Source organism: Geobacillus sp. B4113_201601 (genome assembly GCF_001587475.1).
Lineage (GTDB): Bacteria > Bacillota > Bacilli > Bacillales > Anoxybacillaceae > Geobacillus > Geobacillus icigianus.
In genome coordinates, this window is record NZ_LQYX01000067.1 from 1 (window position 1) to 49,782 (window position 49,782).

Consider the following 49,782-nt stretch of genomic DNA (forward strand, 5'->3'; position numbering starts at 1 on the left):
GGTCCGAGGTGGAAGCGTGGCGACACGTGGAGCTGACGGATACTAATCGATCGAGGGCTTAACCTAGAAAAGTGGAGGACCCCCGCCGATCGGCGAAACGCGCTGGAGGGCCTGCGAGGAGGCTATGCCGCCATAGCAGGACCGAAGCGTCGCGAGCCGATGGCGGCCGGAGCTAGACAGTGTGATACGCGGCTTCTTCCGACGGTTATCTAGTTTTGAAGGAATGAGTTCCTTCTTGACAGGAATTGATTTTCTGGTATAATGATTGATGAAAAACGGAATCGCTTGCCTAGTGGTGATAGCGGAGGGGAAACACCCGTTCCCATCCCGAACACGGAAGTTAAGCCCTCCAGCGCCGATGGTAGTTGGGGCCAGCGCCCCTGCAAGAGTAGGTCGCTGCTAGGCAATTGAAGGCAGCTCATTGCACACAATAAGCAATGAGCTGCTTTTGTTTTTACAGGAACGTGAGAAATCAAGGTAACGTATCTTTTCAACTACTATTTTCAACTGCTAGCAGTATAGAACGGTAGAAATGGGGGAAACATAGAGGATGGGAGGTGGAGAGTGTGAGAGCGTCGGCGGCAGGCGGAAATCAGCGTGAGGCGGTTTGCCTTGTATGTGAACAGGAAAAAAAGGAAGGCATTTTTCTTTTCGGCCATTTTCTTTGTCTAGATTGCAACAAGGCGATCGTACAGACGGATCCCGATGATCCGAATTATTCATTTTATGTGCAGCAGCTGCGAAAAATGTTCATATCGAAAATTTATTCATAACAAGGGCCTGTTTTGTGTATCAGGCCTATTTTTCTTGTATGGGCGTACTAGACTTGTTACTATTATTCTTAGTATTCACCCTCGTTCCTCTTTGGCGAGAACGGTTTCTTCTTGAGAAAACGGTGCCTTGGTCGGTCATTTTCAGCTAGCATAGAGAACAAAACGTGGTCGCGAACGTTTTTTGAGAAAAGTACGGCCGCTCTTGTTTTCTTCTAAGAAGTGTCCCTGTTGATCAAAGCGGGGGACGGGAAAGATGATGCATTTCATGTTTTTAGATGAAAAGGAAGAGGTTGATGATGGATCAGTCACGAACGCCTTTATATGATGCCCTCATGCATCATTGGACACAGCGTCCGGTTTCCTTCCATGTGCCGGGCCATAAATATGGGACGGTGTTCTCAAAAAAAGCGAAGACTATGTTTCTGCCGTTATTGGCATTGGATGCTACGGAGATTGCTGGACTTGATGATTTGCATCATCCGGAGTCGGTCATTGCCGAGGCGCAGGCGTTAGCAGCTGAGCTGTATGGCGCCCGGGAGACGTTTTTTCTTGTGAACGGATCAACGGCAGGAAATTTGGCTATGATCGCCGCTGTATGTCGGGAAAAGGGACAGAAAGTGATTGTGCAACGCAACTGCCATAAGTCGATTATGCATGCGCTGCAACTGATGGGAGCGACTCCAGTTCTTCTTTCACCGGAAGTTGACACCCATGTGCGTGTCGCCTCCCACGTTCGCACCGATCGCATCAAAGAAGCGTTGGCGTTGCATAGCGATGCGGTTGCCATTGTGCTGACCAACCCGAATTACTATGGAATGGCCGTTGATTTGACAGAGATTGTCCGTTTGGCTCATGAACGGGGCATTCCTGTACTGGTGGATGAGGCTCATGGCGCCCACTTTGTCGCCGGTTGCCCGTTTCCTAAACCAGCGTTGGCATGCGGCGCTGATATCGTCGTACAATCGGCGCACAAAACGCTGCCCGCCATGACGATGGGGGCTTTTTTGCACGTGAACAGTGAACAGGTTGATATCGAGCGGTTGAAATATTTTTTGCAACTGTTTCAGTCAAGCAGCCCGTCCTATCCGATTATGGCGTCGCTTGACTTAGCGCGAAACTATGTGGCGGAACTTACGAAAGACGATGTGGCGGCGATCGTTGCTGAAGTGGAAGAATTGAAGGCTGTCATAGATGACATCGATGGAGTGGCCGTGGTGTCATCGCAGCAGTCTGGCGTGCAGACCGATTTGTTAAAGGTGACGGTGCAGACGCGCTGTCGGTTGACAGGGTATGAACTGCAGCAACAGCTCGAGCGTCAAGGAGTGTTTGCCGAGCTGGCTGATCCGTTCAATGTGTTGCTTGTTTGTCCGTTGGCGGCGACAGGGCGTCTTCGTGAAGCAGCAGAACGAATGAAGCGGGCATGGCGGCAATTGCCTACAGGCGAGGAGCCGACGTTTGGTTCGTTCATGTTGTCCGATTCGCCATTGTCAAGTGTCGTTTCGTACGAGAAATTGCGTCATGCACGGAAAAAGGCGGTGTCTTTAGAGGAAGCGGAAGGGCGTGTGGCGGCGGAAACGGTAATCCCATACCCTCCGGGGGTGCCGCTCGTTTGGATTGGGGAGCGGGTCGGTTCGATCCATATTGCGCGAATTCGTGAACTTCTCCGCCATCGAGCGCATTGGCAAGGAGGAAGCCAGCTCCGGGAAGGGAAGCTCGTTGTATACGAATGGGAAGGGTAGAAAGGAGGCGACGACGATGAACGGATGCTTTTTTTCGTTTGAAGGGCCGGAGGGGGCCGGGAAAACGACGATAATCAGCAAACTCGAACGGTTTTTGCGGGAGCAGGGCAGGGCCGTCTTAACAACGAGAGAGCCTGGAGGGGTCCGCATCGCTGAGGCGATTCGTTCGCTCATTTTAAACCGCGAGTACACGGAAATGGATGGGCGCACGGAGGCACTGTTGTATGCAGCAGCGAGAAGGCAGCACTTGCTGGAAAGGATTGTTCCGGCGCTTGAAGCCGGGTGCATCGTTCTTTGCGACCGGTTCGTTGACAGCTCTCTTGCTTACCAAGGATTTGCCCGCGGTCTTGGCATCGAAGAAGTATGGAAAATCAACGAGTTTGCCATTGACGGGCATATGCCGGACTTGACGATTTACTTTGATCTTGATCCGCGCATTGGACTCGAGCGAATTCGACACAATGCGAGAGAGGTCAATCGGCTTGATCTTGAGGCGTTGTCTTTCCATGATAAAGTAAGGGAAGGGTATCGGCGGTTGGTTGAGCGATTTGCCGATCGGATTGTTGTTATTGATGCGAGCCGCTCGCTTGATGATGTTTTCGCTGAAACGGCAGCAGTGGTGCTCGCTCGCCTGAAAGGAAGATGAAAGCGTGATTTCCATGAATCCGGCCGTGATGATGATGAGCGGACATGATAGAATAGAAAGTGAAAAAGGGGAAAAGAGTGATGACGATGCGGTGGGAACAGTTAGCGAAGCGGCAGCCGGTCGTGGCGAAAATGCTGCAAAGTGGGCTTGAAAAGGGACGGATTTCCCATGCCTATCTGTTTGAAGGGCGGCGAGGGACAGGAAAAAAAGCGGCGAGCCTCCTGCTGGCCAAAAGTTTGTTTTGCCTGTCCCCGTCTGGCGTCTTTCCATGTTTTCAATGCCGCAACTGCCGTCGCATCGATTCAGGCAATCATCCGGATGTGCGGGTGATCAGTCCGGATGGGGAAACGATCAAAAAAGAGCAAATTGAATGGCTGCAGCGAGAGTTTACAAAAACGGCGGTCGAGTCGGATAAAAAAATGTACATTGTGGAGCACGCTGAACAAATGACGACAAGCGCCGCCAACAGCCTGCTAAAGTTTTTGGAGGAACCGCATCCGGGAACGGTGGCGGTGTTGCTGACCGAACAATATCACCGCCTGCTGGAAACGGTGATTTCCCGTTGCCAAGTGTTTTCGTTTCGGCCGTTGCCGCCATCGGAACTCGCCGATCAGCTTGTCGGCGAGGGGGTGCCGTTGCCGTTGGCATTGCTTGCTGCCCATTTGACAAACAGCGATGACGAGGCGTTGGCGCTCAGCCAAGATCGTTGGTTTGCCGAGGCTCGAACAGTAGTGCTACAATTATACGAGATGCTCAGCAAACCGGAGCTACAGCTGCTGTTTTTTGTGAATGACCGCTGGATTCCGCATTTTTCCGAAAAACATCAGCTTGACTTGGGACTTCAGTTGCTTTTCTATCTGTATCGCGATTTGTTGCATATCCAGGCCGGACAGACGGACGGCTTGTTATACAGCGACCAACTTGAACGTTTGCAGCAATGGGCGCTCACTTGCCCGCAGCGTCGGATTTTGGACGGCATGGAAGCCATTTTGCAAGCGAAGGCGCGTTTCCATACAACGAATATGAGCACGGTGCTGCTTGTCGAGCAGCTCGCTCTTCAATTAAAGCGGTAAAGGAGGGAGAACGGTTGTATACAGTCGTCGGCATCCGTTTTAAAAAAGCGGGGAAAATTTATTATTTTGATCCAGGCGATTTTGTCATTCCCGTCGGCGAATTTGTCATTGTTGAAACGGCTCGCGGGATTGAGTATGGCAAAGTCGTTATCGCCAATAAACAAGTCGATGAAAACGATATTGTGCTGCCGCTTAAAAAGGTGATTCGTGTCGCGAATGAAAAAGACAAATGGATCGTGGAAGAAAATAAAAAGGCGGCGCGGCAAGCGTATGATATTTGCTTGCGCAAAGTGGAAGAGCATGGGCTGGAAATGAAGCTTGTCGATGTGGAATACACGTTTGACCGCAATAAAGTGATTTTCTACTTCACAGCAGACGGACGGGTTGATTTTCGCGAGCTGGTGAAAGATTTGGCATCGATTTTCCGCACGCGCATCGAATTGCGGCAAATCGGGGTGCGCGATGAAGCGAAAATGCTCGGCGGCATCGGACCGTGCGGCCGCATGCTTTGCTGCTCGACATTTCTTGGCGATTTTGAGCCGGTGTCGATCAAAATGGCCAAAGACCAAAACTTGTCGCTCAATCCGACGAAAATTTCCGGATTGTGCGGACGGTTGATGTGTTGTTTGAAATACGAGAGCGAAGAGTATGAAACGGCGAAAGAACAGCTCCCGGATTTAGGGGAATACGTCGAGACACCGTACGGGTTTGGCAAAGTGGTCGGTTTGAACATTCTAGAGCGGGTGCTGCAAATCGAACTGCCGGAACACGGCCGGGTTGTTGAGTATACGCTGGATGAGTTGATGAAGAACGGAACGCTGTCCATTCGAGCGGCAGATTAAGTTGGGGTGGGGCTAGGTGGAAAAAGTAGATAAACAGGAAGTGTTTCAATCGGTAACGAACATGGAAGAGCAGCTCAGCCATTTTTACCGCGAGCTTGTGCAGTTGAAACAACGGGTTGCGGAGCTGTTGGAGGAAAACCATCAGCTCCAGATCGAAAATGCCCATTTGCGCCGGCGCCTCGAAGAGCTGTCGGAGGCGTGGGAAGAGGGAAGGCGGAAAGGGGCGAAACATGGCAAAAAGTTGATCGACATCGGTGAAGGATATGACAATTTAGCTCGCCTTTACCAAGAGGGGTTCCACATTTGCCATGTCCATTATGGAAGTGTCCGCACAGATGGTGATTGTTTGTTTTGTTTGTCGTTTTTAAACAAAAAATAAAAGCAACGCCATCCTTTCCGCTTTGGAAAGGTTATTTTTTCAATGGAGGAAGATGTATGACGGTGGAACTGCGCGAAGATGAACGGCTCGATTATTTGTTCAATGAGGAGCTCCGCATCATTCAAAGTCCATCCGTATTTTCCTTCTCCCTTGATGCCGTCCTGCTCGCCCATTTTGTCTATATGCCGATTCAAAAGGGAGAGATTGTCGATTTATGTACTGGCAATGGGGTCATTCCGTTGTTGTTGAGCCGGAGAACAAAAGGGACGATCATCGGCATGGAAATCCAAGAACGGCTTTGCGACATGGCGAGGCGAAGCGTGCGGTACAACGGGCTGGAAGATCGCATTCGCATCATTCATGGCGACATTAAAGAGGCGCCGTCACGCATCGGTTACAGCCGATATGATGTTGTTACGTGCAATCCGCCGTATTTTCCGATGGTCGGCAAAGATGAGCTCAGCAAAAATGAACATATGGCCATTGCTCGCCACGAAACTTATTGTACATTGGAAGACGTCGTTCGTATCAGCAGCCAGTTGTTGAAGCAAGGCGGCAAGGCGGCATTCGTCCATCGACCGGGGCGTCTCCTTGATTTGGTGACGTTGATGCGCCAATACCGGCTGGAACCGAAGAGGCTTCGTTTTGTTTATCCCAAAGCCGGGAAAGAGGCCAACATGATTTTAATCGAAGGAACGAAAGATGCGAGTCCGGATGTAAAGGTGCTGCCACCGCTGGTCGTTTACGGCGAGGATAATGAATATACTGAGGAGATCAAGGGGATCTTATCCGGCATCATTTCGTAACCGGGCTCGATTGACAGGCGGTCTTTCATCACGATGGTAAAGGGGCGGAACAGAATGCTTTGGCGACAAACCAGTTTTGCCGAATCGCCAAAACGGGGAACGCTGTATGTCGTTCCGACGCCGATCGGCAATTTGGAAGATATGACGTTTCGTGCGGTACGAACGCTGCGGGAGGTGGATGTGATCGCTGCGGAGGACACGAGGCAGACGAAAAAGCTACTCGCCCATTTCGACATTCATACGCCGCTTGTGAGCTATCATGAGCATAATAAGTACGCCAGCGGCCGGCAGCTTGTCGAATGGTTGAAAGAAGGAAAAACGGTCGCGTTGGTGAGCGATGCGGGCATGCCGGGTATTTCCGACCCGGGGTATGAGCTGATCGCGGCGGCGCTCGCTGAGCGCTGTTCCGTTGTTCCGCTTCCCGGCCCCAATGCAGCTTTGACCGCATTGGTCGCCTCCGGGCTGCCGACGGACCGCTTTTTGTTCGTCGGCTTTTTGGGGCGGACAAAAAAAGAGAAGCGGGAACAGCTGCAGTCGTTACAGGCGGCGACGGAGACGCTTATTTTTTATGAAGCCCCTCATCGCTTGAAGGAAACGCTTGCCCTGATGTACGAAATGTTTGGCGAGCGGCGCATCGCCATTGGCCGTGAGCTGACGAAACGGTTTGAAGAGTTTATTCGCGGCGATTTGAGCGAGGCAGTTGCTTGGGTGGAGACGGCGGACATTCGCGGGGAATTTTGTTTGATCGTGGAGGGAGGAACGGGCGAAAAAGAGGAGGGCCAAGCCGGGGAAGCGTGGTGGCAGCCGCTTTCGCTTGTCGAACATGTCGATTATTATATTCGCGAACATCGCCTCTCTCTCAAGGAAGCGGTCAAACAAGCGGCCGATGACCGAAATATGTCGAAACGTGACGTTTACCAAACCTATCACCAACAGCGAGAAAAAAAAGAGTTTCTCTGAAACCAGAGAAACTCTTACCTTATTCTTCTTTGCCAGCGGCCGTTTCCAATTGTTGTTGGATTTCTTGCAGCAAAATTTCTGCGCCTTCGCGGCTCAAAATGATCTTTCCGCCAGCCAGTTTAAAGTTGTCGTCCGACACTTCTCCTGTGACCACACACGTCATGTTTGGTTTGTATTTTTTCAAGATGATGCGGTCATCGTCAACGTAAATTTCCAAGGCGTCTTTTTCGTTAATATCCAAGGTGCGGCGCAGTTCAATCGGAATGACGACACGACCCAACTCATCCACTTTACGCACAATTCCTGTCGATTTCATTGTCTCGGTTCTCCTCTCCAAATAGAATAGTTTTGTCGTTTATTCGTCAATATTCGACAAGTTCCTACACCCTAATCATATCAGTGTTTCCATTAAGCGTCAATCCTTTAATATGTAAAATTTAAAAAAAATGTATTTTGTTATTTCAAAAAAAGATTTGCTGATCGGGGAAAGCGCGTTTTCTGAGGCGGATTGGCATCGGCCCTGATCGTGTCGACAATGGGAAAAGAAGATTGTCCGCGAATTTGGGCGTTATCCATCTCGGAGCCGCCAAAAAGAGAACGAATGATGCTGGTTGCAAAAATCTTATCTTTATATAATAAATTCAGGGGGTGATGATAGAAAATAGGACGGTATTTTGGAGCGCTCGGGTATATTTTTTTCGTCAAGGAGAAATAGATGTTTTTGTAGCAATGAAAAAATTATGTAAAATAGAAGTAACGCCGCTCCCGTCGCCGGACGGGGGTTTTTGTGCTCAACAGTACGAGGGAGGGCCTGTTGATGGAGAAAAAGACGTTTTACTTGACAACGCCGATTTATTACCCAAGCGATCGCTTGCATATCGGGCATGCGTATACGACGGTGGCGGGGGACGCGATGGCGCGCTATAAGCGGATGCGCGGATACGATGTCATGTATTTGACCGGCACCGATGAGCACGGGCAAAAAATTCAGCGCAAGGCGGAGGAAAAAGGAGTGACGCCGCAGCAATACGTTGATGAAATCGTCGCCGGCATTCAGGAGCTATGGAAAAAACTTGATATTTCCTATGACGATTTCATCCGGACAACGCAGGAGCGGCATAAAAAAGTAGTGGAAGCCATTTTTGCCCGCCTTGTCGAACAAGGCGATATTTATTTGGGCGAGTATGAAGGCTGGTACTGCACCCCGTGCGAATCGTTTTACACCGAGCGGCAGCTTGTCGACGGCAACTGCCCGGACTGTGGCCGTCCGGTTGAAAAAGTGAAAGAGCAGTCGTACTTTTTCCGGATGAGCAAATACGTCGACCGCTTGCTTCAATATTACGAGGAAAATCCGGACTTTATCCAGCCAGAGTCGCGGAAAAACGAGATGATCAACAACTTTATTAAGCCGGGGCTTGAAGATTTGGCTGTGTCGCGGACAACGTTTGATTGGGGCATTCAAGTGCCCGGCGATCCGAAGCATGTGATTTACGTCTGGATCGATGCGCTCGCCAACTACATCACCGCGCTTGGCTATGGTACGGACGATGACGAGAAGTTCCGCAAATATTGGCCGGCCGATGTTCATTTGGTCGGCAAAGAGATCGTTCGTTTCCATACGATTTATTGGCCGATTATGTTGATGGCGCTCGGCTTGCCGCTGCCGAAAAAAGTGTTCGGCCATGGCTGGCTGCTCATGAAAGACGGAAAAATGTCGAAATCGAAAGGCAATGTCGTTGACCCAGTGACGCTCATTGACCGGTATGGGCTCGATGCGCTCCGCTATTATTTGCTGCGGGAAGTGCCGTTCGGTTCGGACGGTGTATTCACCCCGGAAGGATTCGTTGAGCGCATCAACTACGATTTGGCCAATGACCTAGGCAATTTATTGCATCGCACTGTCGCGATGATTGAAAAATATTTCGCCGGGACCATTCCGCCGTACCGCGGGCCGAAGACGCCGTTTGACGAAGAGCTGACGCAAACGGCGCGTGAGGTGGTTCGACAATATGAAGAGGCGATGGAGCGGATGGAGTTTTCGGTGGCTCTTGCTTGCGTTTGGCAGCTGATCGGTCGCACGAACAAATACATTGATGAAACGCAACCGTGGGCATTGGCCAAAGATGAAAGCAAACGGGAAGAGCTCGCTTCCGTCATGGCTCACCTCGCGGAGTCGCTCCGCCATACGGCCGTTTTGTTGCAACCGTTTTTGACGCGCACGCCGGAGCGTCTGCTTGCTCAGCTTGGCATCCATGACCGTTCATTGAAAGAATGGGACAGCCTGTACGATTTCGGCCTCATCCCGGAAGGAACGAAGGTGCAAAAAGGTGAGCCGCTCTTCCCGCGCTTGGACATTGAGGCGGAAGTCGAGTACATTAAGGCGCATATGCAAGGCGGCAAACCGGCCGGTGAACCGGCCAAAGCGGAAACGCCAACCGCTGAGACCGCTGAAATTTCCATCGATGAGTTTGCCAAAGTCGACTTGCGCGTGGCCGAAGTCGTGCGCGCCGAACGGATGAAAAACGCCGACAAGCTGCTGAAGCTCGAGCTGGATCTTGGCGGTGAGAAACGGCAAGTGATCTCCGGCATCGCGGAATTTTACAAGCCAGAAGAACTCGTCGGTAAAAAGGTCATTTGTGTCGCTAATTTAAAACCGGCCAAACTGCGCGGCGAATGGTCGGAAGGAATGATTTTGGCCGGCGGCAGCGGCGCGGAGTTTTCCTTGGCGACGGTTGACCGCCATGTTCCAAACGGAACGAAAATAAAGTGATGGCTGGGGGGTGTCGCGCCTGACACCTCCTTGTCGTTGTTTTGTAATGGAAATGTTAATGAATTGTGACGTATGTAACCAATTTCTATGCTACACTTAACATCAAAGTGGAAAAGAGGGTCATCGTATGCTTTTTGACACGCATGCCCATTTGAATGCGGTCCAGTACAAGGAAGATGTCGAACAAGTCATCGAACGCGCCCGCGCTGAAGGGGTTTCCCATATCGTCGTCGTTGGGTTTGACCGGCCGACGATTGCCCGAGCGATCGAGCTGGCTGAACAGCATTCGTTTATTTACGCGGCGGTCGGCTGGCACCCGGTGGATGCGATCGATATGACGGATGACGATTTGCAGATGATTGAACAGCTGGCGGCCCATCCGAAAGTGGTGGCGCTCGGCGAGATGGGGCTCGATTACCATTGGGATCGCTCGCCGAAAGACGTGCAGAAGGATGTGTTTCGCCGGCAAATTCGTCTGGCCAAAAGAGTGAAATTGCCGATCATCATCCATAACCGCGAAGCGACAGCGGATATTTTAGATATTTTGCAGGAGGAAAACGCCGCCGAAGTCGGCGGGATCATGCACTGTTTCAGCGGCAGCGTTGAAGTGGCGAAGCGGTGCTTGGACATGAATTTTCTCATTTCCCTTGGCGGACCGGTCACGTTTAAAAACGCGAAAAAACCGAAGGAAGTGGCAAAGGAAATCCCGCTCAGCCATTTGCTGATCGAGACCGATTGCCCATATTTAACGCCTCACCCTTTCCGCGGCAAACGGAATGAGCCGAGCTATGTCAAATACGTCGCCGAAGCCATCGCCGAAATCAAAGGTGTTTCCTTTGACGAAGTAGCAGAAACAACGGCGGAAAATGCCAAAAAATTGTTCGCCATAGACCGATAAAATAAGGCATCGAATGTTGGGGAGGCTTGTCAAAAAAGAAGGAAAAAGGAATCCGTTCGACATATTCAGCCAAGATGGAACAACGGCGTGTCGACAAGTCTTCCTTCCTTTTTCACTGAATTTTCTGCATAATAGAGTATGCTCGCGCGTACATGTTAGAGGGAGAGGGGAATTTCAGGAGGAAAAGGAGGCGTTTCGTCTGATGTTGCCGAACGGGAGGAAATGGCTGGACTTATGGAGGAAAAACGTGACGGTCACAGCGGGAGGATTTCTCGCCATCTCCGCGACAACAGGAGTGGCCAGCTATGAGATGGCCAAAGATGATGTGGCACTGACCGCCAATGGGGAAAAGCGGGAGATTCGCACGCATGCGCAAACGGTGAAGGAGCTGCTTGCTGAGCAGCACATTGAACCGCGCAAGGAGGATTACGTTTATCCATCGCTCGATACACCGATCACTGACGATTTGCACATTATTTGGGAAGCGAGCAAGGAAGTAACGTTGGCGGTCAATGGGGAAAAGAAAACGATTTGGACGACGGCCGATACGGTCGCGGAGCTGCTCCGTTTGCAGCACGTGACGGTCGGTCCGCATGACAAAATTACGCCGTCGCTCTCAGCCAAAATTAAAAAAGGCATGAAGATCGGCGTTGAAAAAGCGTTCCCCGTCCGCATTGATGTCGGCGGCAAACAGCAGCAGGCATGGACCACTTCGACTACGGTCGCTGACTTTTTGAAGCAGCAAGGAATTCAGCTAGGGCAACTCGATCGCATCGAACCCTCCTTGCAGGAAACGGTCAGAGAGCCAATGACCATTCGCATTGTTCGGGTCAAAAAAGTCACCGATGTAGTGGAAGAGCCGATTGATTTTGCCGTGGTGACAAAGCGGGACGATTCGCTGCCAAAAGGAGAGCGGCGCGTCATTGCACTTGGGGAGGAAGGCAAAGTGCAAAAAACGTACGAGGTAACGTTGGAAAATGGAAAGGAAACGGCGCGCCGGCTGGTTGCTGCCAGAACGGTAAAAGAAAGCAAGGCGCGCATCATCGCCATCGGCACGAAAGCCATGCCCCCACGGTGGACGTTATCCGACCGGCCATCCTCGCGCGGCGCGGATGATACCGCTGCGAAGGAGTTTTACGTCACCGCCACCGCCTATACCGCCTATTGCGAAGGATGTTCAGGCATCACAAGCACAGGCGTCAACCTGCGACAAAATCCTTCCGCCAAAGTGATTGCAGTCGACCCGTCCATCATCCCCCTCGGGTCGAAAGTATACGTGGAAGGATACGGATACGCCATTGCCGCTGACACCGGTTCTGGCATCCGTGGATACAAAATCGATGTGTTTTTCCCGGATCGGTCGGATGCGTTTCGTTGGGGCAGAAAACGCGTGAAAATACGGGTATTGCCATAAGACGGGCTGGGGCACAGCGGAGGGGTTTTTCCCCTCTGCTTTTTTTCGTTATAATGGCATTGTGCCAAGACGCCGCGCGCCTTGCTGCTTCTAATGAATTAGACGGTTGATGTGGAAAAAAGTTTCGATGGAATTGAAAAAATAAACATCAAGGAAGAACAAGCAGCGGCGCATTCTATTGCTTATTTTACCGGAAAGGAGGCCGTGCAGAAATAGGAAAAAGCTCTTATTCCAAGGTTTTTCACCAACGATCGATCTGGGCATCCGCAAGGACACATCATCCGCCCTTACGCCGAATCTAGAAGGCCGGTGAGTTAGTGCAAAACGCACTGATTCCATTTGTTTCTCAATTAGAGAAACATTGCAGAATCAGTTTTCTTTTCTAAATGAACATACCGCCGATTCGCGTGTGACAGCGGTTTTTCGCCGCCCTTCTAGAAGGCTGGTGCGTTGTGGTGATGAACCTTATTCCGTCGTTTCTGCCATGATTATGATGAAAGTGAAAGAAGTGATTGTCGTAGAAGGAAAAGATGATACGGCGGCCATTCGGCGCGCCGTTGACGCCGATACGATTGAAACCAATGGGGCGGCCATCGGTGCGGACGTGATTGAGCGGATCAGGCTGGCGAAAGAACGCCGCGGCGTGATTATTTTTACCGATCCCGATTTCCCGGGTGAAAAAATTCGCCGCACGATTGCCGAGCAGGTGCCGGGGTGCAAGCACGCGTTTTTGCCGCGCGAGGCGGCGAAAGCGAAAAACGGGAAAGGGATAGGGGTGGAACACGCGTCCCCTGACGATATCCGGCGGGCGCTGGCCAACGTGTATGAGGAAGCAGCGGATTGGAAAGAAGAAATTACGTTCACTGAACTGGTCGAAGCGGGATTGGTCGGCGGCAATATGGCACGCCGGCGTCGGCAGCGTCTTGGGGAGGAGCTGAAAATCGGCTATGCGAACGGTCGGCAGTTTCATAAGCGGCTCCGAGTGTTTCGCATTTCCCGGGCCGCTTTCTATGACGCGCTGGCACAAGTCATACAGGAGGAGGCAGGCGATGCATAAAGATATTGCCACACCGGGGCGAACAAAAGCGATTTTGGAGCGGTATCGCGTTTCGCTGAAAAAGAGTCTCGGGCAAAACTTCTTGATTGACGCAAACATTTTGCGAAAGATTGTCGATGCGGCTGGCGTTTCCAGCGACACGGGCGCCATTGAAATCGGGCCGGGCATCGGGGCGCTCACCGAACAGTTGGCGCGGCGGGCGAAAAAAGTGATTGCCTTTGAAATTGATGGCCGCTTATTGCCGATTTTGGCCGACACGTTGTCCCCTTATCAAAATGTGCGCATCATTCATCAAGATGTGCTGAAGGCGGATTTGCACGCGGTGATCGCGGAACAATTGGCCGATGTCAGCGATCGAATGGTCGTCGCCAACTTGCCATATTATGTGACGACGCCGATTCTCATGAAGTTGCTCAGCGAACGGCTGCCGATCCGCGGCATGGTTTTGATGATGCAAAAGGAAGTCGCTGACCGGCTTGCCGCCAAGCCAGGAACGAAAGATTACGGTTCGCTGACGATTGCCGTGCAGTATTACACCGAGGCGGAAGTTGTGATGACGGTGCCGCGCACGGTTTTTATGCCGCAGCCGAACGTCGATTCCGCCGTCATCCGCCTGACGAAGCGGTCTGCCCCTCCTGTTGACGTCTCCGACGAAGAGACGTTTTTTCAAGTGGTGCGGGCCAGCTTCGCCCAACGCCGCAAAACGTTGTTCAACAATTTAGTGAACAATTTGCCGGGTGGGAAAGAGAAAAAAGGGCTCATTGAACAGGCGCTTGTCGCTGCAGGCATTGACCCGCGCCGCCGGGGCGAAACGCTCGACATGGCGGAGTTCGCCTCATTGAGCAACGAACTGGCGCCCCTTTTTGCCTAAAAGGTTGGTGAAAAACCGCTGTTTGCTTTGATCGATGATGGGGCGCGCGAACATAGAGGTTGAGGCAACAAGTTTTTTTACTTGAGAAACGATTCGGAGAAGCGGTTGCGCGATTCAATCATCAGCCTTCTAAAAGCAGTTCGTTCCCGATTTGGGCCCGCCCATCGTTTTGCCCTTGCCTTCGTTGGGTGCCGTTAGGCTGGCGCCCGATAGAAGTGCGCGGCTATCACCTATTGTCCGTCCTTGCATATCGTATGGATGACAACGATCATGCATTGGAGTGAGCGGGGATGGACGTCATTCAAATCGGCGATATTGTTGCGCGCAAGTCTTATCAATGCGATGTATTGTTTCGGGTCATCGATATTAAAGAAAAAAACGGCGAACGAGAAGCGATTTTGTATGGCGAAGATGTCCGCCTTGTTGCTGACGCGCCGTGCAGCGATCTCGTTGTGATCGACGAGCGGGAGCAGCAAGAACGCAAAAAACGGGAACGGGAATGGATTGAACAGTCTTACCGTTTGTTTCGCCAAGACTATCAAGCGATGAAGCAAAAAGTGGAGTATCGGGCAACGGGTGGATACCGGGTGGAGAAAGATTTTTTTCAAATTCCAGGGCGCGTTCTCCATTTGGACGGTGACCCGTTATATTTGCGCAAATGTTTAGATTTATACGAGCGGATTGGGGTGCCGGTGCATGGCGTTTACTGCGAGGAGAGCGAAATGCCGGAGGCGGTGGGCCATCTGATTGAGCAGTTTCGCCCGGATATTTTGGTCATCACCGGCCATGATTCATATTCGAAATCAAAAGGGGGCGTAAACGATTTAAAAGCCTACCGCCATTCGCGCCATTTTGTGCAAACCGTCAAAGAAGCGCGCAAAAAAATTCCCCACTTGGACCAGCTGATTATTTTTGCCGGAGCCTGCCAGTCCCACTTTGAGTCGCTCATCCGGGCTGGTGCCAATTTCGCCAGTTCGCCGGCAAGGGTGAACATTCACGCCCTTGATCCGGTCTATATTGTTTCACGGCTTAGTTTGACGCCGTTTACAGAGACCGTCGATGTATGGGATGTGCTTCGCAACACGTTGACCGGGGAGAAGGGGCTGGGAGGTGTTGAAACGAAAGGCGTTCTTCGCACCGGCATGCCGTTTCGCCTTATTGCGAATCGCGAGGAAAACCGCCACGGTTGATGGGCGGTTTTTTCTATCTTTTGTCGCATTTTTTTACAAAAAGTTCCATGAGGTACATAAAAAGAAGGATATTGTAGAAAAATATGCATTGACAGAAACAAAAACACACTGATATAATCATTATTTTTTGACTTTCAGGACCAATTTTGTTATAATTGCAACCAGTGAGGTGGATGACGAATGCCAAAAACTTTATCCGATATTAAAAAAACGCTGGATTCTAATATCGGGAAACGGTTGACGCTGCGGGCCAACGGCGGACGCAGAAAAATGATTGAGCGTTGCGGCATTTTGGCGGAAACATACCCATCGGTATTTGTCATTGAACTGGATCAAAAAGAAAACTCGTTTGAACGGGTCTCGTTTAGTTACGCTGATGTATTGACAGAGACAGTCAAGTTGACGTTTTGGGATGACGAGCAAGCAGGGGGGCAGTAGACAACGTTTGTTTGCTGCTTTTTGTTTTGCCGCGGAAAAAGCGCGGTTCGGCCTAGAAGGCTGCGTTCGATCGGGGAGAAATCACAACGAATGAAATGATGACGCTGCCACGTTTTTCGGTTTGGGAAACACTGTCGAAGAGCAGTATTTCCCCTTACATCACCGCCCTCTTAGAAGGCGGGGGAAAAACCATTCGCTTCATTGACGCGAAATCGCAACGAACGAATGGACGACGTTGTCACGTTGACGCTGTTGAAGCGCAGCGGGTTCCCCTGCCATTGCCAGACATAAAGCGACCCTCTTCTTTTCATACTAAAACTGCCGCAGAAAGCCGTCTTTTTCTCAGCCGTAGGAAATCAGCTGACGAGTTCGCCTGAGGATTGCGAAACATTTCGTGCCATTGCGCCACTGAACGGAGAAAGGGGTTGCTGACATTGGGTCGACGCCGTGGAGTGATGTCGCAACGCTTAAAGGAAGAGCTGGCGAAAGAGCTAGGCTTTTATGATGTCGTGCAGCGCGAAGGATGGGGCGCCATCCGTGCGAAAGACGCAGGAAACATGGTGAAATTGGCAATTGAACGGGCGGAACGTCAGCTGGCTGGAAAAACGGAATAGCATCGGCGGCGGGCTGCGGCGGGGGTGTCCCCAATCAAAGGGGCGCCCTTTTTTTGCATACATAAAATTATGATTTGGCGGCGTCGTCAAGACGTGGTAATATGGTAAAATGGATTGACGGAAAAAGTCGGGGCGGGTGTGGCTCGCAGAGGGTTTAGGTCCATTGGTGAATGCGCGTGGAAGTAGGTGAAGATGGAGTGGGATTGTCGATCAAGGCGCCGGCGAAAATCAATTTATCGCTTGATGTTCTATATAAACGGCCGGACGGCTATCATGAAGTGAAAATGGTGATGACGACGATCGATTTGGCCGATCGCATCGAGCTCATTCCGCTGCCCGGGGAAGATGTCATTCGCATCGTTTCCCAAAACCGTTTTGTGCCGGATGATTGCCGCAACTTGGCGTATCAAGCGGCTAAACTTCTGAAGGAGACGTTTTCGATTCGCGAAGGCGTGGCCATTTCGATTACAAAACATATTCCGGTCGCGGCCGGTTTAGCTGGGGGGAGCAGCGACGCTGCCGCGACGTTGCGCGGGCTGAATAAGCTTTGGAGGCTCGGGCTGACGACGCGCGAACTGGCGGAGCTTGGGGCAACCATCGGCTCGGATGTCGCTTTTTGTGTTTACGGTGGAACAGCTGTGGCGACAGGACGCGGGGAAATCATCACCCCGATTCCGTCTCCGCCGCCGTGCTGGGTCGTATTGGCCAAGCCTCCGATCGGCGTGTCAACGGCGGAAGTGTATCGAAACCTAGAGCTTGAGCATGTCGTTCATCCGGATGTCGACGCGATGGTGGAGGCGATTAAGCGGCAAGATTACGCGGCGATTTGCCGATCGGTCGGCAATGTCCTTGAAGAAGTGACATTAAAAAAATATCCGGAAGTCGCGCATATTAAAGAGCAAATGAAGCGCTTTGGCGCCGATGCCGTGTTGATGAGCGGAAGCGGGCCAACGGTGTTCGGCCTGATTGAACACGATTCCAGAATGCAGCGTGTATACAACGCGTTGCGCGGCTTTTGCGATCAAGTATTTGCCGTAAGACTGCTCGGTGAACGGCATTCCCTTGATTAAAAACGTACATTTTTGTTAAAATGTATTTATAATATTCGGTTTCGGGAGGTCGGCTATGAAGCTAAGGCGAAGCGGCCGTTTAGTGGATATGACGCATTATCTTCTTGAACGGCCCCATCAGCTCATTCCGCTGACGTTTTTTGCGGAGCGATACGAATCGGCCAAATCATCGATCAGTGAAGATTTAACGATCATTAAACAGACGTTCGAGCAGCAGGGAGTCGGAACGGTCCGGACGCTGCCCGGCGCCGCTGGCGGGGTACAGTATATTCCGAAAATGGCCGCCGAGGAAGCGGACGAGGTGGTTGCCTATTTATGCGGGCAGTTGTCGCGCCCAGATCGGCTCCTCCCCGGGGGATACTTGTATATGACGGACATTCTTGGCGACCCAAGGATTATGAATAAAATCGGCCGCCTTTATGCATCGATTTTCGCCGACCGTCCGGTAGATGTCGTCATGACGATCGCCACCAACGGCATTCCGCTCGCCTACGCCGTCGCCCATTTTTTGTACGTGCCTGTTGTCATCGTCCGCCATGATAATAAAGCAACGGAAGGACCGATGGTGAGCATCAACTATGTATCCGGTTCGTCCAAACGCATCCAAACGATGGTTTTGTCGAAGCGGAGTTTGGCGGAGGGGGCGAACGTGCTCATCATCGACGACTTTATGAAGGCCGGAGGCACCATCAACGGCATGATCAGCTTGTTGCAGGAGTTTCGCGGAAATGTGTCCGGCATCGGTGTGCTCGTCGAATCGGAAGAGGCAAAGGAGCGGTTGGTGGACGAGTACATTTCGCTCGTCAAATTGTCCGAGGTGGATGTGAAGGAAAAGCGCATCGCCGTCAAAGAAGGCAACTACAAATCCTTTGTTTGATCGATCTTATCATCCAAAACAAGAAAGGGGAACAAACGATGAAAAAAGTCGAAACGACAAAAGCGCCACAAGCGATTGGCCCTTATTCGCAAGGCATCATCGTTAACAATATGTTTTACAGCTCAGGGCAAATCCCGCTTACCCCGGAAGGTGAAATGGTAAAAGGCGATATTCAAGCGCAGACGCATCAAGTGTTTCAAAACTTGAAAGCCGTTCTCGAGGCAGCGGGCGCGTCGCTCGATACCGTTGTCAAGACAACCGTATTTTTGAAAAGCATGGACGATTTTGCGGCCATGAACGAAGTTTACAGCCAATACTTCCCGAATCACAAACCGGCGCGTTCGTGCGTGGAAGTCGCTCGTCTGCCGAAAGACGCCCTTGTTGAAATTGAAGTCGTCGCCCTTGTTCGCTAACGAAATGGTCACCACTTTTTCCCTGTGAAAATTTTATAAAAAATTTTTCGAAAAAGCAGGAAAAGGCTCGGATGCGTGGAATTTAATACACCGAGTCTCATATCGGGAAAAGGTGGTGAGCAGATATGGAAGTGACAGACGTAAGATTACGCCGCGTCAATACCGAAGGTCGGATGAAAGCGATCGCTTCCATCACGTTGGACAATGAATTTGTCGTCCATGACATCCGCGTGATTGACGGAAACAATGGGCTGTTCGTTGCCATGCCGAGCAAGCGCACTCCGGATGGGGAGTTCCGCGATATCGCACATCCGATCAATTCCGCTACGCGCGGAAAAATCCAAGAGGCGATTCTTGCTGAATACCACCGCCTCGGGAAGATGGAAGAAGAACTTGAAGAAGCGGGCGCTTCGTAAACATATGAGAGGGAGCTGAGGTGAAATTCACCAAGCTCTCTATTTTTTTGGCAACCGCATTGTTTCCTTGAAAAGTGAGGCCGATTCATATATATTCAATTATGGATAAAAGGGTAATTGGAGGCCTTTCACATGAATCGATATGCGGTCGTTTTGGCGGCCGGACAAGGAACGCGGATGAAATCAAAGCAGTATAAAGTGCTTCATCCCGTTTGCGGCAAGCCAATGGTTCAGCATGTAGTAGACCAAGTCTCCAAACTTGGGGTGGAAAAAACGGTTGTCGTCGTCGGATTTGGAGCGGAGCAAGTGAAAGAACAGCTTGGCTCCCAGTGTGAATATGCCTTGCAGGAAGAGCAGCTGGGAACAGCGCACGCGGTGATGCAAGCGGCTGCGCACTTGCGCGGCCTTGAGGGGATCACGATCGTGGTTTGCGGGGATACGCCGCTCATTACCGCCGAAACGATGGAAGCGTTGATCCAACATCACGTCAACGCCGAGGCGAAGGCGACGGTGTTAACGGCCATCGCCGAAAATCCGACTGGATATGGCCGCATTGTCCGCAATAAAGCCGGCCATGTCGAAAAAATTGTCGAACATAAAGATGCGAGCGAAGCAGAAAAGAGCATTTGTGAGATTAACACCGGAACGTATTGCTTTGATAACCAAACGTTGTTTCAAGCGCTTACAAACGTGACCAATGACAATGCTCAAGGGGAATATTACTTAACCGATGTGATTGAGATTATCAAAGCGAACGGCGGCGTAGTGTCCGCCTATCAGGCGCCGTCGTTTGAGGAAACGATCGGCGTCAACGACCGCATCGCTCTTGCTGAAGCGGAGCGGCTCATGCGCCGCCGCATCTGCCGCCACCACATGCAAAACGGAGTGACCATCGTTGATCCGGATGCTACGTACATTTCCGCTGATGCAGTGATTGGGCGCGATACGGTCATTTACCCTGGCACCGTGATCGAAGGCGAAACCGTGATCGGCGAAGATTGTGTCATCGGCCCTTATTCGGAAATCAGCCGCTGTATGATCGGTCATCGCACCTCGATTCGTCATTCCGTCGCTCATGACAGCGAAATCGGCTCCGATGTCACGATCGGTCCGTTCGCCCATATCCGTCCGCTGTCCAAAATCGATGATGACGTGCGAATCGGCAATTTTGTCGAAGTGAAAAAATCGACATTCGGTAAAGGAAGCAAAGCGTCGCATTTAAGCTATATCGGCGATGCCGAAGTCGGCGCTGAGGTGAATCTTGGCTGCGGTTCGATTACCGTCAACTACGATGGGGTCAACAAGCACCTCACGAAAATTGAAGATGGGGCGTTTATCGGTTGCAACGTGAATTTGATCGCGCCGGTTACCGTCGGCCGAGGTGCTTACGTCGCCGCTGGATCGACGGTCACCGACGATGTTCCCGGCCGTGCGCTCGCCATTGCCCGGGCGCGGCAGGTCAATAAGGAAAACTATGCGGACCGTCTGCCAGGCAAGAAAAAATCGTGATGGAGGTTTATCATGTCTGACTGCCAGCACCAATTAAAGTTGTTCGCCCTGAACTCCAACATGAAACTCGCCCAAGAAATCGCTGAAGTCATGGGAATGGAGCTTGGCAAATGCTCCGTTTCCCGCTTTAGCGATGGGGAAATTCAAATTAATATCGAAGAAAGCATCCGCGGCGATGATGTATTTGTGATTCAATCAACGAGTGTACCGGTCAATGAGCATTTAATGGAGCTGCTCATCATGATCGATGCGCTCAAACGCGCCTCGGCCCGTACGATCAACATTGTGATGCCGTATTACGGTTATGCGCGCCAAGACCGGAAAGCGCGTTCGCGCGAACCGATCACGGCCAAGCTGATCGCCAATTTGCTCGAGACGGCAGGAGCGTCGCGCGTCATTACGCTTGATTTGCACGCTCCGCAAATTCAAGGATTTTTCGATATCCCGATCGATCATCTGATGGGTGTGCCGATTTTAGCCGATTATTTCAAAAGCAAGCAACTGGAAGATATCGTCGTCGTTTCGCCGGATCATGGCGGTGTGACACGGGCGCGGAAGCTGGCTGATCGCTTGAAGGCGCCGATTGCCATCATCGACAAGCGCCGGCCGAGGCCGAACGTGGCGGAAGTGATGAACATCGTCGGGCAGGTGGCGGGGAAAACGGCCATTTTGATCGACGACATCATCGATACGGCCGGCACGATTACGTTGGGCGCCAACGCTCTTGCGGAACACGGAGCAAAGGAAGTGTACGCCTGTTGCACCCATCCGGTGTTGTCCGGCCCGGCGATTGAGCGCATTCAAAATTCCAAAATTAAAGAGCTCGTCGTCACCAATTCAATCGCCTTGCCAGAAGAGAAGAAAATTGATAAAATTGTAGAGCTGTCGGTGGCGCCGCTCATTGCCGAAGCGATCACGCGCGTCTATCAAATGAAGTCTGTCAGCGTCCTGTTCGACTGACAACGAAAACATGTTTATCCCTTCTTGTTTTAGGATAAAGTAATCAATAGATTCTAATTCAGGAAGGTGAGGAAACATGACGATCGTGTTGGAAGCGAAAGAACGCACAGACAAAAAACGTTCGACATTGCGCCGTATTCGTTCGCAAGGAGGCATTCCGGCCGTTTTGTACGGCAAGAAAGTCGAAAACAAAATGATCGCAGTCAGCGCCGCTGAGCTGGAAAAAGTGCTTCGCGAAGGCGGACGCACAAGCCTGCTGACGCTGAAAGTCGGCGGCCAAGATTACTCGGTGCTGCTGCGCGAGATGCAGCGCGATCCGCTGCGCGGCGAGCTGCTCCATGCCGATTTTCAAGCCGTCGACTTATCGACTGAGGTGGATATTGACGTTGAAGTGCGTTTAATCGGCGAGGCGCCTGGCGTCAAAGATGGCGGTGTGCTCCAGCAAAACTTGCATGAGCTGTCCATCCGCGTCTTGCCCGCTAACATTCCGCCAGCGATTGAAGTCGACATTTCCGGGCTGCAAGTCGGCGATACCATCACCGTTGGCGACGTGCAAACGAACGGCCAATTTGAAATTAACCATGAACCTTCCGAAGTGATCGCCACGATTTTGCCGCCGCAGCAGGAAGAAGAAATTCACAGCGGCGAACAGCAAGAGCCGGGGCGTCCTGATGCTGAGGAAGGAAGAGAGACAACGCCGGAAGAATGACAGACGTAACCGCTTCGGTTACGTCTTTTGTAGTATCATACAACGGGAGGGGCGCCAAGATTGAAACTGTTTGTTGGGCTTGGAAATCCGGGTAAAGAATACGAACAAACCCGGCATAATATCGGTTTTTTTGTCATTGATGAGCTGGCCAAACGCTGGGGGGTGTCGTTAACGGTCGCCAAGTTTCGCGGCCTGTTCGGCACGGCGGTAGTTAACGGCAAAAAAGTAGCATTATGCAAACCATTGACATATATGAATTTATCAGGGGAATGTGTCCGTCCCCTCATGGACTACTACGGCATTGCCCTCGACGATATCATCGTCATTTACGATGACCTCGACCTTCCACCGGGGAAAATCCGCCTTCGCCTCAAGGGAAGTTCCGGGGGTCATAACGGTGTCAAATCGTTGATTCGACACCTTGGCACGGAACAGTTTAAGCGCATCCGCATCGGCATCGGCCGGCCAACGAACGGGCAGCCGGTGGCTGACTATGTGCTCAGCCGCTTTACCGACGAGGAACAAGGAGCGGTGGAAACGGCAGTGCTGCGGGCAGCCGACGCGTGCGAACAGGCGTTGTCCGTGCCGTTTGCCCAAGTCATGAACGATTTTAACGAGTGAATATTTTCCTCCGAACTGGTGCACAATGTGAGTATACGATTGTGGCGGAACAGTCCAGTGAGGAGGTTGTCACAGATGGCGCTCCATTACTATTGCCGGCATTGCGGAGCAAAAGTGGGAACGATTGAGCAAATGCCGATCTACAGCGAAAAGTTGGGCTTCCATCATCTCACCGAAGAAGAACGGCTTGACATGATTTCATATGAACCAAACGGCGACATTCATGTCAAAACCATTTGTGAAGACTGTCAGGAAGCGTTGACGCGAAACCCGGAGTGGCATCAATACGAAAAATTTATTCATTAGAGCTTTGGGCGACCAAAGCGTTTTTGCGTTTGCGCCAATTCAAAACGGGCGTTGAGAGGAGGGAGAATAGGGGTGCTTTCGCTGCATCGCTATTTAGCTGAAAATCAGGATGTTCGCACCATTATCGAAGGGATTCGTGTCCGCTTAAAGGAACAGCTTGTCGCTGGGCTGTCAGGGTCGGCCCGGTCTGTTTTTATTTCTGCCCTCTATCGGGAAACGGATCGGCCGCTCTTAGTCGTCGCGCACAATTTGTTTCAAGCGCAAAAAATGTATGATGATCTCGTTGCGCTGCTCGGGCCGGACGAAGTGTTTCTCTATGCGGTCAATGAAGTTATTGCCGCGGAAATGGCGGTGGCCAGCCCGGAACTGAGGGCACAGCGCCTAGAAATTATGAACCATTGGCTGCAAGGGAGAAAAGGGGTCGTCGTCTGTCCGGTGGCTGGGGTGCGTCGTTTATTGCCGCCGCCGTCGCTTTGGAAACAATATTTGTTCACGTTTTCTATCGGACAAGAGCTTGAGTTGGAACGTTACAAACAGCTGTTTGTCGACATGGGATACAAGCGGGTCGCTACTGTTTCCGCTCCTGGAGAGTTCAGCATCCGCGGCGGCATCCTTGATATTTATCCATTGACCGCCGAGCTGCCGTACCGCATCGAGCTGTTTGATACGGAAATCGAATCGATTCGCACGTTCACCCCTGACGACCAACGTTCACAAGGGCAAATCGAGCGCATCATGGTCGGACCGGCGGAGGAAATCATTCTCGATGGCGAAACGCGGCGCCGCGGCGTGGAGCGGATTGAAGCGCAGCTTGCGGTGAGTTTGGAGAAAGTAACAGACGAGTCGGCCAAGCAGCGGATGTACGAGCAGATTCACGCGGAACTTGAACAGCTGCGCGCCGGGCAAGAAGTCGAACAACAATATAAGTATATGTCGCTCTTTTATGAAAAGGCTGCCAGTTTGCTAGATTATATGCCGGAAGATGGCGTGCTCCTCATGGATGAAATGAGCCGCCTTCAAGAGGCAGCGGAGCGGCTGGAACGCGAAGAAGCCGAATGGTATACGAGCCTGCTCGAGAGCGGAAAAATGATCCATGGCGTTCCCCTTTCGCATTCCTTTTCTGAATTGTTGCAAAAGCATCGATTGCAACGAGTGTATTTGTCTTTGTTTTTGCGCCATGCGCCGCATACCCATCCGCAAAATGTCGTCAATATTACGTGCAGGCAAATGCAAAACTTTCATGGCCAAATGGCGCTGCTTCAGTCGGAAATCGATCGATGGAAAAAGGCGAACTATGCCGTCGTTTTTTTGGCGCCGACCGCCGAGCGCGTGAAAAAGCTGCAATCATTGCTTCAAGATTATGAGATTGACGCGCTGCCGCTCGCGCGCGATGCAGCGCTGCTATACGGCAAATGTCAGCTCCTCCAAGGCGATTTAAACACCGGGTTTGAATTGCCGCTGCAAAAACTCGCGGTCATCACGGAAGAAGAGCTGTTCAAAAAGCGGGCGAAACGCCCAGCGCGCCGGCAGAAACTGTCCAACGCCGAGCGGATCAAAAGCTATGCCGAACTGCAAGTCGGCGACTACGTCGTCCATGTGAACCACGGCATCGGAAAATATTTAGGCATCGAGACGTTAGAAATCAATGGAGTGCATAAAGATTACATCCATATCCAGTACCAAGGCGGCGATACGCTGTACGTTCCGGTCGACCAAATGGATCAAGTGCAAAAATACGTCGGCTCGGAGGGAAAAGAGCCGAAAATTTATAAGCTTGGCGGCACGGAATGGAAAAAGGTCAAAAAGAAAGTGGAATCGTCCGTCCAAGACATTGCCGAAGACTTAATCAAGCTGTACGCTGAGCGCGAAGCAAGCAAAGGATATGCGTTTTCCCCAGATACGGAGATGCAGCGCGAATTCGAAGCGGCGTTTCCGTATCAAGAGACGGAAGACCAGCTTCGCTCGATTGAGGAAATCAAGCGTGATATGGAGAGCGACAAACCGATGGACCGCCTCCTTTGCGGCGATGTCGGCTACGGGAAAACGGAAGTGGCGCTGCGGGCGGCGTTTAAAGCCATTATGGACGGCAAACAAGTCGCCTTTCTCGTGCCGACGACGATTTTGGCCCAACAGCATTACGAAACGGTGCGCGAACGGTTTCAAGGGTTTCCGATCAACGTCGGGCTGTTAAATCGGTTTCGGACGAAAAAACAGCAGGCGGAGACCATTAAAGGGTTAAAAGACGGCACGATCGACATGGTCATCGGCACGCACCGGCTGCTGTCGAAAGACGTGAAGTTTAAAGATTTAGGATTGCTCATTATCGACGAAGAGCAACGGTTTGGTGTGGCGCATAAAGAAAAAATCAAGCAGCTGAAGGCGAACATTGACGTGCTCACCTTAACGGCGACACCGATTCCGCGCACGCTCCATATGTCGATGATCGGGGTGCGCGATCTGTCGATCATCGAGACGCCGCCGGAAAACCGATTCCCGGTGCAAACGTATGTCATGGAATATACACCGGAGCTCGTCAAAGAGGCGATTGAACGCGAGCTCGCCCGCGATGGGCAAGTGTTTTTCCTTTACAACCATATTGAAGACATCGACTTGAAAGCGGAAGAAATCGCCCAGCTTGTCCCGGAAGCGCGCGTCACTTACGTGCATGGCCGCATGTCGGAAACGGAGCTCGAATCGACGATTTTGGCGTTTTTGGAAGGGCAATACGATGTGCTGGTGACGACGACGATCATTGAAACGGGCATCGATATTCCGAATGTCAACACGCTCATCGTCTATGACGCCGACCGGATGGGACTGTCGCAGCTGTACCAGCTGCGCGGGCGCGTCGGCCGCTCCAACCGCGTCGCGTATGCGTATTTCACCTATCGGAAAGATAAAGTGCTCAACGAAGCAGCGGAAAAGCGGCTGCAAGCCATCAAAGAGTTTACCGAGCTCGGCTCCGGGTTTAAAATCGCCATGCGCGATTTGTCGATCCGCGGCGCGGGCAACATTCTCGGTGCCGAGCAGCACGGCTTTATCGACTCGGTCGGATTCGATTTGTATTCGCAAATGTTGAAAGAGGCGATTGAAAAACGGCGCGGCATCAAGCGGGAAGATGAGCAGCCGGATGTCGTCATTGATATCGAAGTCGACGCCTATATTCCGGGCACATACATTGCGGATGAGTTGCAAAAGATTGAGATGTACAAGCGATTCAAGGCGGTCGAGACGCTTGAGGATGTCGAAGCGTTGCGAGAAGAAATGGTCGACCGCTTTGGCGATTATCCGGATGAGGTCGCCTATTTGTTCCAAATCGCTGAGATGAAAGTGCTGGCTAAGCAGTTGGGCGTTGAGTCGCTGAAGCAGCATAAGCAGCAAATTGACATCATCTTTACAGAAGAGTCATCGAAAGCGGTGGAGATTCAGCGTCTGTCGGATATCGGCCGCCAACATGGGCGCCTGTTCGGGTTCGGCATGGACGGAGGCAAGCTGAAAATCGTGCTCTATATTAAGGGGATGAAGACGCACGAATGGCTGTTGATTTTAGAGCGAACGCTGCGGCGGCTGTCCGGGATGGAACAAGAAAAGTCGGTGACGGCATAATCAAGAAAAAGTTTTCACATGTTTATCGTTTTCTGCATGTGGCGATAATGAAGGATGGGCAATTTTATCTAAAATGGCCAAAATCACTTTCATCACGTATAGAACGCGGATGATGAAGGATACTAATGACAGCAATGGTGAATTCCCCATGATCAAGGGTTCATCGGAGTATCCTTCAAATCCTATGATGAAAGTGAGGTCATATGAAGGCATGAAAGCAACCGGTATTGTTCGTCGCATCGACGATTTAGGAAGGGTTGTCATTCCGAAAGAAATTCGCAGAACACTGCGCATTCGTGAAGGGGATCCGCTCGAAATATTTGTTGACCGCGATGGAGAAGTCATTTTGAAAAAATATTCGCCGATTAGTGAATTAGGCGACTTTGCCAAAGAGTACGCTGAAGCGCTGTTTGACAGCCTCGGGCAGCCTGTGCTCATTTGCGACCGCGATGTGTATATCGCTGTCGCCGGTGTTTCGAAAAAGGAATATATGAACAAAAGCGTCAGCCCGTTGGTGGAAAAAGCCATGGAAGACCGTCATTCCATCCTTCATACCGAGGAAGGGGAAGTCGAGCTTGTGGATGGGATGACAGAAACGTTGAAATCATACACGATTGGCCCGATTGTCGCCAACGGCGATCCGATTGGAGCGGTCATCATTTTATCGCGCGAGAAAACCATTGGTGAAGTGGAACATAAAGCAGCTGAAACGGCGGCCAGCTTTTTGGCTCGACAAATGGAGCAATAAATGAACTGTGAGGGAAAGGCGTCCCCAACCTCGGTTGGGGCGCCTTTTTTTGCTTCCTGCTGCGCATTTCGGCCGTCGTTTTTGTCTGTTGGACGAAAGTTGCGCTATAATATCGAGCGTAGCCGTGGCATTGGGCGGTGTCGCCCGCCCGTTGCCATCGAGGAGGAGAAAAGTGGGAAACGCATGGAAAGGAGCGGCCGTTTTGACTGCGGCTGCTTTGGTCACCAAACTATTGAGCGCCTTGTATCGCATTCCGTACCAAAATATGGTTGGCGATATCGGTTTTTATATTTATCAACAAGTATACCCGATTTATGGCATCGTCGTCGCCCTCTCGCTGACCGGCTATCCGGTCGCTGTCTCCCGGCTCATTGCCGAACGAATGGCGGTGCCGGATGCGGCGGGGGCGGCCGCTGTCGGTCGCGCTGCCTTATTCGTGCTCGGGGCGATCGGGGCGGCGCTGTTTGCTTTGTTGTATATCGGGGCGGAGACGGTGGCTTTATGGATGGGGGACCGGCGGCTGGAACCGCTTTTGCGGCAGCTTTCTTTTTCCTTTTTGCTCTTTCCACCGCTCGCTTGGCTGCGCGGATATTTTCAAGGCCGGCACGACATGGCGCCGACGGCGATGTCCCAGGTGGTGGAGCAGTCGGTGCGGGTGACGGCGATTTTAGCGTTGTCGTATTGGGTGTTGCGGCGCGGCGGCGACGATTACGCCTGCGGCATGGCGGCCGTAGCTGGCACGCTCGCCGGCATGGTGGCGGCGCTGTTCGTTTTGCTTTTCTTTCTCGTCCAGCGCGGGCCGCAGGGCTGGAGAGAGCCCGCGCCGCCGGCTTTGACCCGACGTTTTGCCCGCCATCTGTTAACGGCCGGCTCGCTCGTCTGTTTGACGAATATGGCGTTGACACTCATTCCACTTGTTGATTCGTTTTTGTTCGTCCCGCTTCTCAAAGAGGCGGGGACAAAGCTGAATGAGGGGCAATGGCTGAAAGGAGTATACGACCGCGGACAGCCGCTCATTCAGCTCGGCACGGTGGTCGGCACGTCGTTTTCATTGGCGCTCGTCCCGTTGATTTCGGGCGCGCGCCGGCCGGACGACGCGACCGCCCATGGGGCGTTGGCGATCCGGATTGCCGCCGTCATCGGCGCCGGTGCTTCGCTCGGGCTCGTTTGTCTCATTCGCCCGATCAATCAAATGTTGTTTGAAAACACTCACGGCTCGCTGCTTCTTGCCGTGCTGTCCGCCTCCGTCTTTTTCACCACCATCGCGCTGACCGCTTCAGCGCTCCTGCAAGGAATCGGGAAGGAGCGGGTCGCGGCTGTTGGAGTGGCGATCGGCGTGGCGGGAAAAATGGCGCTCATGCATTGGTTTGTTCCGCTATGGGGGGCGCTTGGTGCGGCTGCCGCTACGACGGGGGCCTACGCGCTGATGGCCGCCTTTTTGTACGCGGCGTTGCCGCGTGAGTACCGGGCCGCCGGCTATCGCTGCGCGTTTCCGATCGTGAAGGCGGCCGCGGTGATGGTCATTGTGCTCCGAGGTTATCTATGGGTGTTGACGTCTGCTTTCGACGGACGTCTATGGGCGGCGGTCGCAGCGCTTGGCGGCTCCGCCATCGGCGCGGCCGTGTATGTGGCGTGCATCGTGAAAAGCCGCGCGTTTTCTGAACGGGAATGGTCGACGCTGCCGTTTGTCAGCTCATTTCGCTTACGGATAGGAGGAAAGTGAGTGGCGATGAATACGATTCATGTTTTCGGGCTCGGCGCCGGGGATTTTGAACAGCTTCCGGTCGGCGTTTATCGAAAGCTGAAGCGGGCGCATCCGCTCTTTTTGCGAACGAAGGAACACCCGGCTGTCAAAGGGCTGAGAGAAGAAGGAATCGCGTTTGTGTCATTTGATGATGTGTATGAAAAGCACGGGCAGTTTGCCGATGTGTATGCAGAAATCGCCAAGCGATTGACGGACGAAGCGAAGCGCGGCGATGTGTTTTACGCCGTCCCCGGCCACCCGCTCGTTGCCGAACAGACGGTACAGCTTCTGTTTGAAGCGGAACGGAGCGGCGCCTGCCGGGTTGTCATTGAAGGCGGGCAAAGTTTTTTGGATGCTTTGTTTGCCGCGTTGCGCATTGATCCGGTTGACGGATTTCAATTGCTTGACGCGACCGCTTTCCGCGGTGACGAGTGGTCGCCATCGCTTCACGCCGTCTTTTGCCAAGTCTATGATTCGTTCGTCGCTTCGAATGTGAAGCTGTCTTTAATGGAACAGCTTCCCGACGAATATCCGGTCTATATCGTCATCGCAGCGGGAACGACAGCGGAGCAGGTGAAACGCGTGCCACTCTACGAACTAGACCGGCAGACAGCGCTCGACAATTTGACAAGCGTTTATGTCCCGCCGGTTCAAGATGAATCCCTTCTTTATCACCGGTTTGAGACGCTGCGCCGCGTCATCGCCGCACTGAGGGGGCCGAACGGCTGTCCGTGGGATCGGAAGCAGACGCATGCCTCATTGAAACGTTATTTGCTAGAGGAAGCGTATGAACTGCTGGAAGCGATTGATGAAAACGACGATGACCATATGGTCGAAGAACTCGGCGACGTGTTGCTGCAAGTGATGCTTCATGCGCAAATCGGCGCTGACCGTGGACAGTTTTCGATCGATGACGTGATCCGCACGTTGACGGCCAAAATGATTCGTCGCCATCCGCACGTATTTGGCGATGCGACGGCCGAGACGGCGGAACAAGTGGTTGAGAATTGGGAAGCGATCAAGCAGAAGGAAAAAGGGAGCGAGAGGGCGAAATCGATCTTGGCTGATATTCCAAAAAGCTTGCCGGGGACGATGCGGGCGTACGAACTGCAGAAACAGGCCGCCAAAGCCGGATTTGACTGGGACGATGCCGCTCCGATATGGAAAAAAGTCGAAGAAGAAATGGCTGAATTCCGCGCGGCAGCGTCCGGCGTCCGCCGGAACGAGCTGATCGGCGAATTCGGCGATTGGCTGTTTGCCCTTATCAATCTCGCCCGCCACTATGACATTCAGCCGGAAGAAGCGTTGCAAATGGCGAATGATAAATTTGCTCGCCGCTTTGCTTACATCGAGGAACAAGTGCGGAAAAGCGGCCGGCCGATCGCTTCATTTTCGCTCGCTGAGCTCGATCGTTTTTGGGATGAAGCAAAAGAACAAGAACGGCAGGAGGGATGATCATGCGCTTGGATAAGTTTTTGAAAGTCTCCCGGCTCGTAAAGCGCCGCACGCTCGCCAAAGAAGTGGCAGATCAAGGGCGGGTATGGATTAACGGCCATGTCGCCAAGGCGAGTTCGGACGTCAAAATTGGCGATGAACTGACGATTCAATTCGGGCAAAAACGGGTAACGGTAAAAGTGACCGCAGTCAAAGAAACAGCGAAAAAAGAGGAGGCTGCCGAACTGTACGAACTCATTCGCGAAGAGCGGACCGCCCCCGAACCGGAACAGGATGATGTCTAATTTGGTTTGAAGCTGAAACGCCTTGACGGAATTGACGAACGAGCCGCCCAAACCGGAACAGGATGGCGTCTAATTTGGTTTGCAGGCTTGTTCTAAACCGTCCCCCGCTGACATACATATGGTACAAACAGCGAATGTGCCGGCTTTCATGACCAATATGGAAATGCGGGGGATGATGAGCATGAATCGACATGATGAATTTAGCACAAGCGCGAATAAAGGTCCGGTCCAAGAACATGATGTGATCATGCGCGGCCGGCGTCTTCTCGACATCACTGGGGTGAAACAAGTCGAGAGCTTTGACAATGAAGAGTTTTTGCTTGAAACCGTCATGGGCTTTTTGGCCATCCGCGGGCAAAACTTGCAAATGAAAAATTTGGACGTGGAAAAAGGCGTCGTTTCGATCAAAGGCCGCATTTTTGACCTTGTGTATGTAGACGACCATCAGGAGAAGGCTAAAGGGTTCTTTAGCAAGTTGTTCAAATGAGCATAAGCATCCAGTTTTACACCATGCTGGCGATGATCGGCATGGGGGGCTGGATCGGCATGGCGTTCGATACGTACAGCCGCCTTTTCAAGCGGCATGAGCGGGCGCATTGGCTCGTGTTTGTGAACGATGTGCTGTTCTGGGTCGTGCAGGCGCTGTTCGTGTTTTACGTGCTGCTGCTCGTCAATGAAGGCGAGCTTCGCTTTTATTTGTTTCTCGCTCTTTTGTGCGGGTATGCCGCCTACCAAAGCTTGCTCCGTTCATCGTATGTTCGACTGTTGGAGCGGCTCATTTGGTTGGCGGCAAGGGTTGGACAGGCGCTTGCTGAACTGTTCCGCGCCGTCGTCGTTCGCCCGCTCGTTTTTGTTGGACAGATCGGACTTGCGCTGCTTTTGTTTGTCTTTCGGCTGCTCGTTTGGGCGACCCGGTTCGGCCTGCTCGCCGTCTGGAGGACGATTCGGTTGCTGCTCGCCCCGTTCGTTTGGGTGGCCATGAGCATTTGGCGCCGCATGCCGCCTCCCGGACGGACGATGGTGGCAAAAATTTTGCGCCCTTTCAAAGGATTTGCTGGACAAATCGAGAATACAAAAGAGAAAATAGGCATGTGGCTTGCGAAATGGCGAAAGTAAAGAGGTGCAAAGGCAATGAACGTGCCCCGAAACATGAATGTGACAAAGCTCTCATCAATGTACACGGCTAAGCAGGAGGAGAAAAAGCAGCGGGCGGCAAGAAGGCGGAAAGCGGTGGCCGTACGCTTGGCCTTTTGGTCCGTATTGTTGGCATTGCTCGCTTCCAGTCTCATGTATTTGTTGCACTCCCAAGCGAAAGCGATCGATGCGAAACGGACGGAAGAGCGAAAGATGCAAGAGCAGCTGGCGGAGCTTCAGCGGCAGGAGCAGCAGCTGAAAAAAGAGATAAAAAGGCTGCATGATGATGACTATATCGCTGAGCTAGCGCGAAAAAAATATTACTTATCGAAAGACGGAGAAATCATTTTCGTCCTGCCGGAAAAATAATGGTGTTCATCCATGCCCGTTTTATACGGGCGTTCGTCATATTGACACGCATTTTTCCCATTCGCTATAATGAAAGAAACATCATATTTCAAGCGTTTTAAGGAGGAGCACTTTTTTTATGTCGATTGAAGTAGGCAGCAAGTTACAAGGCAAAGTCACAGGCATTACGAAATTTGGGGCGTTTGTGGAGCTGCCGGAGGGGGTCACGGGACTCGTTCACATTAGCGAAGTGGCCGACAACTATGTCAAGGACATCAACGACCATTTAAAAGTCGGCGATCTCGTGTACGTGAAAGTGATCAACGTCGGTCAAGATGGAAAAATCGGCTTATCGATTCGCAAAGCCAAAGACACGCCTTCTTCGCAGCGGCCGCGCCATCGAGGCCACGATCGCTCCGCAGCGGACAGCCTTGAACAAAAAATCAGCCGTTTTTTGAAAGAGAGTGAAGATCGGTTGGCATCGCTGCGCCGTCATACCGAATCAAAGCGGGGAGGTCGTGGGGCGAGACGAGGGTAACTTGCTGCTGAAAGACCGCGATAAGAACGATCACGAAACGCGGAATCTACAAGCATCCATCGGATATGGATGCTTTTTGTTTCGCATGGCCAACAACAGGATGTATTTTCCGCTCGTCTTTTTCGCTTATGTGTATTGACAACGGTCGTCTTCTTCGTTATGATAGTAACTGTTGCACGAGGCGGTGTAGCTCAGCTGGCTAGAGCGTACGGTTCATACCCGTGAGGTCGGGGGTTCGATCCCCTCCACCGCCACCAAATCTCATACAAAACGGCCCGTTGGTCAAGTGGTTAAGACACCGCCCTTTCACGGCGGTAACACGGGTTCGAATCCCGTACGGGTCATAGAAAACGAGCATGCGCTAGCAAGCGACATGCTCGTTTTCTTTTTTGTCTTCTGCTGTTGGAAGAGGGGCATCGGCGGCGGTTTTCCGTAGAAACCGTCGAACGATTTTTCATTTTTCTCTTTTGTTTTGACAAATTTCTGACAATTGAAGCGATATAATAGGGGGTAATAGAAAGGAAAAGGAGAGGATCGGAAATGGAAAGAGCGGAAAGAGGGACGGTGCGTCGCATTTCGGAAGTGCCGATGAGCGAAACGCAGGCGACGGTGTCGCGTTGGATGCGTCATGTGAAGTTGCGTCTTGGCCATCTGTTCGTTCATCAAGGTTTTTTGCTTCTTCTTGTCGGCTTTTTGCTTGGACGAGCCCTCATCTTATCAAAACTGACACCGTTTGCCTTGCCGTTTTTTGTGTCGGTCTATATGCTGCGCCGTGACAAGGCGGCTTTTGCTTTCGTTTCTTTGCTGGCCGGCGCTTTGACATTGTCGTTTGACGCTGCGCTGTTTGTCGGCTTGTCCATGTTTGCGTTCCTGCTGATTTATGGCTGGGTGCGAAAGGTGATTAGCGAGTCGCTGAAAATCGTTCCGTTTGTCGTATTTGTGCTGTCGTTTTCCGCTAAATGGCTCATCTCTTATTATTGGCTTGGGGAGCGGACGGCTTACGACGTGGCGATGGCTGTGGTCGAAGCCGGGCTGTCGCTCGTCTTGACATTGATTTTCATGCAGAGCATTCCGCTGTTGGCTGCGCGGAAACATCGACATACGCTGCGCGCGGAAGAGATCATTTCCTTGATTATTTTGCTCGCCTCCATGCTGACGGGAATGATCGGCTGGACGCTGTCGGGGTTGGCGCTCGAGCATGTGGCATCGCGCTATCTCGTGTTAGTATTTGCGTTTGTAGCTGGAGCGGCGACCGGCTCGACCGTCGGCGTCGTCACCGGTCTCGTTTTGAGCTTAGCCAATGTCGGCAATTTGTCAGAAATGAGCTTGCTGGCGTTTGCGGGGTTGCTTGGCGGGCTGTTGAAGGAGGGGAAAAAGCCGGGGGTTGCGCTCGGCCTACTCATTGCCACCTTATTGCTCGGCTTGTACGGATCAGGGAAGGCGGAGATCATGCCGACGCTTTTGGAGTCGCTCATCGCTGCCGCGCTGTTTTTCGCCACCCCCCGTTCGCTGACGGAGAAAATGGCGAAACACATCCCTGGTACCGCCGAATATGTGAACGAACAGCAGCAATACGTCCGCAAAATTCGCGATATGACGGCACAGCGCGTTTATCAGTTTTCGAACGTCTTTCAGGCGCTGGCGGAAAGTTTTTCCCCCGAGCCATTAAGGGAGGCGGCTGAATATGAGGAGCGCGAGGTCGATTACTTTCTCAGCGACATTACGGAAAAGACATGCCAAACGTGCTTTAAGAAAGCGCAATGCTGGGCCGACAACTTTCCTACGACGTATACCTATATGAAACAAATGATGCGTGAAGCGGATGAACAAACGATCGGACAAAACCAGTCGTTGATGCGCGAGTGGGAGCGGTACTGCGTCAAGGCGGGCAAAGTCGTTGATGCCATTGAAAAGGAAATGATCACCTATCAGGCGAACCGCAGGCTCAAACGGCAAATCCATGAAAGCCGGAAACTAGTGGCGGAGCAGCTGCTAGGCGTTTCACAGGTCATGGATGATTTCGCCAAAGAAATGCAAAAAGAACAGGAAAATCATTACTTGCAGGAAGAACAAATTTATCACGCGCTGCAAGAGTTTGGCGTCGAAGTCGGACATGTTGACATTTACAGTTTAGAAAAAGGAAATATCGACATTGAAATGAGCATTCCGTATTGTGAAGGGCGCGGCGAGTGCGAAAAGCTGATCGCCCCGATGCTGTCCGATATTCTCGGCGAGACGATCGTTGTCAAGCGCGAGGAGTGCGCCGCCTATCCGAACGGGTATTGCCGCGTCGCTTTCGGTTCGACAAAGGCGTTCGTCGTCGAAACGGGCGTCGCGTTCGCGGCAAAAGGCGGAGGGTTCATTTCCGGTGACAGCTATGCGACGATTGAGCTTGCGACCGGCAAATACGCGGTCGCCATCAGCGACGGCATGGGCAACGGCCAGCGGGCGCATTATGAAAGTCGCGAAACACTGCGCCTGTTGCAAAAAATTTTGCAGACGGGAATGGATGAATCGATTGCGATTAAGTCGATCAATTCAATCTTAGCGTTGCGGACGACCGAAGATATGTATGCGACGCTCGATTTGGCAATCATCGACTTGCAAGACGCAACGACCAAGTTTTTGAAAATCGGTTCGACACCGAGCTTCATTAAGCGCGGCAACAAAGTGATGAAGGTGGAAGCGAGCAATTTGCCGATGGGGATTATTAAAGAAGTGGAGTTTGACGTGGTCACCGAGCAGCTGAAATCCGGCGATTTGCTCATTATGATGAGCGACGGCGTGTTCGAAGGGCCGATCAACGTGGAAAACCACGATCTATGGATGAAGCGGAAAATTCAAGAATTGAAAACGAACGATCCGCAGGAAGTGGCCGATGTGATTATGGAGGAAGTGATCCGGCAATGCGGAGGGGAAATTGAAGATGACATGACGGTCGTCGTTGCCAAAGTCCGGCACAACACCCCGAAATGGGCGACCATTCCCGCTTATATGTACATGAAAAAGGCGCAGTAGTCGGGGTATAAAAACCGTTCCCCGCGGCGATGATGGTAATACATTCGTCAAGGAGGGGGAACGAACGTGCGAACAGGAACATTGCGGCAAATTTTGCTCATTACCGATGGTTGTTCCAATCATGGCGAGGACCCGGCCGCCATGGCGGCGCTCGCCCGCGAGCAAGGGATTACCGTGAACGTGATTGGCGTGTTGGATCAAGATACCATCGATGAAAACGGCCGCCGGGAAATCGAGGCGATCGCGGCCGCCGGCGGCGGGATGAGTCAAATTGTATATGCGAAGCAGCTGTCGCAGACGGTGCAAATGGTGACGCGCCAAGCGATGACCCAGACGCTGCAAGGGCTCGTCAATCGCGAGCTGAAACAAATTTTAGGCTCGAACGCTTCGCTCGAGGATTTGCCGCCGGACAAGCGCGGCCAAGTGATGGAAGTCGTCGATGAGCTCGGGGAAACGGTCGCGCTTGAGGTGCTGATTTTAATCGACACAAGCGGAAGCATGAAAACGAAACTGCCGACCGTCAAGGAGGCGCTCGTCGATTTGTCGCTCAGTTTAAACGCGCGCATGGGCGCCAATCGGTTTTCGGTCTTGATTTTCCCGGGAAAACGATCGCATGTGGAAAAACTGGTCGACTGGACGCCGAGAATGGAGGAGTTATCGGCGATTTTTCCGAAGCTGGCATCGGGCGGACTGACGCCGACCGGGCCGGCGCTGCGCGAAGCGATCGCCTATTTTGAGCGAAAACGGTCGCTAAGGAGCTGGATCGGCCATGGCGATGAGCCATACGTGGAAGAGTCATCTTTGTAGCTTGCCGCCGGGTACGATCATCACCGGCAAATGGCACGGCCATTCGTATCGGCTGCTGCGGCGGCTTGGCAGCGGGGCCAACGGCGTCGTCTATTTGGCGGAGAACGGGCGGAATCGGGTCGCTGTCAAATTGAGCGATGATTACGCGTCATTGGCGTCGGAAATGAATATATTGCGCCGCTTTTCCAAGGTCCAGGGAGCCGCCCTCGGGCCTTCTTTGCTGGAAGCCGATGACTGGCCGAGCCCATTCGCCCGAGGCACGATTCCGTTTTACGTCATGGAGTATATTGAAGGAGAGCCGTTCGCGGTTTTTGTCCGCCGCCACGGAAAAGAGTGGGCGCCCGTGCTGCTCGTGCAGCTGTTGTCGGTGCTCGAGCGGCTGCATGAAGAAGGCTGGGTGTTCGGCGATTTAAAGCCGGACAATGTAATGGTCACTGGCCCTCCGCCTTCGGTTCGGCTGTTGGACGTAGGAGGAACGACGCTGCAGGGCAGGGCGGTCAAAGAGTTCACCGAGTTGTACGACCGCGGCTACTGGGGGCTTGGATCGCGCAAAGCCGAACCATCGTACGACTTGTTTGCCGCCGCCATGGTGATGATCGTTTCTTGTTCCCTAGGTCCGATAGAAAAAAAGGGGAACGGACGGGCGCAGCTTGTTGCCCTCATTGAAGCGGACCGTTTTCTTTCACGCTATAAAGAAGTGCTGCAAAAGGCGCTTGACGGTCGATATGCAAAGGCGGCCGAGATGCGCCGCGACTTATTGGCCGCTTCCGCGCATCGGCCAACCACCCACAACGTTCGTCGCCAGACAGCGCCGAGCCGCCGACCTAGCCGGCGAACGAATAGGCGCCGCAAAGCGAGAGGGGTAGTGGAGACCGTCCTGATTGCCGCCTTATTGCTTGGCCTCTATGGCTTTTATATTTATCGGCAGCTGTCGATGTAACGATCAGCAAACGGAAGTTTTGAGAAAATAAGATGAACGTGTTACGATGAAGCTAAAAGGGTGAAGAAGGGTTTTATCGATGATCGAGAAAGTGCGTGCGTTTATCGACAAGCATCGGCTGCTTGCCGAAGGAACGACGGTCATTGTCGGCGTCTCCGGGGGGCCTGATTCGCTCGCGTTGCTGCATGTTTTGCTTTCGCTTCGCGGCGAGCGGAAGCTGCGGCTTGTCGCTGCCCATGTCGATCATATGTTTCGCGGTCGGGAATCAGAAGAAGACATGGAGTTTGTGAAACATTTTTGTGCCCAGCATCGTATTGTATGTGAGGCGGCGCAAATCGATGTTCGAGCGTTTCAGCGGCGCATGGGCATGGGCGCCCAAGAAGCGGCGCGCCGCTGCCGTTACGATTTTTTCGCCAAATTGATGGAAAAACATCAGGCTCAGTACCTCGCGTTAGGCCATCATGGCGATGATCAAGTCGAAACGATTTTGATGCGGCTCGTCCGCGGCAGCACGAGCAAAGGGTACGCCGGCATACCGGTGAAGCGGCCGTTTCAAGGAGGCGATCTCATCCGCCCGCTTTTGGCCGTCAGCCGCGCCGAAATCGAAGACTATTGCGCCAAAGAAGGATTGGCCCCGCGGCGCGATCCGAGCAATGAAAAGGACGACTATACGCGCAATCGGTTCCGTCATCATATTATCCCGCTGCTGCGGCAGGAAAATCCGCGCCTGCACGAACGCTTTCAGCAATATAGCGAAATGATGGCGGAAGATGAACGGTTTTTAGAGGAATTGGCGTCAGAGGCGCTGAATAAAGTAATGGAAAACGAGCTTGGCGATGTCGTGCTTCGCATCGGCCCGTTTTTGGCGCTGCCCCGACCGCTGCAACGCCGGGCGCTGCAAGAGCTGCTACTCCGTCTTTATGGCGGCGTTCCGCCAGCGTTGACATCTGTACATATCCATCATATACTGATGCTTTGTGAAAGCGGCCAACCTTCCGGGACGCTTGATTTGCCGCAAGGGCTGCAAGCGGTTCGTTCGTATGACCGCTGCTTGTTCACCTTCGGCCAAAAACCGTGCGGAAAAGGGTATCGGTTCGAGCTGCCCGTTCCGGCGCGATTGCCTCTCCCAAACGGGCGCGCAATTGTCAGTGAATTTTGGGAACACTATCCGGGAAAGCAGGCGGGCAAAGACGTGTTCATCATCGATCCCGCTTCCATCGCGTTGCCGCTTTACGTGCGGACGCGCCGTCACGGTGACCGCATGGTGCTGAAAGGAACGGGAGGGACGAAAAAGCTGAAGGAAATTTTCATTGAAGCGAAAGTTCCGCGGATGGAGAGGGATTGCTGGCCGGTGGTGGAAGATGCCGACGGCCGCGTCCTTTGGGTGCCCGGCCTGAAAAAGTCGGCTTTTGAAGCGAAAAACCAAGGGAAAGGCCCATATATTTTGTTGCACTATCAGGCGATGAACAGCTAGGAGGAAAAAAGATGGGGATGAAAGACGATATCCAAAAAGTGCTGATTACGGAAGAGGAAATTCAGGCAAAAGTCAAGGAACTTGGCCGTCTGTTGACCGAAGAATATGAAGGCCGTTTTCCGCTCGCGGTCGGCGTCCTCAAAGGAGCGATGCCATTTATGGCCGATTTGCTTAAGCATATCGATACATATTTGGAAATGGATTTTATGGATGTGTCAAGTTACGGCCATGCGACGGTTTCATCCGGCGAAGTGAAAATCGTCAAAGACTTGAACACGTCAGTGGAAGGACGCGACATTTTGATCATTGAAGACATTATTGACAGCGGGCTGACGCTCAGCTATCTCGTCGATTTGTTCCGCTACCGAAAGGCGAATTCGATCAAAATCGTCACCCTTCTTGACAAGCCGTCTGGGCGGAAGGCGAACATTCAAGCCGATTACACCGGATTTACCGTCCCGGATGAATTCGTCGTCGGCTATGGGCTCGATTACGCGGAAAAATACCGCAACCTCCCGTTTATCGGCGTCTTGAAGCCGGAAGTGTACCAGAAGTAGAACCGTTGTTGCGCGCCGGCCGAATTGTTTGTATTTAAGCAAATTTCTATGATAGTATTGAGTATAGTGTGTTTCATATGGGAGGAGGCAAGCAATGAACCGCATTTTGCGCAACACCATCTTTTATTTGCTGATTTTCCTCGTCGTGATCGGCGTTATCAGCTTTTTTAACGGAACGAATCAGCGGACGGAGCCGATGACGTACGATAGGTTTATCACTCATCTGGAAAACGGGGATGTCGAATCGTTTTCCATTAAGCCGGAGCGCGGCGTATATGAAATTAAAGGGCGATTGAGAACATATAATGAGGGGCAGTATTTTTCCACCTATGTCGTGAATAGCGATAAAGTGCTTGACCGCATTGACGCTGCGGCGGCGCGAACGCGGGTGGAAGTGGTGCCGGCGGATGAAACGAGCGGATGGGTAACGTTCTTTACCTCCATCCTCCCGTTTGTCATCATGTTTATTTTGTTTTTCTTCTTGCTGAATCAAGCGCAAGGCGGCGGCAGCCGGGTGATGAATTTCGGCAAAAGCCGGGCGCGGCTGTATACGGATGACAAGCGGAAAGTCCGTTTCCGGGATGTGGCTGGGGCGGACGAGGAAAAAGAGGAACTCGTCGAAATCGTTGAGTTTTTGAAAGACCCGCGCAAATTTGCAGAGCTCGGCGCCCGCATTCCAAAAGGAGTGCTGCTTGTTGGACCGCCGGGGACAGGGAAAACGCTGCTGGCGCGCGCGGTCGCAGGAGAGGCGGGCGTGCCGTTTTTCTCGATCAGCGGGTCGGACTTTGTAGAAATGTTCGTCGGGGTCGGCGCCTCGCGCGTGCGCGACTTATTTGAAACGGCGAAAAAAAATGCGCCGTGCATCATCTTCATTGATGAAATTGACGCTGTGGGCCGCCAGCGCGGCGCCGGTCTTGGCGGCGGCCATGACGAGCGCGAGCAGACGCTCAACCAACTGCTTGTCGAAATGGACGGCTTTAACGGCAATGAAGGGATCATTATTATCGCGGCCACGAACCGGCCCGACATTTTGGACCCAGCGCTGTTGCGTCCGGGCCGTTTCGATCGACAAATCACTGTCGACCGGCCGGATGTCAAAGGGCGCGAAGCGGTGTTGCGCGTGCATGCCCGCAACAAGCCGCTCGATGAATCGATTGATTTAAAAGCGATCGCCATGCGGACACCGGGATTTTCCGGCGCCGATTTGGAAAATCTGCTCAATGAAGCAGCGCTTGTAGCTGCCCGCCGCAACAAAAAGAAAATCGATATGAGCGATATCGATGAGGCGACGGACCGGGTAATTGCCGGACCGGCGAAGAAAAGCCGCGTCATTTCCGAAAAAGAACGGCGCATCGTCGCGTTTCACGAGGCCGGCCATACGGTGATCGGCATGGTGCTCGCCGATGCGGAAATGGTGCACAAAGTGACGATTGTTCCGCGCGGCCAAGCCGGCGGCTATGCGGTCATGTTGCCGAAAGAAGACCGCTACTTTATGACGAAAGCCGAACTCATGGATAAGATCACCGGGTTGCTCGGCGGGCGCGTTGCCGAGGAAATTGTGTTCAACGAAGTAAGCACCGGAGCCCACAACGATTTTCAACGGGCGACGAACATCGCGCGCCGCATGGTGACGGAGTTTGGCATGAGCGAAAAACTCGGACCGCTTCAATTCGGCCAACCGAGCGGGCAAGTGTTTTTAGGCCGCGATTTGCATAACGAACAAAACTACAGCGACAAGATCGCGTATGAAATTGACCTAGAGATTCAACGCATCATCAAGGAATGCTACGACAAAGCGAAACAAATTTTGACCGAGTACCGGGATAAATTGGATTTGATCGCCAATACCCTTTTGGAAGTCGAGACGCTCGATGCCGAACAAATCAAGCATTTGTTTGAACATGGCACGTTGCCGCCGGATCGCAAAGGGCGCGATGAGACCGGGGATGTCAAAATCAACATTCAAAAGAAAGACGAATGAGAGAGGATGTCTCTGTTTTGGAGGCATCCCTTTTTTTGCCGCTGCGCCGGGAAGAGAGCCGGCTTTTTGGCGGCAATTATGATATGATAGAAAGGGGAATTTTATTTGTGAAAAGTGAGGAATGAAGCGATGATTTTTGTCTTGGATGTCGGCAATACAAACACGGTGTTAGGAGTTTACGACGGCGATGAACTGAGGCACCATTGGCGCATTGAGACAAACCGGGCGAAGACGGAAGACGAGTACGGCATGACGATCAAGTCGCTTTTCAACCATGTCGGTCTTCAGTTTTCCGACATTCATGGCATCATCATCTCATCGGTGGTGCCGCCGATCATGTTCGCTCTTGAGCGGATGTGCGTAAAATATTTTCATATTAAGCCGCTGATTGTTGGTCCCGGCATTAAAACCGGGCTTGACATCAAATACGAAAACCCACGCGAAGTCGGAGCTGACCGAATTGTCAATGCGGTCGCCGGCATCCACCTGTACGGCAGTCCGCTCATCATCGTTGATTTTGGCACGGCGACGACGTATTGTTACATTAATGAACATAAACAATATATGGGAGGGGCCATTGCCCCGGGAATTATGATCTCAACCGAAGCGCTGTTTGCGCGGGCGGCGAAGTTGCCGCGTATTGAAATCGCCCGTCCGGACGATATCGTTGGCAAAAATACAGTCAGCGCCATGCAGGCGGGCATCGTGTACGGTTACGTTGGGCAGGTGGAAGGGATCGTTTCCCGAATGAAAGCCAAAAGCAAAGTTCCGCCCAAGGTGATTGCGACCGGTGGTCTCGCTCCGCTCATTGCCAGCGAGTCGGACGTCATTGATGTCGTAGATCCGTTTTTAACGCTGACAGGACTGAAATTGTTGTATGAGAAAAATATAGAGAAAAAAGGATGAAAGGCTTGATGGAGATGAACGATTATTTAGTGAAAGCGCTCGCTTATGATGGACAAGTGAGGGCGTATGCGGCAAGGACAACGGAGACGGTTGCCGAAGCGCAACGCCGCCACCAGACGTGGCCGACCGCCTCAGCGGCCCTCGGCCGGGCGTTGACCGCCGGCGTCATGATGGGGGCGATGCTGAAAGGCGAGGAAACGTTGACGATAAAAATTGACGGCGGCGGCCCGATTGGCGTCATTTTGGTTGACAGCAACGCCAAAGGGGAAGTGCGTGGCTATGTGACAAACCCGCATGTCCATTTTGAACTGAATGAGCATGGGAAGCTCGATGTGGCGCGGGCGGTTGGCAAAAACGGGATGTTGACGGTCGTGAAAGATTTAGGCCTGCGCGACTTTTTCACCGGACAAGTGCCGCTTGTCTCCGGGGAGCTCGGCGATGATTTTACGTATTATTTTGCTTCGTCCGAGCAAATTCCGTCATCGGTCGGCGTAGGTGTGCTCGTCAATTCCGATCATACGATTCGGGCGGCGGGAGGTTTTATCATCCAGTTAATGCCCGGAACGGACGAGCGTACGATCACCGGCATTGAAGAGCGGCTGAAACAAATTCCGCCCGTATCGCGCATGATTGAAAGCGGGCTCAGCCCGGAGCAGATGCTCGAACAGCTGCTCGGTGACGGCGGCGTGCGGGTGCTTGAAACGATGCCGGTGTCTTTCGCTTGCCGCTGTTCGCGCGAGCGGATTGCGGACGCCTTGATCAGCCTAGGGGCTGATGAAATCCAAGACATCATTGACAAAGAAGGCAAGGCCGAGGCTTCATGCCATTTTTGCAACGAAGCGTATCATTTTACCAAAGAGGAACTGGAGCAGCTCAAGCAACTCGCCAAAAAAGGATGAAAACATCAAAATGATTGACAATTACGCCAATAACTGATACATTGGAAACAAATTCGATAAAATTAATCGGGATTAGGGGTGGAATCGTGGCACGCACAGTCAACTCGATCACCGAATTGATCGGCGATACGCCGGCCGTGAAATTGAACCGCATCGTCGATGAAGACAGCGCGGACGTGTACTTGAAGCTGGAATTTATGAACCCGGGCAGCAGCGTCAAAGACCGGATTGCGCTGGCGATGATTGAAGCGGCGGAAAAAGCAGGCAAGCTGAAGCCGGGCGACACGATCGTTGAGCCGACAAGCGGCAACACTGGGATCGGTTTGGCGATGGTCGCGGCGGCGAAAGGGTATAAGGCGGTCTTGGTCATGCCGGATACGATGAGCTTGGAGCGCCGCAACCTGCTGCGGGCGTATGGGGCCGAGCTTGTGCTCACACCGGGCGCACAAGGGATGCGCGGCGCCATCGCCAAGGCGGAAGAGCTCGTCCGCGAGCACGGCTACTTTATGCCGCAGCAATTTAAAAACGAAGCGAACCCGGAAATTCATCGCTTGACGACCGGCAAAGAGATCGTGGAGCAAATGGGCGACCAGCTCGATGCGTTTGTCGCCGGCATCGGCACGGGCGGAACGATTACAGGTGCTGGAAAAGTATTGCGCGAGGCGTATCCGAACATTAAAATTTACGCCGTTGAACCGGCCGATTCGCCGGTGTTGTCTGGCGGCAAACCGGGTCCGCATAAAATCCAAGGAATTGGAGCCGGGTTTATTCCGGATATTTTAGATACAAGCATTTACGACGAAGTGATCACGGTGACTACGGAAGAAGCGTTTGCGGCGGCCCGCCGCGCGGCTCGCGAGGAAGGCATTCTCGGCGGCATTTCGTCTGGCGCCGCGATTCATGCGGCATTGAAAGTGGCGAAAGAGCTCGGCAAAGGGAAAAAAGTGCTCGCCATCATCCCGAGCAACGGCGAACGTTATTTGAGCACTCCTCTTTACCAGTTCGAAGAATAAGACTAGCATTTCTCGGCAGGGGCGACCCTGTCGAATTTTTTATAGGGAGGATGACCGGAACAGCGAATCATTGTACAATAAGAGTAACGATGGACACCATAAGGAGCTGACAAGGATGAAGCAGCGGCGCAGGCGACTGAAACGAACGATCGACTATCGCGGGCGGGATTGGTTCCGCCAGTATGAGCGGCTGGCCTATGGCCGGTCTCATCATGTGTTGCTTCAGAGCGGTCAAGGGGGAAGGTATAGCGTGATCGGCCTTGACCCGATCGGAGTGATCCGCGCTGATGAGCAACGGCTCTTCATCAAGCAGCGCGAGGGTGAAACGGTGCTCGACGGCTCGCCGCTTGAAGGGCTCCGGCAATGGTTTCGCTCGTTCGCCGTGCCGGATGAAGGCGACTCGCTGCCTTGCCAAGGCGGGCTGATCGGTTTCGTTAGCTATGATGCCGTTCGTTATTTAGAACGGCTCCCGGTGCTCGCGCAAGATGATTTGCGACTGCCGTTTTTGTATTTTTTTCTCTTTGATGACGTAGCGATTTATGACCACCAAACGGAACAGCTTCATTTGCTTGTCTATGCGAATGAAGGGGAGGAAGACGATGCCAAGCAGCGGCTTGAGGAGCAGGCGCGGATGTGGCTCGAGGACCGGACGGAATCCCCTGTTTGGCCGTTTGCCGCCTCGAGAGCGACGCCATCTATGTCAATGACAAAAGAGCGGTTTATGGAGGCGGTTCGCCGCGTGCAGCGCTATATTGCGGCGGGCGACGTGTTTCAAGTCAACCTATCGGTGCGCCAGTCGCAGCCGCTGTTGACACACCCATTTGCCGTCTACAAACAGTTGCGGGCTCTAAATCCATCCCCTTATATGGCGTATTTGCACACCCCGGAGTTTCAAGTGGTCAGCGGCTCGCCGGAGTTGCTCGTCCGCAAGCGGGGATGGCGCCTTGAGACGCGCCCGATTGCCGGCACCCGTTCGCGCGGTCGGACAGCGGCAGAGGATGAACAAATCGCCCGCAAGTTGCTGGCGAGTGAAAAAGAGCGGGCCGAGCACGCCATGCTCGTTGATCTCGAACGGAACGACCTTGGGCGCGTCTGTGCCTACGGGACGGTTCGCGTGGACGAATGGATGACTATCGAAAAGTATTCTCATGTGATGCATATCGTTTCTCACGTATCCGGCACGATGGCGCCGGAGCACGATGCGTTTTCCGTCATTCGCGCCATGTTCCCCGGCGGGACGATCACCGGCGCCCCCAAAGTGCGAACAATGGAAATTATTGAAGAGCTGGAGCCGGTTCGCCGCGGCTTGTATACGGGTTCGATCGGTTGGATCGATTTTCAAGGCAACATGGAGCTCAACATCGCCATTCGCACGATGGTCGTCAAAGACGGATTGGCGCATGTCCAGGCAGGGGCGGGCATCGTCATCGACTCCAACCCGGAGCATGAGTACAAGGAATGTGTAAAGAAAGCGGCCGCCCTTTGGAAAGCGAAAGAGCTGAGCGAAGCAGAGGCATTATTTTTGAGCACGAGGTGAGAATTGATGATCGTCATGATTGATAATTACGATTCGTTTACGTACAATTTGGTGCAATATTTGGGCGTGTTGGGCGAAGAGCTGATTGTCAAACGGAATGATGAAATTACGGTGGCTGAAATCGAACGGCTCCGCCCCGATTTTATCATGATTTCCCCCGGCCCTTGCACACCGAATGAGGCAGGGGTCAGCCTAGAAGTCATTGATCGCTTTGCCGGTCAAATTCCGATTTTCGGCGTCTGCCTTGGCCATCAAGCCATCGCCCAAGCATTCGGCGGCCGCGTCGTCCGCGCGCCAAGGTTGATGCATGGGAAAACATCGTCCGTCTACCATGATGGGGAGACGATTTTCCGCGGCGTGCCGAACCCGTTTACGGCCACGCGCTACCATTCTTTGATCGTCGAGAAAGAGACGCTTCCGGACTGTTTCGTCGTGTCGGCTTGGACGGAAGAGGAGGAAGTGATGGCCATTCGCCATCAAACGCTGCCGGTGGAAGGCGTGCAGTTTCACCCCGAATCGATTATGACCAGCCATGGGATGCAGCTATTGAAAAATTTTATCGACACATATAAAAAGGCGTGACGGTCATGTATGTGTATATGAACGGGGCGGTCGTTCCGCGCGAGGAGGCTCGGCTGTCAGCGTTCGATCACGGGTTTTTATATGGGCTCGGCTTATTTGAAACGTTCCGCACGTATCGCGGTCACCCGTTTTTGCTTGACGATCATTTGGCCCGATTGAACAAAGGGCTGTCTGAGCTTCACATCGAAAGGCAGTTCGGCCGCGCCGAAGCGGTGGCGATCATCGAACAGTTGCTCGAAGCCAATGGCTTGTGCGACGCGTATGTGCGCTTCAATGTATCGGCCGGGGTCGGCGATCTCGGCTTGCCGATCGAAAAGTACCGAAGTCCGACCGTGATTGTCTATATGAAGCCGCTGCCGCCGCCTGCCCCCTCGGAAGGAAAAGAAGGGGTGGTGCTCGCGACAAGGAGGAACAGCCCGGAAGGAAAGGAGCGACTAAAGTCGCACCATTATTTAAACAATATGATTGGGAAATGGGAGCTCGGACATCGACCGGATGCGGAAGGAATTTTTTTGAATTCAGAAGGGGCGGTAGCGGAGGGGATCGTTTCCAATCTTTTTTGGGTGAAAGACGGCGTTGTCTACACGCCGGCGCCGGCTGTCGGCATATTGAACGGCATCACAAGACAATTCGTCATCGCACTGCTCAGACAGTTGGGCATTCCCGTTGAAGAAGGGGCCTATCCGCTCTCCCATCTGTTGCAGGCGGACGAAGCGTTTATCACCAACTCGGTGCAGGAAATTGTCCCCCTTTTCCGCATTGGCCGTTGCGTCTACCAAGGAAAAAACGGCCCGGTCGTTCAGACGCTGCAGCATCATTACCGGCGCTTGGCCCATCAGTTATGGACGAGGAATGAATTGGCGGAAAGGATGAACGGCTGATGACAACATTGACGCGCCCTCTTCGGCTTCAATGCCGCGGGCATGAATTTGACTTAAGCAAAAAAACGTTAATCATGGGCATTGTCAACGTTACGCCCGATTCGTTTTCCGACGGCGGCCGGTTTTACGACATCGAAAACGCGGTCAAGCACGCGAAGCGGCTTGTAGCGGAAGGAGCAGACATCATTGACATCGGCGGGGAATCAACTCGTCCGGGGGCAGATCCAGTGCCGCTCGATGAAGAGCTGCGCCGAGTCATCCCGGCGGTCAAAGCGATCGCTGAGGCGGTGAACGTACCCATTTCCATTGACACTTACAAAGCCGAGGTCGCCCGGCAAGCGATCGAAGCCGGAGCGCACATCATCAACGACGTTTGGGGAGCAAAAGCCGATCCCGATATGGCGCGCGTCGCCGCCACGTACGGCGTGCCGATTATTTTAATGCACAACCGCCGCGATATGGCGTATCGCGAGTTGATTTCCGACATGATCGCTGATTTGCAGGAAAGCATTCGCATTGCCAAAGGAGCCGGTGTGAAAGAGGAAAACATCATTTTAGACCCAGGCATCGGCTTCGCCAAGACGGTCGAGCATAACTTGGAAGTGATGCGCCGTCTTGACGAATTTGCCGCTCTTGGCTATCCGCTGTTGCTCGGTACGTCGCGCAAACGGTTTATCGGCCATGTGCTCGATTTGCCGGTAGAGGATCGGGTGGAAGGAACGGGCGCGACCGTTTGCCTCGGCATCGTCAAAGGCGTGCATATCGTCCGCGTCCACGATGTATTGCCGATCGCTCGCATGGTGAAAATGATGGATGCCATGCTTGGGAAGGGAGAGAGCAGCCATCGATAAAATTTACGTGCACGGCATGGAATTTTACGGCTACCACGGGGTGCTTCGCGAAGAAAACATCCTCGGCCAGCGGTTTTTGGTCGATGTGACGCTGGAGCTCGATTTGCAGTCCGCTGGGCGGAGCGACCGTCTTGAGCATACCATCAACTACGCTGATGTGTACGAGCGCTGCCGGATGATTGTGGAAGAACGGACGTTTGCCTTGATCGAGGCGGTCGCCGAAGCGATCGCCGCCGACTTGCTTGCAGCGTTTCCTCGTATCCAGCGCTGCACGGTGAAAGTGATCAAACCGAATCCGCCGATCCGCGGCCATTATCAGCACGTCGCGGTCGAGATGAGCAGGGGGCGTTGAATGGAAACGATCGCGTACATTGCGTTAGGTTCCAATCTCGGAGACCGTTTGTCATATTTGCGTTCGGCGATTGAAGCGCTGAATGATCATAAGGAAATTGCTGTAACATCCAGTTCATCCATTTATGAAACCGACCCGGTTGGCTATGTACAGCAAGGCAAGTTTTTAAACATGGTGATCGAGGTGGCGACAACGCTATCACCGTTTGCCTTGCTTGACGTGACCCAAGAAATCGAACAAAAATTGGGGAGAAAAAGGGAAGTCCGTTGGGGGCCGCGAACGTTAGACCTTGACATTTTGCTGTATAATCATGAAAATATTGAGACAGAGCAACTGACGATCCCGCATCCGCGCATGATGGAGCGGGCGTTTGTGCTCATTCCGTTGTTGGAAGTCAATGCGTTTGTGACCATACCAACTCTTTCTGAACCGCTAACCGACATCATTGACCGGCTGCCGGACAAAAAAGGAGTTCGCCTATGGAAGCAGAAAGATGGGGAAAACGTATTCGCGCTTTTCGAAAGCTGAAAGGATATACACAAGAAAAGTTGGCTAAGGAGCTTGGTATTTCAGTATCCATTCTTGGTGAAATTGAGCGTGGTAATCGGATGCCATCCGATGTGCTCATCGGGCAAATCGCCGAACGGTTGAATGTGTCAGTGGAGGAGCTGTCTCCGCCAACGTTCGAATCAAACAAGTAGAAAGGAGCATTCCCGTTAGGAGCTTTTCCGGGGACTTGATCAAAAAAAGCCCTCTTGGTATGATGCAGGGGTGTC

51 protein-coding genes, 2 tRNA genes and 1 rRNA gene are annotated in these 49,782 nt (G+C 52.6%); 53 read left to right on the forward strand and 1 reads right to left on the reverse strand.

Annotated features, from left to right (window positions below):
* The first annotated feature begins 288 nt into the window (after positions 1-288).
* The 9 genes from rrf to rsmI all read left to right on the forward strand — a co-directional run bounded on the left by rrf (position 289) and on the right by rsmI (position 7,218).
* Positions 289-405, forward strand: a 5S ribosomal RNA gene (gene rrf, locus B4113_RS08170).
* A 161-nt stretch (positions 406-566) separates the two neighbouring features.
* Positions 567-773, forward strand: coding sequence for a sigma factor G inhibitor Gin (locus B4113_RS08175; protein WP_033017933.1), 207 nt, complete (start codon positions 567-569; stop codon positions 771-773).
* A gap of 296 nt (positions 774-1,069) precedes the next feature.
* Positions 1,070-2,512, forward strand: coding sequence for an aminotransferase class I/II-fold pyridoxal phosphate-dependent enzyme (locus B4113_RS08180; protein ID WP_033017934.1), 1,443 nt, complete (start codon positions 1,070-1,072; stop codon positions 2,510-2,512).
* A gap of 16 nt (positions 2,513-2,528) precedes the next feature.
* Complete coding sequence (tmk, locus tag B4113_RS08185; protein WP_033017936.1) at positions 2,529-3,158, forward strand: dTMP kinase; 630 nt, start codon at positions 2,529-2,531, stop codon at positions 3,156-3,158.
* Between the two features lie 80 nt (positions 3,159-3,238).
* Positions 3,239-4,231, forward strand: a complete 993-nt coding sequence (gene holB, locus B4113_RS08190) for a DNA polymerase III subunit delta' (RefSeq protein ID WP_033017938.1) — start codon at positions 3,239-3,241, stop codon at positions 4,229-4,231.
* Between the two features lie 14 nt (positions 4,232-4,245).
* A complete protein-coding gene (locus tag B4113_RS08195; protein WP_033017940.1) occupies positions 4,246-5,073 on the forward strand; it encodes a stage 0 sporulation family protein in 828 nt (275 codons plus the stop codon).
* A 61-nt stretch (positions 5,074-5,134) separates the two neighbouring features.
* Positions 5,135-5,452, forward strand: a complete 318-nt coding sequence (gene yabA / locus B4113_RS08200; protein ID WP_051962785.1) for a DNA replication initiation control protein YabA — start codon at positions 5,135-5,137, stop codon at positions 5,450-5,452.
* A 56-nt stretch (positions 5,453-5,508) separates the two neighbouring features.
* Positions 5,509-6,258 carry a tRNA1(Val) (adenine(37)-N6)-methyltransferase gene (locus B4113_RS08205; protein WP_033017942.1) on the forward strand — a complete coding sequence of 250 codons (750 nt, stop codon included), beginning with the start codon at positions 5,509-5,511 and terminating at the stop codon, positions 6,256-6,258.
* Positions 6,259-6,312: 54 nt separating this feature from the next.
* Entirely contained in the window at positions 6,313-7,218 is a 906-nt protein-coding gene (rsmI, locus tag B4113_RS08210; protein ID WP_033017943.1) for a 16S rRNA (cytidine(1402)-2'-O)-methyltransferase, read from the forward strand.
* A 19-nt stretch (positions 7,219-7,237) separates the two neighbouring features.
* Here rsmI and B4113_RS08215 read toward each other — a convergent pair whose 3' ends face one another.
* Positions 7,238-7,534 carry an AbrB/MazE/SpoVT family DNA-binding domain-containing protein gene (locus B4113_RS08215; protein WP_033017948.1) on the reverse strand — a complete coding sequence of 99 codons (297 nt, stop codon included), beginning with the start codon at positions 7,532-7,534 and terminating at the stop codon, positions 7,238-7,240.
* Positions 7,535-8,035: 501 nt separating this feature from the next.
* On the opposite strand from B4113_RS08215, the gene metG reads away from it, so the two are divergent.
* The 44 genes from metG to B4113_RS18740 all read left to right on the forward strand — a co-directional run bounded on the left by metG (position 8,036) and on the right by B4113_RS18740 (position 49,707).
* A complete protein-coding gene (gene metG, locus B4113_RS08220) occupies positions 8,036-9,988 on the forward strand; it encodes a methionine--tRNA ligase (RefSeq protein ID WP_033842740.1) in 1,953 nt (650 codons plus the stop codon).
* 127 nt (positions 9,989-10,115) lie between these two features.
* Positions 10,116-10,886 (forward strand): TatD family hydrolase, encoded by a 771-nt coding sequence (locus B4113_RS08225; RefSeq protein WP_033842739.1) that lies wholly within the window; start codon positions 10,116-10,118, stop codon positions 10,884-10,886.
* Between the two features lie 202 nt (positions 10,887-11,088).
* Positions 11,089-12,300 carry a G5 and 3D domain-containing protein gene (locus B4113_RS08230; protein WP_033842738.1) on the forward strand — a complete coding sequence of 404 codons (1,212 nt, stop codon included), beginning with the start codon at positions 11,089-11,091 and terminating at the stop codon, positions 12,298-12,300.
* Between the two features lie 493 nt (positions 12,301-12,793).
* Positions 12,794-13,357, forward strand: a complete 564-nt coding sequence (rnmV, locus tag B4113_RS08235) for a ribonuclease M5 (RefSeq protein WP_033022423.1) — start codon at positions 12,794-12,796, stop codon at positions 13,355-13,357.
* The gene (gene rsmA, locus B4113_RS08240; RefSeq protein WP_033022410.1) at positions 13,350-14,228 is read left to right on the forward strand and encodes a 16S rRNA (adenine(1518)-N(6)/adenine(1519)-N(6))-dimethyltransferase RsmA; all 879 of its coding nucleotides are present in this window, start codon (positions 13,350-13,352) and stop codon (positions 14,226-14,228) included. The genes rnmV and rsmA overlap by 8 nt, the downstream gene beginning before the upstream one ends.
* A 290-nt stretch (positions 14,229-14,518) precedes the next feature.
* Positions 14,519-15,418, forward strand: a complete 900-nt coding sequence (yabG, locus tag B4113_RS08245) for a sporulation peptidase YabG (protein ID WP_033842737.1) — start codon at positions 14,519-14,521, stop codon at positions 15,416-15,418.
* Between the two features lie 180 nt (positions 15,419-15,598).
* Complete coding sequence (veg, locus tag B4113_RS08250; protein ID WP_011229553.1) at positions 15,599-15,856, forward strand: biofilm formation stimulator Veg; 258 nt, start codon at positions 15,599-15,601, stop codon at positions 15,854-15,856.
* Positions 15,857-16,290: 434 nt separating this feature from the next.
* Entirely contained in the window at positions 16,291-16,470 is a 180-nt protein-coding gene (locus B4113_RS08255; RefSeq protein WP_165570950.1) for a small, acid-soluble spore protein, alpha/beta type, read from the forward strand.
* A gap of 197 nt (positions 16,471-16,667) precedes the next feature.
* Positions 16,668-17,540, forward strand: coding sequence for a 4-(cytidine 5'-diphospho)-2-C-methyl-D-erythritol kinase (gene ispE, locus B4113_RS08260; protein WP_033022404.1), 873 nt, complete (start codon positions 16,668-16,670; stop codon positions 17,538-17,540).
* Between the two features lie 55 nt (positions 17,541-17,595).
* Positions 17,596-18,417, forward strand: coding sequence for a pur operon repressor (purR, locus tag B4113_RS08265; protein WP_033842736.1), 822 nt, complete (start codon positions 17,596-17,598; stop codon positions 18,415-18,417).
* A gap of 38 nt (positions 18,418-18,455) precedes the next feature.
* Positions 18,456-18,830: a RidA family protein gene (locus tag B4113_RS08270; RefSeq protein WP_033842734.1), complete on the forward strand. Its 375-nt coding sequence runs from the start codon at positions 18,456-18,458 to the stop codon at positions 18,828-18,830.
* A gap of 125 nt (positions 18,831-18,955) precedes the next feature.
* Complete coding sequence (spoVG, locus tag B4113_RS08275; RefSeq protein ID WP_033022394.1) at positions 18,956-19,246, forward strand: septation regulator SpoVG; 291 nt, start codon at positions 18,956-18,958, stop codon at positions 19,244-19,246.
* Positions 19,247-19,378: 132 nt separating this feature from the next.
* Complete coding sequence (glmU, locus tag B4113_RS08280) at positions 19,379-20,755, forward strand: bifunctional UDP-N-acetylglucosamine diphosphorylase/glucosamine-1-phosphate N-acetyltransferase GlmU (RefSeq protein ID WP_033842733.1); 1,377 nt, start codon at positions 19,379-19,381, stop codon at positions 20,753-20,755.
* A gap of 12 nt (positions 20,756-20,767) precedes the next feature.
* Positions 20,768-21,715, forward strand: coding sequence for a ribose-phosphate diphosphokinase (locus B4113_RS08285; protein ID WP_033022384.1), 948 nt, complete (start codon positions 20,768-20,770; stop codon positions 21,713-21,715).
* A 76-nt stretch (positions 21,716-21,791) separates the two neighbouring features.
* Positions 21,792-22,424, forward strand: a complete 633-nt coding sequence (locus tag B4113_RS08290) for a 50S ribosomal protein L25/general stress protein Ctc (protein WP_033842732.1) — start codon at positions 21,792-21,794, stop codon at positions 22,422-22,424.
* 60 nt (positions 22,425-22,484) lie between these two features.
* Entirely contained in the window at positions 22,485-23,045 is a 561-nt protein-coding gene (gene pth / locus B4113_RS08295) for an aminoacyl-tRNA hydrolase (RefSeq protein ID WP_033842731.1), read from the forward strand.
* 75 nt (positions 23,046-23,120) lie between these two features.
* Positions 23,121-23,351 (forward strand): anti-sigma-F factor Fin family protein, encoded by a 231-nt coding sequence (locus B4113_RS08300; RefSeq protein ID WP_033022379.1) that lies wholly within the window; start codon positions 23,121-23,123, stop codon positions 23,349-23,351.
* 72 nt (positions 23,352-23,423) lie between these two features.
* Positions 23,424-26,957: a transcription-repair coupling factor gene (gene mfd, locus B4113_RS08305; RefSeq protein WP_033842730.1), complete on the forward strand. Its 3,534-nt coding sequence runs from the start codon at positions 23,424-23,426 to the stop codon at positions 26,955-26,957.
* A gap of 211 nt (positions 26,958-27,168) precedes the next feature.
* Positions 27,169-27,705, forward strand: coding sequence for a stage V sporulation protein T (gene spoVT, locus B4113_RS08310; RefSeq protein WP_033022422.1), 537 nt, complete (start codon positions 27,169-27,171; stop codon positions 27,703-27,705).
* Between the two features lie 172 nt (positions 27,706-27,877).
* A complete protein-coding gene (locus tag B4113_RS08315) occupies positions 27,878-29,428 on the forward strand; it encodes a polysaccharide biosynthesis protein (RefSeq protein ID WP_033842729.1) in 1,551 nt (516 codons plus the stop codon).
* Positions 29,429-29,434: 6 nt separating this feature from the next.
* Positions 29,435-30,904, forward strand: a complete 1,470-nt coding sequence (gene mazG / locus B4113_RS08320) for a nucleoside triphosphate pyrophosphohydrolase (RefSeq protein WP_033844727.1) — start codon at positions 29,435-29,437, stop codon at positions 30,902-30,904.
* A gap of 2 nt (positions 30,905-30,906) precedes the next feature.
* A complete protein-coding gene (locus tag B4113_RS08325; protein ID WP_033022369.1) occupies positions 30,907-31,188 on the forward strand; it encodes an RNA-binding S4 domain-containing protein in 282 nt (93 codons plus the stop codon).
* Between the two features lie 181 nt (positions 31,189-31,369).
* Positions 31,370-31,675, forward strand: coding sequence for a sporulation protein YabP (gene yabP, locus B4113_RS08330; RefSeq protein ID WP_033844726.1), 306 nt, complete (start codon positions 31,370-31,372; stop codon positions 31,673-31,675).
* Positions 31,672-32,304, forward strand: coding sequence for a spore cortex biosynthesis protein YabQ (gene yabQ, locus B4113_RS08335; RefSeq protein WP_061912402.1), 633 nt, complete (start codon positions 31,672-31,674; stop codon positions 32,302-32,304). Before yabP ends, yabQ begins: the two co-directional genes overlap by 4 nt.
* 15 nt (positions 32,305-32,319) lie before the next feature.
* A complete protein-coding gene (locus B4113_RS08340; protein ID WP_033022365.1) occupies positions 32,320-32,691 on the forward strand; it encodes a septum formation initiator family protein in 372 nt (123 codons plus the stop codon).
* Between the two features lie 118 nt (positions 32,692-32,809).
* Positions 32,810-33,208 (forward strand): S1 domain-containing RNA-binding protein, encoded by a 399-nt coding sequence (locus B4113_RS08345; RefSeq protein WP_033022363.1) that lies wholly within the window; start codon positions 32,810-32,812, stop codon positions 33,206-33,208.
* 180 nt (positions 33,209-33,388) lie between these two features.
* Positions 33,389-33,465 (forward strand) — tRNA-Met (locus B4113_RS08350).
* A 15-nt stretch (positions 33,466-33,480) separates the two neighbouring features.
* Positions 33,481-33,552 (forward strand) — tRNA-Glu (locus B4113_RS08355).
* Positions 33,553-33,748: 196 nt separating this feature from the next.
* Positions 33,749-36,226: a stage II sporulation protein E gene (gene spoIIE, locus B4113_RS08360; RefSeq protein ID WP_033022360.1), complete on the forward strand. Its 2,478-nt coding sequence runs from the start codon at positions 33,749-33,751 to the stop codon at positions 36,224-36,226.
* A gap of 66 nt (positions 36,227-36,292) precedes the next feature.
* Positions 36,293-37,033, forward strand: coding sequence for a VWA domain-containing protein (locus B4113_RS08365; RefSeq protein ID WP_033022359.1), 741 nt, complete (start codon positions 36,293-36,295; stop codon positions 37,031-37,033).
* Positions 36,996-37,973 carry a serine/threonine protein kinase gene (locus tag B4113_RS08370; RefSeq protein ID WP_033022357.1) on the forward strand — a complete coding sequence of 326 codons (978 nt, stop codon included), beginning with the start codon at positions 36,996-36,998 and terminating at the stop codon, positions 37,971-37,973. The genes B4113_RS08365 and B4113_RS08370 overlap by 38 nt, the downstream gene beginning before the upstream one ends.
* Positions 37,974-38,052: 79 nt before the next feature.
* Entirely contained in the window at positions 38,053-39,447 is a 1,395-nt protein-coding gene (tilS, locus tag B4113_RS08375; protein WP_033022355.1) for a tRNA lysidine(34) synthetase TilS, read from the forward strand.
* 11 nt (positions 39,448-39,458) lie between these two features.
* Entirely contained in the window at positions 39,459-40,004 is a 546-nt protein-coding gene (gene hpt / locus B4113_RS08380; protein WP_033022353.1) for a hypoxanthine phosphoribosyltransferase, read from the forward strand.
* A 94-nt stretch (positions 40,005-40,098) separates the two neighbouring features.
* A complete protein-coding gene (ftsH, locus tag B4113_RS08385; protein ID WP_033022351.1) occupies positions 40,099-41,985 on the forward strand; it encodes an ATP-dependent zinc metalloprotease FtsH in 1,887 nt (628 codons plus the stop codon).
* Positions 41,986-42,114: 129 nt separating this feature from the next.
* Entirely contained in the window at positions 42,115-42,891 is a 777-nt protein-coding gene (locus B4113_RS08390; RefSeq protein ID WP_033022350.1) for a type III pantothenate kinase, read from the forward strand.
* 14 nt (positions 42,892-42,905) lie between these two features.
* A complete protein-coding gene (gene hslO / locus B4113_RS08395; protein WP_033022419.1) occupies positions 42,906-43,790 on the forward strand; it encodes an Hsp33 family molecular chaperone HslO in 885 nt (294 codons plus the stop codon).
* A gap of 86 nt (positions 43,791-43,876) precedes the next feature.
* Positions 43,877-44,803: a cysteine synthase A gene (cysK, locus tag B4113_RS08400; RefSeq protein ID WP_033022348.1), complete on the forward strand. Its 927-nt coding sequence runs from the start codon at positions 43,877-43,879 to the stop codon at positions 44,801-44,803.
* 115 nt (positions 44,804-44,918) lie between these two features.
* The gene (gene pabB, locus B4113_RS08405; protein WP_033022347.1) at positions 44,919-46,340 is read left to right on the forward strand and encodes an aminodeoxychorismate synthase component I; all 1,422 of its coding nucleotides are present in this window, start codon (positions 44,919-44,921) and stop codon (positions 46,338-46,340) included.
* 6 nt (positions 46,341-46,346) lie between these two features.
* Entirely contained in the window at positions 46,347-46,922 is a 576-nt protein-coding gene (pabA, locus tag B4113_RS08410) for an aminodeoxychorismate/anthranilate synthase component II (protein WP_033022345.1), read from the forward strand.
* A gap of 5 nt (positions 46,923-46,927) precedes the next feature.
* Entirely contained in the window at positions 46,928-47,803 is an 876-nt protein-coding gene (gene pabC, locus B4113_RS08415) for an aminodeoxychorismate lyase (RefSeq protein ID WP_033022343.1), read from the forward strand.
* Entirely contained in the window at positions 47,803-48,654 is an 852-nt protein-coding gene (gene folP / locus B4113_RS08420; RefSeq protein ID WP_033022341.1) for a dihydropteroate synthase, read from the forward strand. The genes pabC and folP overlap by 1 nt, the downstream gene beginning before the upstream one ends.
* A complete protein-coding gene (gene folB / locus B4113_RS08425; RefSeq protein WP_304439356.1) occupies positions 48,647-49,006 on the forward strand; it encodes a dihydroneopterin aldolase in 360 nt (119 codons plus the stop codon). The genes folP and folB overlap by 8 nt, the downstream gene beginning before the upstream one ends.
* On the forward strand, positions 49,007-49,534 hold the full coding sequence (gene folK, locus B4113_RS08430; protein ID WP_033022340.1) for a 2-amino-4-hydroxy-6-hydroxymethyldihydropteridine diphosphokinase: 528 nt from the start codon (positions 49,007-49,009) through the stop codon (positions 49,532-49,534). It begins immediately after the preceding gene.
* Positions 49,486-49,707, forward strand: coding sequence for a helix-turn-helix domain-containing protein (locus B4113_RS18740; protein ID WP_033022339.1), 222 nt, complete (start codon positions 49,486-49,488; stop codon positions 49,705-49,707). Before folK ends, B4113_RS18740 begins: the two co-directional genes overlap by 49 nt.
* The last annotated feature ends 75 nt before the right edge of the window (positions 49,708-49,782 follow it).

What these genes read in the sequence shown, in the direction of transcription:
- yabP (WP_033844726.1), top strand. Translation starts at nt 31,370, where the DNA reads ATGAATCGACATGATGAATTTAGCACAAGCGCGAATAAAGGTCCGGTC.
- rsmI (WP_033017943.1), top strand. Translation starts at nt 6,313, where the DNA reads ATGCTTTGGCGACAAACCAGTTTTGCCGAATCGCCAAAACGGGGAACG.
- B4113_RS08215 (WP_033017948.1), bottom strand. Translation starts at nt 7,534, where the DNA reads ATGAAATCGACAGGAATTGTGCGTAAAGTGGATGAGTTGGGTCGTGTC.
- folP (WP_033022341.1), top strand. Translation starts at nt 47,803, where the DNA reads ATGACAACATTGACGCGCCCTCTTCGGCTTCAATGCCGCGGGCATGAA.
- B4113_RS08180 (WP_033017934.1), top strand. Translation starts at nt 1,070, where the DNA reads ATGGATCAGTCACGAACGCCTTTATATGATGCCCTCATGCATCATTGG.
- pabA (WP_033022345.1), top strand. Translation starts at nt 46,347, where the DNA reads ATGATCGTCATGATTGATAATTACGATTCGTTTACGTACAATTTGGTG.
- yabA (WP_051962785.1), top strand. Translation starts at nt 5,135, where the DNA reads ATGGAAGAGCAGCTCAGCCATTTTTACCGCGAGCTTGTGCAGTTGAAA.
- holB (WP_033017938.1), top strand. Translation starts at nt 3,239, where the DNA reads ATGACGATGCGGTGGGAACAGTTAGCGAAGCGGCAGCCGGTCGTGGCG.
- B4113_RS08290 (WP_033842732.1), top strand. Translation starts at nt 21,792, where the DNA reads ATGACGATCGTGTTGGAAGCGAAAGAACGCACAGACAAAAAACGTTCG.
- mazG (WP_033844727.1), top strand. Translation starts at nt 29,435, where the DNA reads ATGAATACGATTCATGTTTTCGGGCTCGGCGCCGGGGATTTTGAACAG.
- hslO (WP_033022419.1), top strand. Translation starts at nt 42,906, where the DNA reads ATGAACGATTATTTAGTGAAAGCGCTCGCTTATGATGGACAAGTGAGG.
- pabC (WP_033022343.1), top strand. Translation starts at nt 46,928, where the DNA reads ATGTATGTGTATATGAACGGGGCGGTCGTTCCGCGCGAGGAGGCTCGG.
- B4113_RS08345 (WP_033022363.1), top strand. Translation starts at nt 32,810, where the DNA reads ATGTCGATTGAAGTAGGCAGCAAGTTACAAGGCAAAGTCACAGGCATT.
- metG (WP_033842740.1), top strand. Translation starts at nt 8,036, where the DNA reads ATGGAGAAAAAGACGTTTTACTTGACAACGCCGATTTATTACCCAAGC.
- rsmA (WP_033022410.1), top strand. Translation starts at nt 13,350, where the DNA reads ATGCATAAAGATATTGCCACACCGGGGCGAACAAAAGCGATTTTGGAG.
- yabQ (WP_061912402.1), top strand. Translation starts at nt 31,672, where the DNA reads ATGAGCATAAGCATCCAGTTTTACACCATGCTGGCGATGATCGGCATG.
- veg (WP_011229553.1), top strand. Translation starts at nt 15,599, where the DNA reads ATGCCAAAAACTTTATCCGATATTAAAAAAACGCTGGATTCTAATATC.
- folK (WP_033022340.1), top strand. Translation starts at nt 49,007, where the DNA reads ATGGAAACGATCGCGTACATTGCGTTAGGTTCCAATCTCGGAGACCGT.
- B4113_RS08270 (WP_033842734.1), top strand. Translation starts at nt 18,456, where the DNA reads ATGAAAAAAGTCGAAACGACAAAAGCGCCACAAGCGATTGGCCCTTAT.
- B4113_RS08325 (WP_033022369.1), top strand. Translation starts at nt 30,907, where the DNA reads ATGCGCTTGGATAAGTTTTTGAAAGTCTCCCGGCTCGTAAAGCGCCGC.
- yabG (WP_033842737.1), top strand. Translation starts at nt 14,519, where the DNA reads ATGGACGTCATTCAAATCGGCGATATTGTTGCGCGCAAGTCTTATCAA.
- ftsH (WP_033022351.1), top strand. Translation starts at nt 40,099, where the DNA reads ATGAACCGCATTTTGCGCAACACCATCTTTTATTTGCTGATTTTCCTC.
- B4113_RS18740 (WP_033022339.1), top strand. Translation starts at nt 49,486, where the DNA reads ATGGAAGCAGAAAGATGGGGAAAACGTATTCGCGCTTTTCGAAAGCTG.
- B4113_RS08285 (WP_033022384.1), top strand. Translation starts at nt 20,768, where the DNA reads ATGTCTGACTGCCAGCACCAATTAAAGTTGTTCGCCCTGAACTCCAAC.
- glmU (WP_033842733.1), top strand. Translation starts at nt 19,379, where the DNA reads ATGAATCGATATGCGGTCGTTTTGGCGGCCGGACAAGGAACGCGGATG.
- B4113_RS08370 (WP_033022357.1), top strand. Translation starts at nt 36,996, where the DNA reads ATGGCGATGAGCCATACGTGGAAGAGTCATCTTTGTAGCTTGCCGCCG.
- spoVG (WP_033022394.1), top strand. Translation starts at nt 18,956, where the DNA reads ATGGAAGTGACAGACGTAAGATTACGCCGCGTCAATACCGAAGGTCGG.
- hpt (WP_033022353.1), top strand. Translation starts at nt 39,459, where the DNA reads ATGGGGATGAAAGACGATATCCAAAAAGTGCTGATTACGGAAGAGGAA.
- tilS (WP_033022355.1), top strand. Translation starts at nt 38,053, where the DNA reads ATGATCGAGAAAGTGCGTGCGTTTATCGACAAGCATCGGCTGCTTGCC.
- B4113_RS08300 (WP_033022379.1), top strand. Translation starts at nt 23,121, where the DNA reads ATGGCGCTCCATTACTATTGCCGGCATTGCGGAGCAAAAGTGGGAACG.
- B4113_RS08390 (WP_033022350.1), top strand. Translation starts at nt 42,115, where the DNA reads ATGATTTTTGTCTTGGATGTCGGCAATACAAACACGGTGTTAGGAGTT.
- B4113_RS08340 (WP_033022365.1), top strand. Translation starts at nt 32,320, where the DNA reads ATGAACGTGCCCCGAAACATGAATGTGACAAAGCTCTCATCAATGTAC.
- purR (WP_033842736.1), top strand. Translation starts at nt 17,596, where the DNA reads ATGAAGCTAAGGCGAAGCGGCCGTTTAGTGGATATGACGCATTATCTT.
- B4113_RS08225 (WP_033842739.1), top strand. Translation starts at nt 10,116, where the DNA reads ATGCTTTTTGACACGCATGCCCATTTGAATGCGGTCCAGTACAAGGAA.
- B4113_RS08230 (WP_033842738.1), top strand. Translation starts at nt 11,089, where the DNA reads ATGTTGCCGAACGGGAGGAAATGGCTGGACTTATGGAGGAAAAACGTG.
- tmk (WP_033017936.1), top strand. Translation starts at nt 2,529, where the DNA reads ATGAACGGATGCTTTTTTTCGTTTGAAGGGCCGGAGGGGGCCGGGAAA.
- spoIIE (WP_033022360.1), top strand. Translation starts at nt 33,749, where the DNA reads ATGGAAAGAGCGGAAAGAGGGACGGTGCGTCGCATTTCGGAAGTGCCG.
- rnmV (WP_033022423.1), top strand. Translation starts at nt 12,794, where the DNA reads ATGAAAGTGAAAGAAGTGATTGTCGTAGAAGGAAAAGATGATACGGCG.
- pabB (WP_033022347.1), top strand. Translation starts at nt 44,919, where the DNA reads ATGAAGCAGCGGCGCAGGCGACTGAAACGAACGATCGACTATCGCGGG.
- spoVT (WP_033022422.1), top strand. Translation starts at nt 27,169, where the DNA reads ATGAAAGCAACCGGTATTGTTCGTCGCATCGACGATTTAGGAAGGGTT.
- B4113_RS08205 (WP_033017942.1), top strand. Translation starts at nt 5,509, where the DNA reads ATGACGGTGGAACTGCGCGAAGATGAACGGCTCGATTATTTGTTCAAT.